This window comes from Streptomyces sp. XM83C (assembly GCF_023072675.1).
GTDB lineage: Bacteria > Actinomycetota > Actinomycetes > Streptomycetales > Streptomycetaceae > Streptomyces > Streptomyces thermocoprophilus.
This window is the reverse complement of sequence record NZ_JALLGL010000015.1, coordinates 1-41,447: the sequence shown is the minus strand read 5'-3', so window position 1 is coordinate 41,447 and position 41,447 is coordinate 1. Positions and strand designations below refer to the sequence as shown.

Here is a 41,447-nt window from a genome sequence, read left to right as displayed (position 1 = left end):
GCGCGGGCCGGGTGGGGCCCCGCCCCGGCCGCCGAACGGGGTGCCGTCGTGCGCCGGTTCCGGGACAGCCGGTCGGCCGGACAGCATGCCCGGCGTCCCGCAGGTCCCCCGTTCCGGCCTGTGCGGTTGCCGTCACCGCACCCAGCGGCGGTGGACCTGTACCGCGCAGACCACCGTCAGGGCGCCCAGCAGCCAGCCGCCCACGACGTCCGACATCCAGTGCACACCCAGCCACACCCGGGTCAGTCCGACGCCGACCACCGAGACGACGGCGACCCCCAGAGCGACGCGGCGCACGTCGCGGGGTGCGCCGTGGTGGGCCAGCAGCCACAGCAGCAGGCCGCACACCACCGTCGCCGTCATCGCGTGCCCCGACGGGAAGGCCGCGTAGTGGGCCGAGTCGACCGGGTCGGGCCAGACGGGACGGGCACGGCCCACCGCAGCCTTCAGCCACTGCTGGACCAGCGTCGCGAGCAGGCACGTCACCGCCAGCCATGCCGCCGTGCGGCGGGCGGCGTACCGCCACAACAGCCATACCGCGACGGCCGCGGCGAGCAGACGCATCGTCCACGGGTCCCACACCCGGTCGCTCAGGACGCGGCACACGCGTGTGAGCGCCGGTTCTGCGACCGCCCAGCGGTGGGAGGCGCGGGCCACGGACCGGTCCGTGGCGATCAGCGGACCCCAGCGCATCAGGACCAGCGCCGACAGCACGCCCGAGCACAGCCCGAGCAGCAGCGCCGCCCGCCCGGTGGTGCGGTGGGGCGGCGGGGCGATGACGGGCGTGGTGCGCATGAGCTGATCCTCGCCCCGGGCAGGGGTGCGAAACCACCCGTGGGAGGAGCGGGGCCTGCGTGTCGGAAGCTGCGGGGTCTCCGGTTCGGAAGCTGCGGGGTCTCCGCGTCGGTAGGAGCCGGGTCTCCGATCCGGGAGGCGCGCGGGCTGCGATGCAGGAGGCGCCGGGGCTGCGTGTCGGAAGGAGCGGGGCCTCCGTGTCGGGACGTACGGGCCGTGTCGGCCGGGGGAGTGCGCCTGACCTGTGGCAGGTGCCGCCCTCAGCCCAGCGCCCGCAGCGCCGGTACGAACGTCACCAGCAGCGGCACGACCGGCACCAGGGTCGCTGTCGCCGTCAGACCGAGCCTGCGGGCCGCGGTGAGACGGGCCGGCGCGGTCAGCAGACGGTTGACGCGCTGCGGGACCTGTGCCTGGTGCGCGGGGCAGGGGCCGAACACTCCGCGGCCCTCGTTGAGCTCGACCAGTGCCAGCGCCGTCGTGAGCCGGCCGAACCGGCGGGAGGCCATGTCGTCGGCGGCCAGTTCGACCAGCCGGTGCATCTCGTCGCGGAACGCGGCGAACACCGGCACCTGCGGGAAGCCGTCCGCCAGTGCGGAGGAGCAGTGCAGCAGCCAGTCGTGGCGTGCGCGCGCGTGCCCCTGCTCATGGGCGAGCAGGGCGTCCAGCTGCCGCCCCTTCAGGCGGCGCAGCGCGGCCGTGGTCACCACGAGCCGCGGTGACGGCCCCGGCAGCCACCAGGCGTCCGGCCGCTCGCCCTCCAGCACCACCAGCCGCCGGCCGGCGTCCGGCTTCTCGCCGGGCAGCAGGGGCGCCCGCAGCCGCAGCTCGGCGCGTCGCCGCCGGCGCCCGGACCGCGCCCGGGCCACCTCGCGGAGCAGCATGACCGCGCTCCACGCCCCGCCGCACGCCAGCGTCACGGCGACGGCCGCGGCCCACGGCCCGGCCGCACCGAACGTGTACGCCTCGGCGACCCCGCGCGGGGCCGGGGCGAAGACACGGCCGCGTACCTTCTGCCAGGCCGCGGCGGCGCTCAGCGTCATCGACAGCGCACAGCACAACAGCACGGCGGCCACGACGCACTGCCACACCCACAGCGCCACCACCGGCTCACGGTCCGGCCAGTCGGCCCGGGCCAGCAGCCGGGGAGCCGTGACGGCGGTCAGCGCGCCGAGCAGCAGCAGGACCGCGGGGACCATCATGGGAAGCACCTTATGAGCGGCCGCTTGCTCACGGGTACGGGTTCTTCGGCCAAAGTGACACAGACCACGGGCCCCGATGCCCGGGACCTCCGGCACCGTCAGAGCGTGAGCAGCATCGCCACCATCCCGATGCCCATCGACAGCCGGCAGGCCCGCGCCAGCTCCGGCCGGTCGCCCCAGCGCGGCGCGACCGGGGCCGTGGCAGCGGCGGTGACCGGTATCAGCCGGGTGCCCGAGACGAGGACGTACACCGTGAAGTAGAGCAGCAGCGCGCCGGTCAGCAGCGGTATGCCCGCGCCGCCGTGATGACGGCCGGGGGAGCCGGCCATCGCCGCCGCCATGTAGACCATGGCCGCGGCGCCGACCAGATGGTGCAGATGGTGGGCGCCGTCACGGGCCGCCCACAGCGCGCGCAGCCCGGCCGCGCCGAAGACCGCGGTGTACACCACCCACGCCCAGCCGGGCGGGGTGAACACCGCAGACGGCACCGCCATCGCCGCCATGCCGAACCCCATCAGCGCCTCGCCGCCCGCGGCCCGGCGCTGCTCCTCCACGCTGCTGCGCATCCGCAGCAGGCAGTAGGCGCCGGTCGCCGCGCACAACGCGACCAGCAGCCAGCCGGGCGAAGCCGGTCCGTGCACGCGCACCTCCCCCGCTCGACACTCGTCCCGGCCACAGCGATGCCCGGACAGCGCGGCGCGTACGCGAGCGCAGAGGTGTACACGGGGAGCACGCGCCGTCACGCGCGGGCCCCCTGTCCTCCCTCACCAGAATTGTTTACGAGTGAAACACTCGTTAAGGTTGTTCTCATGCCGGCCCGACGACCTTCCCGCCTCCCGCTCGCCGACGCGCTGCGCCTGGGCCGCCCGCCCGAGATCTGGTTCAAGCCCGCCCTCAGCGTCGTCGTCTCAGCAGGCGTCCCCAACCTGCTCCTGGTCGCCCTCGGCCGCCTCGATCTGGCGGTGTACACCATGGCCGGCTCACTGTGCGCCCTCTACGCCCACAACCGCCCCTACGCGGCCCGTGCCCGCACCCTGGCCGGGGTCGTCCTCGGCATGACCGCCGGTCTCGCCGTCTCCCTGGTCACCGCGTCCCTGACCACCGACGCGGCCGTCCTCGTCGCGGTCGGCGCCGCCCTCGCCGCCGTACAGAAGGCACTCTGCGACGCCACCAGGATCGGGCCGCCCGGCCATGTGATCCTCACCTTCGTCAGCTCCGCCGCCCTCTTCGCCCCGCAGCGCCTCGACCAGGTCCCCGCCCATCTCGCGCCGGCCGTCGCCGCCGGAGTCTGGGCCTGGGCCGTCTGCATGGCACCCGGCCTGCTCCGCCCGCACGGCCCCGAACGGCGCGCCACCGCCCAGGCGCTCACCGAGGCGGCCACCCACGCGGAGGCGTACGGCGCCGCCGCCACGGCCGGCACCCCCCGCACCCACGACGCGACACACGCCCCCGGCGCCGCCGCGCCCCACGCGACCCGCACCGCCGACGCCGGCCACGCCGGCCGGGCCCGCGCTGCCGCCGCCGTCCACGCCGCCTGGCAGGCCCTCCTCGCCACCGGCGCCCGCACCACCCGCACCCGGCACGCCCTCGGACACCTCCTCGTCCGCGCCGAGGTCGCCCTCGCCGCGCCCGCCGACACCGACCCGGAACGCCTGCGCGCCTGGGCCCGCGCCCTGCGCGGCACCGGCCCCCTCCCGCACGTCGACGACCTGCCCGGCGAGGCCGCCGAACTGCACGGCACCGACATCGAACAGACCCTGCCCGTACGGCCGCTGCACCGCCGCCTCGCCACGCTCGCCCCGGTCGCCGCACGCTGCTTCCTCGGCTGCGCGCTGGCCGGCTGGGCCTCCCTCGCCCTCGGCTTCGACCGCCCCTACTGGGCCCTGGTCACCGCGGCCTCCCTCTACCAGGCCAACCTCACCCTCACCTGGAGCCGCTCCGTCCAGCGCGTCGTCGGCAACCTCCTCGGCGTCCTCCTCTTCGCCGCGATCGTCCCGCTCGCCCACCTCCACCAGGCGCTGCTCGTCCTGTTCTGCCTCGCCCTCAGCTTCGGCGCCGAGGCACTGATCGGCCGCAACTACTGGCTGGGCAGCGTCTGCGTGACCCCCATGGCGCTGCTGATCACCGAGTTCGGCCGGTTCCAGGACTCCGGCGAGCTGATCACCGAGCGCGTCCTGGACACCCTCGTCGGCGCCCTCCTCGGCTTCGCCGCCGCCCTCGCCGTCACCGACCGCACAGCGGGCGCCCGCCTCGAAAGCGCCCTCACCGCCGCCGAGCGCACCCGGGAACACACCGTGCGCCTCCTCGCCGCACCGCACACCGCCCCCGCCGCCCTGGAGCACGCCCGCCGCGCCCTCGCCGCCGCCCTCGTCGAGCTGCGCGGCACGGCCGACGCCGCCGCGGGAGAATGGTGGCAGCGGGCCCTGCCCCTGGACCGGGTGGTGCTCGCCGAACAGGCCGGACACCGTACGCTCGCCGAGACAGTACGGCGCCAGGGACTCACCCCGGCCCCACGCACGGACACGCAGGCGGAGGACGTACGGCCATGACAGCGACCGAGGGACGGGCCACGACCGGAGACGACACCGTCGCCGCCGTCGTCCGCCAGTGGCGGGCGGTCCACCCCGACCTCGACACCGGCCCCATGGAGATCATCGGCAGGGTCAACCGGTGCGCGGCCCTGCTCCAGCAGGCCGAGGACGCGCCGCTGCGCCGCGCGGGCCTGAGCCGCGCCGAGTTCGACCTGCTCGGCGCGCTGCGCCGCACCGGCCATGAACTCACCCCCGGCGAGCTGGCCCGCGAGACCTTCTCCTCCGGCGCCGCCGTCACCAAACGCGTCAAGCAGCTCGGCGAACGCGGCCTCGTCGAACGCCGCGGCGACACCCGCGACCGCCGCGTCGCCCATCTGCGCCTCACCGACGCGGGCCGCGACCTCGTGGACGCGATCCTGCCCGAGCAGCTCGCCTACGAGACCGCTGTCCTGTCCGCGCTGGACGCCGACCGGCAGGGCGAACTGGCCACCCTCCTCGGCGAGTTGCTGGAACGCCTGGAGGGCAGGCTGGGCGCCCTGCGCCCCTGACGGCCGCCCGGCGCCCGCCGGTCACCGGCAGGCACCCGGCGGATACGGCATCCTCGGCCGACCGGCGCCACCCGCCCGACCGGCCGCCACCGGGTGATCACGGCATCCTCGGCCGACCGCCGACCGCCGACCGCCGACCGCCAGCCGCCGACGGTCGACAGTCCACCGCCAACCGCCCACGGCAGACCGCCGACAGTCGACAGTCGACCGTCCACGGTCGACAGTCCACGGTCGACCACCAGCCGCCCCCGCTCCCGCCGGCCCCCGAGCCGGCCCGCACCCGGCGCCCGCCCACCGACCGGATCACGGCACCCCCAGCTCGAACAGCGCGTACCCCGCGTACGACCCGGAGGCCACCGCGGCGACGCCCAGCAGCAGGAGCTGCAGCGGCAGCGACAGCCGGCGCAGCGCGGCGGCGAGCGGCACGAACAGCGGGAACAGGGGCAGCAGATAGCGGGAGACATTGGCGAAGATCTGCTGGCTGCCCAGCACCAGCACCAGCGTCACCACCGTGTACACCACCAGCGCGGCCGGCGGCCGGCGGCGCAGCAGCAGCGGCAGCAGCACGACCGCCAGCAGCACCACGCACACCCCGATGAGGTCGGCGAACGGCCATGCGGACAGATAGTCGTCGTGGCCGACCGGCACGTTGGCGAACACGTCGACCGTGTGCCGGCCGTAGTCGAAGGTGTGCGCCCACGCGCCGCGCTGCAGCGCGAAATAGCCGCCCCAGTCGCCTGTCTCGAGGCCGACCCACCCGAGGTAGCCCACGAGGCCCAGCGGGGCGACGAGCAGCGCGGTCAGCGGCCGTGCCAGACCGTCCCGCCCCCGGTACAGCGCCAGCAGCGCCGCCACGGCCAGGGCGGCGATCAACGCCACCGCCGTCGGCCGGTTCAGCCCGGCCATGTAGGTGAGCAGCCCGGCGGTGAGCCAGCGGCGCGTCAGCATCGCGTGGCAGGCCCAGGCGGCGAGGGCGACGTACAGGGAGTCGGAGTAGACCGCCCACTCCACACCGGAGCCCGGCCACACCGCCCACAGCCCCGCCGCGGCCAGCCCCGCCCGCCGGTCCACCAGCCGCGCGGTCACGGCGTGGATGCCGAGTGCGGCGGCGAAGGACGCGACGACGGACACCAGCATGCCCGCGCCGTACAGGCCGAGCCCGGTCACCTCGGACACCAGCCGCATCGCCGCCGGGTAGAGCGGGAAGAACGCGGCCGAGTTCCCCTGAAGGGTGATCAGGCCGGTGGCGCCGGGGACCGGTTCGAGCGCCGGGTGATAGCCGTGCGCGGCGATCTGCTGATACCACCAGCCGTCCCACGTGGCCAGTACGTCCCACGCGTGTGCGCCGCCCCCGAACCGGGGATGCCGGGTCCGGAAGTCACCGGACGCGTCCAGCAGCCACATGAACACGGCGAACCCGGTCAGCTTCAGCCCCCCGAACACGGCGAGGACAGGCCCGTACCGGCGGGCCGCGCCGCGCAGCAGCCCCGTCCAGGACGCACGCCGGGCCGCACCGGCCGGCGCCGGGCCGGGACCGGCGCCCGGGTCGCGGTCCGGCACGACGGCCGGCACGGTCGTCGTCATGCCCGCCCGCCCTTCGTCGCCGACCGGAACACCCAGGCCCGCAGCAGCACGAACCGCAGCAGCGTCGTGGCCGGCCCCGCCAGCACCAGCACGGCGAGTTCCGCGCCGCGCGAGGCACCCGGCGCGAGCCGGTGCAGGACCGCGAGCGCCCCGCCGCTGAGGACCAGACCCAGCAGGAACACGGCGAGCCCCCGCAGATGGTGGCGCAGCGCCCCGCCCCGGCCGCGCAGTCCGAAGGTGAGCCGCCGGTTGGCCGCCGTGTTGCCGACCGCGCACACCAGCAGCGCCAGCGCGTTCGCGGCCTGCGCCCCGGCCGCCGGACGCAGTGCCGCGTACAGCAGCAGATGCCCGACCGTGCTCACCGCCCCGACCGCGGCGAACCGCCACAATTGCGCCACGAGCCCCGGCGGTGCGGCCTCCGCCCGTGCGCCCAGTCCGGGCGGCGGCAGGGTGCCGCGGGCCAGCGTGCGGCCCAGACGGGCGATGCCCCGCAGGTCGGCCAGGGCCGTCGCCCGCACATCGACCCGGCTGTCCGGGTCGTCCACCCAGTCGACCGGCACCTCGTGGATGCGCAGCCCGGCCCGCTCCGCGATCACCAGAAGCTCGGTGTCGAAGAACCACTCACCGTCCCGCACCAGCGGCAGCAGCCGCTCCGCCACGTCGCGCCGTACCGCCTTGAAACCGCATTGCGCGTCGGAGAAGCCCACCGCGAGCGTGGACCGCAGCAGGGCGTTGTAGCAGCGCGAGACGAACTCGCGCTTCGGGCCGCGCACCACGCGGGCGCCCGGAGCGAGCCGGGTGCCTATCGCCAGGTCGGAATGGCCGGAGATCAGCGGGGCCACGAGCGGCAGCAGCGCCGCGAGACCGGTCGACAGATCGACGTCCACATACGCCAGCACCGGCGCCGGCGACCGCGACCAGGCCGCCCGCAGGGCGCGGCCCCGGCCCTTCTCCGCCAGCCGCAGCCACTCCACCTCGGGCAGCTCCGCGGCGAGCCGGGCGGCGATCCGCGGGGTGCCGTCCGTGCTGGCGTTGTCGGCGACGGTGATCCGGAACGGGTAGGGGAAGCTCTCCCGCAGATGCGCGTGGAGCCGTCGCACGCCCGGCTCCAGGTCCCGCTCCTCGTCGAACACCGGCACCACCACGTCCAGGACGGGCTCCGAGCCGTCGGCCCGGACGGGGGAGCGGCCGGGCAGGGTGCCGGGTTCACGCACGGGGGCGGGTGCGGTTTTCTGCATGGTTCGTCCTTGTCTGCGTACCGCCCCTCGGGCATGCGGCGCCGGTTCCGGGCGTGCCGGGGTCACGCGGGGCGTGCGGTGGTGGGTCGGTCGGGTGATGGGGGAGCGGGCTCCCGTGCGGCGGGTCCGGTTCCGTCCGCGGGGCCGGCAGGGTGGCGGCGGCCCGGCAGCGGCGGCGGTTCCGGTACGACGGCCGGTTGGGTCACGGCGTGGGGATGCCCGCCGGCGACTCGGACTCCGGACGGTCCGGGTGGGTCTCCCCGCCCGAGTCGTCGGTGTGGGTCGGTGACTCGGCGCCGCCCGGTGATGCCGTACCGGGGGACGACGCCGAGCCGTACGGGTCCGCCGAGCCGAGGGGGTCGTCCGAGCCGTACGGATCGTCCGAACCGGTCGGCGGCACCGAGTACGTCGGTGTCGGCCCCGACGGCGACACGGTCGCGCTCGTGGTCGGGGACGGTGTCGCCCCGGGCGAGGAGTGCGGCGGGCTCGACGCGGGCCGGGGCGGAGGGGCGCCCGGCTCGGTCCGGGGGGCGGTGTCCGGGATCAGGAACAGGCCGAGGCTCAGCCCGGCCACCGCGAGCACGGAACCGACCGCCTTCTGCGCCAGCCGCACCCGGCGGCGTGCAAGCACCCCGGCCCGGAGCCGGTCCCGGTGCCCGGGCCCGAAGGGGGAGTACTGCTCGGTGTCGCGCATCAACCGTGCCAGTTGCTGTTCGAAGTGGTCCATGGCCCTTCCCTCACCCCACCGGCTCGATGACATCGGCCAGCAGCTCCCTCAGCCGGGCCACTCCGCGCGCGGCGTGCGAGCGGGCCGTACCCAGCGGACAGCCCAGCACCTCCGCGACCTGACGCTCACTCAGATCCTGGTAGTAGCGCAGGACCACGGCCGCGCGCTGCTTGGCCGGCAGCCGGGCGAGCGCCACCTCCAGCCGGGAGCGCTCCGCCACGGCGGCGGACACATCGCCCGCCACCGGGGCCTCCGGCACCTGCTCGACCGGACGCTCCCCCCACCAGCGCCGCCGCGCCGAACGCGCCGCGGCGCGGACCAGCACCGTACGGACGTACGCCTCCGGTGCCTCGTCGGCGATCCTCGGCCATACGAACCACAGCTTGACCAGGGACTCCTGCACGAGATCCTCGGCCCGGTGCCGGTCGCCGCCGGTGAGCAGCCGCGCCAGGTGGAGCAGTGCCGACCAGCGGGCCGCCACGAACGCGTCGAACTCACCGGCCCGAGCTTGATCCATGCGCACGCCCTCGCTCTCGCCAGTCCCTTACGTGAGGAGAAAGACGTCGGCGACCCGGAACCTATGCACCCCAACCGTGTGATGCGCGTCACCGGGCCGGTGTACGGGGGTGTGCGAAGACGTACCGGAAGCGCCCGGAGACGACGACCGGCCGTCCCGGTGAGAACACCGGGACGGCCGGGGAGCGGGGACGGCGACGTCGGAGGACGCCGGAGGCGGGACGTCAGAGGACGTCGTGGAGGGTCCTGCGGCAGGTGGCGCGGCGGTCGTGGAGTCGGAGCGCACTCCACCGCGAACGCCATCGCGGGCGCGCGGACCGGTGGACCCGTGCGCCTCCTGCCCGGCCTCCCGGGGTGTCAGCCCTCGCCGCCCGCGTACACCCCGAACACCGCCCCCTGCGGGTCCCGCAGCACCGCGATACGACGGCCGCCGGGCAGGGACGTCGGCTCCATCAGGACAGTGCCCGCGGCGCCCGCAGTGTCGGCGGCCGTGATGTCCACGTCCTCCACCGCGAAGTACGGCAGCCAGTGCGGCGGCACCTCGGGCGGGAACTTGTCGTCCATCGTCACCATGCCGCCGAAGTCGGCGCCGTCGATGCCCCACTGCGGATAGCGGTCGGAGGCACGGACGCTCGAGCCGAACAGCCGTGTGTAGAAGGCCTCCGCCTGGCGCGGCTGCCGGGTCATCAGCTCCACCCAGCCGAGCGAGCCGGGCGCGTTGAACAGGCCCGCTCCGGTGAAGGCCCGTGCCTGCCAGAGCTGGAACACCGCGCCGGTCGGGTCGGTGGCCACCGCGAAGCGGCCCGCGTCGAAGACGTCCATCGGCCCGAGCAGGACCAGGCCGCCCGCCGACCGCACCAGCCGTGCGGCGTCGTCGGCGTCCTCCACCGTGAACGCCACGTTCCACGCGACGGGCTGCGTCTCCTGGAAGAGCGGGGCCAGCGCGGCGACCGCCGCGTCACCGGCGTACCCGAACGTATAGCCGCCCGCCTCCGGGCGGGGGTCGGTCCGCGTCCGCCACCCGAACACCGCCGAGTAGAAGGCCTTCGCGGCGTCGAGGTCGCTGGTGCCCAGCTCCGTCCAGCAGGGCCCGCCGGTCACCGGTCGGTCGAGCTTCATGGCGCTCCTTCCGCGCAGGCCCCCCGCAGCACGCTAACCGGGCGCGCCGGCGCCGACCATCCGGGAGACGGCCGGTGGGGCGCTCGCGGGCGCGGGAGGAGCCCACCGAGGGCGGGTCCCGGCTCGCCGGACCGGGCGCTTCGGGGCTCGGGAGGCATTCACCCCCGTCGCGTTTCTCAGATCCCCGGCCGGTACCGCAGCGGATGGTCCGCCGGGACCTCCACCAGGACGATCCGTGTGCCGTCGGGGTCGGCGATCCACATCTCCACGAGCCCCCACGGCTCCCGCACCGGCGGCCGGACGACCGGCACGCCCTCGGTGCGCAGCTCCCGCTCGGCCTCCGCCACGTCCGCGACCTGCAGCCACAGCGACAGCGCGGGGGAGGGCGGCGTCTCGGAGCGGCCGGACAGCTCCAGGAAGCCGCCGCCGAGGAAGTAGACGGTGCCGCGCTCGGGCCCCGTGCCGAACTCGCGGTACACGGCGAGCCCCAACTGCTCGCCGTAGAAGACGCGGGAGCGCTCGGGGTCGGTGGGGCGCAGGAGTGTCCGGCTGCTGAGAACGTGCACCATACACGTGAGGCTAGTGGCAGGGTTGGGGTCGTCCCGGTTCCGACCCGCGCCGCAGACGCGCACCCGAGCAAGGAGCAGTACGTCATGGCATCCCCCGTCTCGCCCGAGTTCCCCGCCCTGGTCTTCCGTGACGCGACCGACGCCGACGTGGACGCGCTGGTCGCGCTCGTCGAGTCGGCGTACCGGGGCGACGCCAGCCGGGCCGGGTGGACCACCGAGGCGGACATCCTGGACGGGCAGCGCACCGACCCGGAAGGTGTGCTGGAGATCATCAAGTCGCCGGACAGCCGGCTGCTGACGGTGGAGCGGGACGGTGAGATCGTCGCCTGCTGCCAACTGGAGCACCGCGGCGACCACGCCTACTTCGGGATGTTCGCGGTCCGGCCCGGCCTGCAGGGCGGAGGTCTGGGCAAGGCGGTCATGGCGGAGGCGGAGCGGCAGGCCCGGGAGATCTGGGGGGTGCGCGAGATGCACATGACGGTGATCTCGGTGCGCGAGGACCTCATCGCCTGGTACGAGCGGCGCGGCTACCGCCGTACGGGCCGGACGAGCCCGTTCCCGTACGGCGACGAGCGTTTCGGTATCCCTCTGCGGGACGACCTGCGCTTCGAGCTGCTGGTCAAGCCGCTGGTGTGAGACCCGCCGGTCGCCTGTGAGGCGCGGCTTCACCACCGCGTCTCACAGCGTTTTCACCGCGCACCGCGTCTCACAGCGCTCTCACCGCGACTCACGCGGTGAACCGGCCGGTGCGTTTGATGTCCGGGTGGTCGGTGGTCGCGCCGTCCAGTTCCAGGGCCCGCACCAGGCGCAGATGCTGCTGGGTGTTGACCACCCAGGCACACACCCGCAGCCCCGCCTTGCGGGCCCGTTCCACGACCTCCAGGGTCAGTCGCTGGATGTCCAGACAGACCGTCGCCGCGCCCGCCGCGACGGCCCGGTCCACCACCTCGGGGCCGTAGTGCTCGGCCACCAGGGCGGTCCGCACGCCCGGCACCAGCCGGGCGACCTCCGCGATCGCCTCGTCGTGGAACGACAGCACTTCCACGCGCTCGGTCAGCCGGCGCTCGTTCAGCACGGCGGCGAGGGAACGCGCCGCCCGTACGTCCTTGATCTCGGCCTGGAGCGGGGCGCGGACCGCGTCCAGGACCTCCTCGAAGACGGGGACCCGTTCCCCCTTGCCGGCGTCCAGCTCGCGCAGTTCCTCCAGCGTCTTCTCGGCGATGGGGCCGCTGCCGTCCGTCGTGCGGTCGACGTCGGTGTCGTGCATGACGACGAGTGCGCCGTCCTTGCTCAGATGGAGATCCAGCTCGATGACGTCCAGTCCCGCCCTCTCGGCGGCGACGAAGGAACGAAGGGTGTTCTCGGGCTCGACGCCCATGACTCCGCGGTGACCGATGGTGAGGAAGTTCAAGGTGGACCTCGCTTCCGTCGACGGCAGTCGGGGCCCGAAGCCTAGTGGCCCGCACCCGCGATGCACCCCGGCGTGCACGGGAGCGCGGAAGCATCCCTTCCCGGGGGTGCGGACAGGAAAACCTCCGGTGATGATGGGGGTGGGCCGGAAGTTTTCCCGAGGTGCCCCTTGCTGGAAGAAACCGCATATGCCTACGGTGTCTCCTACGAGAGCTTCTCCTGTGGAGGATGGGACATGACGGAAATTCTTGCGCAGGCGGCGACGGAGGGTAAGAATCCTCCGGCGAGCAGGGTGGTCGAGCACCCGGCCTGGCCCCGGCTCAAGGATGCCGTGGAGCAGATCCGCCCCTGGCAGTCGAAGGACGGCTCGATCGACTTCGAGGCCGAGGGCGCTCCCTCGCGCGCCGACGCCGAGGCCGCCGTGCGGCGTGTGATCGAGGCCGTGCGCGAGCTGTCCCCGCTGCTTCCGCACGACGCCGCCTACCACGAGGCCGTCGCCAAGGACCTCCAGCGGTGGGCCGAGGGCGGCTTCGCCGTGCCCGACTTCCTGGACTCGCTGATGGTCTTCCACCCGGCCCAGGACCGCCGGGACGGCCTGCAGCACCTGGTCGTCTTCCCGATGTACACGCAGAACGGCAACCCGAACCGCAACCTGGAGGCGGTCGTCCTGCGCATGGTGTGGCCGGACTGGCTGGCCGAGCTGGAGCGCACCCGCTACGACAACCCGCTCTTCTGCGGCATCACGTTCGAGGACTTCACCTCCGGCTACGACACCAACTCCGCCGTGCTCTTCCCCGAGACGATCGCCGTGCGCGAGGCGCCGGAACGTTTCACCTGGGGTGGCATCTTCTGCGACCGCGAGGCCGCCCGCTTCCGCCGGGTCACCTCCGCCGCCGTCGGCATCCTCGGCCTGGAGCTGCCCGAGGACATCGCCGCGATGACCCACGACCAGAAGCGCTGCGAAGAGGCCTTCGTCCTGTGGGACATGATCCACGACCGCGCCCACAGCCACGGCGACCTGCCCTTCGACCCCTTCATGATCAAGCAGCGGCAGCCGTTCTGGATGTACGGCCTGGAGGAGCTGCGCTGCGACCTCACCGCCTTCAAGGAGGCGGTGAAGCTGGAGGCCGACGGGGTCCCGCAGGCCCGTGACGTGCAGTACGCCGTGCTGTTCGACCGGATGTTCCGCTTCCCCGTCACCGGCGACCGAAACCGCAACTACGACGGCCTCGGCGGCCAGCTCCTCTTCGCCTACCTGCACAAGCACGACGTGGTCCGCTGGACGGACAACAAGCTGTTCATCGACTGGCAGCGCGCCCCGCAGGTCACCAACCAGCTGTGCGCCGAGATCGAGAAGCTGTACCGCGACGGCATCGACCGCCCGAAGCTCGTGCACTGGTTCGCCGGCTACGAGCTGGTCTCCACCTACCTCGCCCCGCACCCCGGCTCCAAGTGGGCCAAGGGCCCCGACGCGCTGGACCTGACCCAGCCGCCGCGCAAGCTCGTCGATGACGTGCTTCCGGACGAGTTTCCCCTGAGCATGTTCTATGAGGCGCTGTCCAAGAAACTGAAGAACGTGATCGCGTCGACTCGCGGTATCACGGCGGACAGCCCCGAGCAGGTCGCCGCGTGAGCGACCGGCGCACCACGAACACTGCTCAGGAGGCGAAGAACATGGGGAACGGGGCTCTCAGCGGTGCGGTGATCGCGGTCGCCGGTGCGGGCGGCCCGGCCGGCCGGGCGGCACTGCTCCGGCTGGCCGAGGCCGGCGCGACGGTCGTCGGCGCCGACAACGACCCGGAGCGGCTCGCGGAGGCCGTGGACGCGGCGCGCTACGCCTCCGGCGGCGCCACCGTCACCGGGGAGACGGTCGACCTGCTCGACCTGGACGCCACCCGCGACTGGGCCAACCGCATCGAGAAGGAGTTCGGCCGCGTCGACGGCCTCGTCCATCTCGTCGGCGGCTGGCGCGGCAGCGAGACCTTCGTCAAGACCAGTCTGGACGACTGGGACTTCCTGGAGCTGCTGCTCATCCGCACCGTGCAGCACACGTCCCTCGCGTTCTCCGAGGCCCTCCAGCGCAGCGACCGCGGCCGGTACGTCCTGATCAGCGCCGCGGGTGCCAGCAAGCCCACCGCGGGCAACGCCGCCTACGCCGCCGCCAAGGCGGCCTCCGAGGCGTGGACGCTGGCGATGGCCGACTACTTCCGCAAGGCCGGGGGCGAGCAGGGGCCCACCTCGGCGGCTGCCATCCTGGTGGTGAAGGCGTTGGTGCACGACGCGATGCGCGCCGAGCGCCCCAACGCGAAGTTCGCGGGCTTCACGGACGTCAAGGATCTCGCCGAGGCCATCGTCGGCGTCTGGGACAAGCCCGCCGCGGAAGTGAACGGACAGCGTCTGTGGCTCACCGAGAAGCCGTGAACCCCCCGAAGACCGACGCCCGCCGCCACCACGACCCGGACGTCCGGGGCTTCGCCAGCGACAACTACGCCGGCGCCCACCCGGAGGTGATGGCCGCCCTGGCCCTGGCCAACGGCGGCCACCAGGTCGCGTACGGCGAGGACGACTACACCGAGAACCTCCAGGGCATCATCCGCAGCCACTTCGGGCCCACCGCGGAGGCGTTCCCGGTCTTCAACGGCACCGGCGCCAACGTCGTCGCGCTCCAGGCGGTCACCGACCGCTGGGGCGCGGTGATCTGCGCCGAGAGCGCCCACATCAACGTGGACGAGGGCGGCGCGCCCGAACGCATGGGCGGGCTGAAGCTGCTCACCGTGCCCACACCGGACGGCAAGCTCACCCCCGAGCTGATCGACCGGCAGGCGTACGGCTGGGAGGACGAGCACCGCGCGATGCCGCAGGTCGTCTCGATCACCCAGTCGACCGAGCTGGGCACCCTGTACACGCCGGAGGAGATCCGCGCGATCTGCGAGCACGCCCACGCCCACGGCATGAAGGTCCACCTCGACGGCTCCCGCATAGCCAACGCGGCGGCCTCCCTGAACGTGCCGATGCGCACCTTCACCAACGCCGTCGGCGTCGACATCCTCTCCCTCGGCGGCACCAAGAACGGCGCGCTGTTCGGCGAGGCGGTCGTCGTCCTCGACCCCGACGCCGTACGGCGCATGAAGCATCTGCGCAAGCTGTCCATGCAGCTCGCCTCCAAGATGCGGTTCGTGTCCGTGCAGCTGGAGGCGCTGCTCGCCAAGGACCTGTGGCTGCGCAACGCCCGGCACGCCAACGAGATGGCCCAGCGCCTCGCCGAGGGCGTCCGGGCCGTGCACGGCGTGGAGATCCTCTACCCGGTGCAGGCCAACGGCGTCTTCGCCAAGCTGCCGCACGACGTGAGCGAGCGGCTGCAGAAGCGGTTCCGGTTCTACTTCTGGGACGAGGCCGAGGGCGTCGTGCGCTGGATGTGCTCCTTCGACACGACCGAGGAGGACGTGGACACGTTCGTGGCCGCGCTCAAGGAGGAGATGGCGCGCTAGCCCCCGATGTTATGCATAGGTATGCGGTCACTTGAAAAGTCATTGACTCTCGGGTGATCGCATTCCTATGCTCTACGGGCATGCAGCTGATCCAGGAAACCCCTGACCTCTCGGCATACTTGGCCGCCGACGAGGTCATCGACCATGAACATCCCCGGGTGCGGGAGACCGCGGCACACCTCGCGCGGCACGCCGAGGACTCGTATGCCTATGCACGCCTGGCCTTCGAGTACGTCCGCGACACCATCCCGCACTCCGCGGACTCCGGCGACCTCCGCGTCACCTGGCGTGCCTCCGACGTCCTGGAGCGGCGCACCGGCATCTGCCACGCCAAGGCCCACGCCCTCGCCGCCCTGCTGCGCGCCGAGGACATCCCGACGGCACTGTGCTACCAGCGCCTCGCCCACGACGACGGCTCCGGGCACGCCGTGCACGGCTTGGTCGCGGTCCGCTTCCACGGCGCCTGGCACCGCCAGGACCCGCGCGGCAACAGACCGGGCGTGGACGCCCGCTTCTCCCTCGACGGGGAACGGCTGGCGTGGATCCCCGACCCTGCGGCCGGCGAGACCGACTGTCCGACGCTGTACGCCCGGCCGCATCCGGCGGTCCTGACCGCCCTTCAGCACGCTTCCGACCGGACGCGGCTGTGGGAGACGCTCCCCACCGCGCTGTGAGGCGCGCCGTGGGGGTGACCTCCGCCGGCTCACTCCGGGGACGCGGCGGAGGCCCGGCCCAGCTTCTCCCGCGCGCACCGGCGCAGGTCCGCCACGATCCGGCCGCGTTCCCCGGCCCGCGTCGCCAGCACCACATGGACCGGGGGAACGCCCTCCAGCGGGACCGTGGTGAGATCGGGCCGGATGCCGCGCACCCGCGGGCTGTCCGGCACGATCGCCACCGCCCGACCGTCGGCGATCAGCTCGTACTTGTCCTCCATCATGTCCACCACCGGCCCGTCCGGCGCCGGACGCCCGTCGGGCCGCGGATCGATCCGCCAGTACGCGTTGAACGCGGGGTCGTCACGCACCATCGGCATCGGCTCGTCCGCGATGTCGTCCAGGGTGACCGACTCCTTGCCGGCCAGCCGGTGGTCCAGCGGCATCATGACCGCCCGCGGCTCGTCGTACAGCACCGTCACCTCCAGCCCGTCCGTCACCAGCGGAAGCCGCGTCACCACCGCGTCCACCCGGCGGTCCAGCAGCGCCGCGCGCGCCTCGCCCCACGGCAGATGGACGACCCGCACCTCGGCGTGCGGATGGCGGCGGCGCAGCTCCCGCACCGCCGGGGTGACGATCAGGGACGTCGTGCAGCCGATGGCGAACCGGCTGGGCCGCGCCGCGGCGCGGGTGTGCGCCGCCGCCTCCGCCGCCGCACGCAGCAGCGCCCGCGCCCGCGGCAGGAACACCTCGCCGGCCTCGGTGAGCCGGGTCCCGCGCGGCGTGCGGTCCAGCAGCCGGGCACCCAGCTCCTGCTCCAGCCGGCGGATCTGCCGGCTCAGCGACGGCTGGGCCACGCGCAGCGCCTCGGCGGCCCGGCCGAAGTGGCCGTGCTCCGCGACGACGGTGAAGTACCGCACGAGACGCAGATCGAGATCGGGTGACGGCTGCGGTGAGGCGGGCATGCCTTCACGATACGCGGAGCCGGCCGCGCGGTGACCGGCCGTCGGCGGGTGTGGCCTGCGGTGATGCCTGAAACGTATTGCGTGATGCGGAACGGGTCTTGGACCCGGGCGGGCCCGTGACCGCAGGGTGGAGTCACACCCCGGCGCACCGGACCCACAGGGTTCCACCGGTTTCCACCGGATCTCCTGAGCGGGGGAGCCGCCGCCGGGCGGAGGCCATCCCGAGCGTGAGCACCCGTCAGGGCGGTGCTCACTCCCGGACAGCAGGCTTCCGCCGGAGCGGTGGTCCTGCCCGCGGGGAGGGTGACCGTCAGGCGGGTGACCGTCGAGCGGGTGACCTGCCGTCGCGGGGAGGCCGCCCGACGAAGCGGTGACCTCCCGGGGCCGGTGACCGGGTCGGGTCGTGGGCCCCGAGGCGGTGAACGCCTCGGGCCGGGAACCCTTTTCTCTTCCGAACTGCTGAAGGAGTGCATCCCTGTGCGTGTCTTCGTCACCGGTGCGACCGGTTTCGTCGGATCCGCCGTCGTCCGTGAGCTGCTGGACGCCGGGCACCAGGTCGTCGGGCTCGCCCGCTCCGACCGTTCCGCCGCGGCGCTGAAGGACGCGGGCGCCGAGGCCCACCGGGGCGACCTGGACGACCTCGACGCCCTCCGCGCCGGCGCCGCCGCCGCGGACGGCGTGATCCATCTCGCCTTCGTCCACGACTTCGACCGCTACGACGAGGCGGCGCTGATCGACCGCCGGGCCATCGAGGCGCTCGGCGAGGAACTCGCCGGATCGGACCGGCCGTTCGTCGTCACCTCCGGCACTGCGCTCGTCGCGCCGGGCCGCGTCGCGACCGAGGAGGACCCAGCCCACGCCCCGCAGGCCGCGTCACGGGCCTCCGAACAGGCCGCCCTGGCCTTCGCCGAGCGGGGCGTGCGCGTCTCGGCGGTGCGGCTGTCGCCGACGGTGCACGGCGAGGGCGACCACGGCTTCGTGCCGAGGCTCATCGAGACCGCCCGCGAGAAGGGTGTCTCCGGCTACCCGGGCGACGGCGCCAACCGCTGGCCCGCCGTGCACCGCACGGACGCCGCCCGGCTGTTCCGGCTGGCGCTGGAGTCGGCGCCCACCGGGGCGCGCTTCCACGGCGTCGCCGAGGAGGGCGTGCCCGTACGGGAGATCGCGGAGGCCATCGGCCGTGGCCTCGGGCTGCCCGTGACCTCCGTCGCCCCCGAGGACGTGCCGGGCCACTTCGGCTGGATCAGCGCCTTCTGGTCCCTGGACATCCCGGCCTCCGGCCGGCTGACGCGGGAACGCCTGGGCTGGGAGCCGACGGGGGAGAAGCTGATCGCCGACCTCGACGCGGGTCACTACTTCCGCTGAGCGGCGCCCGAGGCCGGGCCCGACAGGCGCCCTCGCGCCAGGGCCGGATCGGGCGGAGGCTCCGGCGCCAGGGCCGGATCGGGCGGACGCGTCCCGTACGACAGGGACGTACCGCCCGGCCGTACGGCCCGGCGTCAGCGGGCCTCCGCCGCCCGCAGCTCCTCCGGCGTGGGCGCCGTACCGCCGAGGTGGGCCGGCATCCACCAGGTGTCGTCCGGGCCCTTGGGACGGACCGGGTAGGCACGCTGCGCGGCCTCCAGCAGTTCCTGCACGCGCTCGCGCAGCCGCCGGGTGATCGCCCCCGCGTACTGGTCGCGCGGGGCCTCCACCGCCTCGCCCACCCGAATCGTGATCGGGGTGTGGCTGCGCTTGAAGTTGCGGGGACGGCCCTTGGTCCACAGGCGCTGCGTGCCCCACACCGCCATCGGGATCAGCGGCACGCCCGCCTCCTGGGCCAGGCGCGCGGCACCCGACTTGAAGCTCTTCAGCGTGAACGACTGGGAGATGGTGGCCTCGGGGAACACCCCGATCACCTCGCCCGAGCGCAGGGAGTCCAGCGCGTGCGCGTAGGCCGCCTCGCCCTGGCTGCGATCGACCGGGATGTGCTTCATGCCGCGCATCAGCGGGCCGGAGACCCTGTGCCGGAACACGGACTCCTTCGCCATGAACCGCACCAGCCGCTTCTGCGGCAGCGCGGCCAGGCCGTTGAAGATGAAGTCCAGGTAGCTGATGTGATTGCTGACCAGCACCGCGCCGCCCGTGCGCGGGATGTTCTCCGACCCCTTGCAGTCGATCTTGAGGTCCCACACCTTGAACATGGTGCGGGCGAAACCGATCACGGGACGGTAGACGAGTTCAGCCATGGGCGGCGCGGACCCTTTCCTTCTTCACTGCAGGGACTCCCCGCCAGGGAAGGGGCCTCCCGGAGGGAAAGTTACGCGGCCGTAGGTTCACCGCTTGTGGCCGATCGTGCCCGAATAACGCGCGGGGAGCCACCCCGAGCGCCGTTCCCGTGCGAGATCCTCGTCACGTCGCCCCCATGATCCACCTGCGCTTTTGCGGTCCCCTCGGTGCGCGCGGACCGCGACGCGCCGCCCCGGCAGGTACGACCCGCAGCCCAGGCAGTACCCGAAGGCGGCGTCCAGGAGGGCCGCCGCGAGCGCCGCGCCGGTCGCCACGAGGCCCGGCCCGCGAGGGTCTGCCAGGCCTGCCAGGCGCCGGAAGCGATCAGGACGGCGCCGAGCACGACCGTCGTCACGGCCGCGCCGAACCGCGGTCCCCGTACGTCGATGCCCGTGGGAGCAAGCATTCCGCACCCGGGCTCCCTGCGGGAGCCGGGAATCTTTGCAGTCTCGTGAAGAGTTGTACGGGACGTGACCGGACCCGTGGTGTGCGGGCCGGTGCTCGCGGCGGCGAACGTCCACGGAAGTGCCGCGACGGCGGCGGAGCGGGAGGGTACGGGTGCGGGAACGCGACGGGGACAAGCGGCTGGGCGCCGCCGAACTCGGCGGCGAGCTGGGGGAGCGCGCGACGCTGGTGCAGTTCTCCAGCGCCTTCTGCGCCCCCTGCCGGGCCACCCGGCGGGTCCTCGGCGAGGTCGCCGGCCTGGTCCCGGGCGTCGGACACATCGAGATCGACGCCGAGAGCCGGCTGGAACTGGTCCGCGAGCTGGACATCGTGAAGACCCCGACCGTGCTGGTGCTGGACGCCGAGGGCAGGGTCGTGCGCCGCGCCTTTGGACAGCCCCGCAAGGCGGACGTGATCGCAGCCCTGGGGGAGGTGGTGTGAGTCGGCCGTACGCCCGCGATCAGGCCCCCGAGGGACCCTGGTGAGCCCTCCGGAGGGACCCGGGTGAGCCCCCTGAGCTTTCCGGAGAGCCCCCTGAAGGACCTCGTGGGCCCAGGTGAACCCCCGGGTGAGACTCCTCCCACATCGCGGAACGTACTTGACTGTGCACGCCAACCATCGTCAGCCTGCCCTCATGCCTTCGGAACTCCTTCTCTTCGGGCGGGCCCACGTCGACCTCGGCCGTACCTCGAGCGCGTGCTGTCCGTGCTGCTGAGCAGCCACGCATCCGCTCGTCCACCCCGGCAGAAGGACAACTCCATGACGGCCGCACCTGAATTGGCCACTCCCACCCTCGCCTCTCCGGACCTGCTGCGCTCGGTCTTCCGGCGGCACGCGGCGGGAGTCGCCGTGATCACCGCCCGCGGGCCCGAGGGCCCCGTCGGATTCACCGCCACCTCGCTGACCTCCGTCTCCGCGGAGCCGCCGATGCTGTCGTTCGGCATCGGCCTCGGCGCCTCCGCCTGGCCCGCGATCGCCCGCGCCGACCATGTCGGCGTGCACATACTCGGCGAGCACCAGCAGGAGCTGGCCGCGCTGTTCGCCCGCAGCGGCGCCGACCGCTTCGGCGCCCCCACCGTCTGGCACGACGGACCCGAGGGCGTGCCCGTCCTCGACGGCGTCCAGGCCTGGCTGGTGGCCCGTGTCGTCACCCGAGTGCCCGCCGGGGACCACCGGATCGTCCTCGCCGAGGTACTGCTCGGTGATGCCTCCGGTCCCGGCCGTCCGCTCCTCTACCACCAGGGCCGGTTCACTGCTCTGCGTGATTGATCACGGTCCGGCTCTCCTGCGGCCTCGTCCCTTTCCGGTTACGCTGCGTTGCACAGGTCACAGTTCAAAGCGCTTGCTTAGCGGGCACGAACTGGGTGTACTGACGAGTAATATTTCGGTCGGAGCGCGGGTCGCCCCGGACCGGGATGGGCCGCTTCAGGCGCCTATGCTGCCTGCAAGCAGGCAGCCGAGAAATGACGATGCAGTAGGAGAGCCGGCGTGAGCTTGAGGATCGTTGTCACTGTGAAGTACGTGCCCGACGCCACTGGCGACCGGCACTTCGCCGATGACCTGACCGTCGACCGGGACGACGTGGACGGTCTGCTCTCCGAGCTGGACGAGTACGCGGTCGAGCAGGCGCTGCAGATCTCCGAGAACTCCGACGACGACGTGGAGGTCACCGTCCTGACGGTGGGTCCCGAGGACGCCAAGGACGCCCTGCGCAAGGCGCTGTCCATGGGCGCCGACAAGGCGATCCACGTCGAGGACGACGACCTGCACGGCACCGACGCCATCGGCACCTCCCTGGTCCTGGCCAAGGCCGTCGAGAAGGCCGGCTACGACCTGGTGATCTCCGGCATGGCCTCCACCGACGGCACCATGGGTGTCGTACCGGCGCTGCTCGCCGAGCGCCTGGGCGTGCCGCAGGTCACCCTGCTGTCCCAGGTCTCCGTCGAGGACGGCAAGGTCACCGGCCGCCGCGACGGCGACGCCGCCAGCGAGACGCTGGAGGCGCAGCTCCCGGCCGTCGTGTCCGTCACCGACCAGTCGGGCGAGGCCCGCTACCCGTCCTTCAAGGGCATCATGGCGGCCAAGAAGAAGCCGGTGGAGTCCTGGGACCTGTCGGACCTGGACATCGAGGCCGAGGAGGTCGGTCTCGAGGGCGCCTACACCGTGGTCGACGCCGCGGCCGAGCGTCCCGCGCGCACCGCGGGCACGATCGTCAAGGACGAGGGCGAGGGCGGCAAGCAGCTCGCTGAGTTCCTCGCGAGCCAGAAGTTCATCTGAGCCGCACGCCGGACGAACCTCTGAGCGCGCAACCGCTGACCGCCCCTCATCTTCCGCAAGCAGGAGTGCATTCCCATGGCTGAAGTTCTCGTCTACGTCGACCACGTGGACGGTGCCGTCCGCAAGCCGACCCTGGAGCTGCTGACCCTGGCCCGCCGCATCGGCGAGCCCGTCGCCGTCGCCCTCGGCAACGGCGCCGCCGACACCGCCGCCGCGCTCGCCGAGCACGGCGCGGTGAAGGTCCTCACCCACGAGGCGTCCGAGTACGCCGAGTACCTGGTCGTGCCGAAGGTGGAGGCCCTGCAGGCCGCCGTCGAGCAGGTCTCCCCGGCCGCCGTGCTGGTGCCGTCCTCCGCGGAGGGCAAGGAGATCGCCGCCCGTCTGGCGCTGCGCATCGGCTCCGGCATCATCACCGACGCCGTCGACCTGGAGGCCGGCGACGAGGGCCCGGTGGCCACCCAGTCGGTGTTCGCCGCGTCCTTCACCACCAAGTCCCGTGTCTCCAAGGGCACCCCGGTCATCACGGTCAAGCCGAACAGCGCGGCCGTCGAGGCCGCCCCGGCCGCCGGCGCGGTCGAGGCGCTGTCGGTGACCTTCTCCGACAAGGCGACCGGCACCCGGATCACCGGCCGTACGCCGCGCGAGTCGACGGGCCGCCCGGAGCTGACCGAGGCCGCGATCGTGGTCTCCGGCGGCCGGGGTGTCAACGGCGCGGAGAACTTTGCGATCATCGAGGCCCTCGCCGACGAGCTCGGCGCGGCCGTCGGTGCCTCGCGCGCCGCCGTCGACGCCGGCTGGTACCCGCACACCAACCAGGTCGGCCAGACCGGCAAGTCGGTCTCGCCGCAGCTGTACATCGCCAACGGCATCTCCGGCGCGATCCAGCACCGCGCCGGCATGCAGACCTCGAAGACCATCGTGGCCGTCAACAAGGACCCCGAGGCCCCCATCTTCGAGCTGGCGGACTACGGCGTCGTCGGCGACCTGTTCGACGTCGTCCCGCAGCTGACCGAGGAGATCAAGGCCCGCAAGGGCTGATCCCCGCACCAGCGGCCCGAGGCCCCCGTGACCCGCGCGGTCACGGGGGCCTCGGCGCATCCTGGAAGCCGGGCACGGTCCTGCCCCGTGGACAGGGTGTTGACCTGCCGGAACACCGACAGATAACTTCGCTCTACGGATTGTTGATTCCGTACAGCGGAAACAGTGGGTCGGATCGGGAGGACACGCAATGGGTCAGGGCCAGCAGGAGAAGGTGACGACGAGCCTCGCGGGCACCGTCAGCGAGGCGATCAGCGCCTCCCTCGCCCCCGTCGACGCCGAACTGGAACGCCGCTACCCCGGAGACCCCGGCACCCGCCAGCCCGTCCACACCGTCTACGTCCCCGGCGACGCCTTCACCGCCGGCACCGTCCGCTCCTGGGGCGACCAGGCCCTCGCCGCCCTCGACGAACACGCACCGGACGCCGCCTCCCTCGCCGCCGTCCTCGGCCTCTCCGACGACCTGGCCGAGCCCGTGCACACCCGCGTCCGCGCCAAACTCGAACGCGAACCGATCGAAGACCTGCGCGTCGACTTCGAGGACGGCTACAAGGGCACCGACGAGGACCAGGACGCCGCCCGCGCCGCCCGCGTCGTCGCCGAGGCCTTCGCGGACGGCACGGCGGCGCCGTACATGGGCATCCGCATGAAATGCATGGAGGCCGCCGTCCGCGACCGCGGCATCCGCACCCTGGACATCTTCCTGTCCGGCCTGCTGGAGCACGCCGGCGACCTGCCCGACGGACTCGTCCTCACCCTGCCGAAGGTCACCTACCCCGAGCAGGTCACCGCCATGGTCCGCCTGCTGGAAGCGTTCGAGCGGGCCCGCGGCCTCACACCCGGCCGGATCGGCTTCGAGATCCAGATCGAGACCAGCCAGGCCATCCTCGCTGCCGACGGCACCGCCACCGTCGCCCGCCTCATCCAGGCCGCCGAGGGCCGCGCCACCGGCCTGCACTACGGCACCTTCGACTACAGCGCCTGCCTCGGCGTCTCCGCCGCCCACCAGGCCAGCGACCACCCCGCCGCCGACCACGCCAAGGCGATCATGCAGGTCGCCGCCGCCGGCACCGGCGTACGCGTCTCCGACGGCTCCACCAACGTCCTGCCCGTCGGCCCCACCGAGCAGGTCCACGAGGCCTGGCGGCTGCACTACGGCCTCACCCGCCGCGCCCTCGCCCGCGCCTACTACCAGGGCTGGGACATGCACCCCGGACACCTCCCCACCCGCTACGCCGCCGTCTTCGCCTTCTACCGGGAAGGCCTCCGGCAGGCCGCCGACCGCCTCGCCCGCTACGCAGGCGACACCGGGGGCGACGTCATGGACGAGCCCGCCACCGCCAAGGCCCTCAGCGGCTATCTGCTGCGCGGCTTGGACTGCGGCGCCCTCGACGCCGACGAGGTCACCGAGGCCACCGGCCTGACCCGCGCCGCCCTGGAGGGCTTCGCCGCCCCGAGGCGGGGCGACCTGACGGCTGCGCCGCGGTAGCCGGACGGGCCCGCGGTCACGGCGAACGGCCCCCGTCCGCGCCTTCGACACGGAGGTACCGCTCCAGCCCCGACCCCGTCACCAGCCCCTCCTCCGCCAGCACCCGCGTTCCCCGCGCGCACAGCGCCGCGTCCGCCCGCGCCCGCGCGCAGAACTCCTCCGGCGTGTCCCCGAACAGCGCCCGCAGCCGCGCCGAGCGCAGCAACAGCTCGGTCAGCAGGGCACGCTGGCCGGGATGCCGGCGCGGGGAGCCCGGGGTGCCGTCGTGCACGACGCCGTGCCGGTCGACGTACCCGAACACCCCCGGCAGCGCAGCGCCGCCCTCCGGCTCGACCTCGACGTCCGGAGCGGGCAGCCACACGCGCCGGTAGTTGCCGCGCGGCAGGTCCGCGCCCTCGCCGGCGTCGACGGCCGCCAACTGCCCCGCGTCCAGCCAGAGCAGGAACAGCTCCCGTACGACGCCCGGCGCCCGCACCGGTGCCGCCGCGACATAGCCGGCGCGGCTGACATGCGCGGACACACCCACCTCGACGCCCCGCACCCGGCACCGCACCATCGGCACCGGCGTGGCGAGGCCGGCCGCGTCCAGCTTGAGCCGGAGCTGCGCGGGGCAGGCGTTGGAGCCGACGGCGAGCACGGGGACACGGTCGTCGTGCACCGGCCGGTCCAGCGGCAGCAGACGGTCCCCCACCAGCAGCCCGGACTCCCGCGGCCACACCCCCGGATACATCAGCGGGTTGTCGTACGGCGCGTAGGCCAGACCCAGCGCCGCGAGCGCACGGCCGCCGTCGACGGCGCCACCGGGGCCGCGGGCCCGCTCGTCCGCGGCGCCGGACGGGCCCGACGGGTTCGCGGGCGGCCGGTCCCGGCAGTCCCCGGCCGCCTCTTCCCGGGGCGGACCGTCCACCCCGGCGGCGGCGCCTCCCCGGCGTCGAGCGGCGCGACCCGCCCCCGGCCCGCACCCGCGCCGGGCGACCCGGGACGGCGAGTGATTTCTGTCGGTGGGGTCCGCCATGTGCCTCAGTCCGCCGGGGGCAGCTCACCGGAGCCGCGGGTGATGAGCCTGGTCGGCAGCTCGATCCGCTCCGGGGTGATCAGGCCGCCGTCGAGCTGCCGGAACAGCCGCTCGGCGGCGGTCCGGCCGAGAGCGGCCGCGTCCTGCGCGACGACCGTGACACCCGGCTGAAGCAGATCGGCCAGTTCGAGATCGTCGAAGCCGACGAGGGCCACCGGACGGGTGTGCTCCGCGAGCACCCGGATCACGGTGACGGTCACCCGGTTGTTGCCGGCGAAGATCGCGGTGACGGGCTCGGGCCCCGCCAGCATCTCCTCCGCCGCGCGCCGCACCCGCTCCGGCGTCGTCACCCCGAGAGACATCCACGAGTCGGCCACCGGTATCCCCGCGTCCTCCAGAGCGGCCCGATAGCCGCGCAGGCGCTCCGCGGCGGTGTGGATGCGGGGCATGTCGCCGATGAACCCGATCCGGCGGTGCCCGTGCGCGACGAGATGGGCCACCCCGGCGCGCGCCCCGCCGAAGTTGTCCGACAGCACACAGTCGGCGTCGATCCTCCCGGCGGGACGGTCCACGAACACCGTGGCCACCCCCGCCTTGATCTCCGGCTCCAGATACCGATGGTCGTCCCCGGCCGGGATCACCACCAGACCGTCCACCCGCCGCGCGCACAGCGCCAGCGCCAGCTCCTGCTCCCGGTCGGGATCCTCGGCGCTCGACCCGTTGATCAGCAGCGCCCCGTGCGCGCGGGCCACCTCCTCGACGGCGCGGCTCAGCGGGCCGTAGAACGGGTCGGCGAGATCCTCCAGAACCAGGCCGATGCTCGCGGTACGGCCCTTGCGCAGCACCCGCGCGCTGTCGTTGCGGCGGAACCCCAGCGCCTCGATCGCCTCCTGCACACGCCGCTCGGTCTCCGGAGTGACGCCCGGCTCGCCGTTCACCACGCGGGAGACGGTCTTCAGACCGACTCCGGCGCGGGCGGCGACGTCCTTCATGGTGGGCCGGTTGCCGTACCGGTTTCCGGGAAGGCGGGCGGTCTCGGGCACGATGCGGGGTCCTGTCGTCTCGTCGTCTCGCCGTGGGCGGCGTCCGCGGGATGCGGCGCTCCCCGGCCTGTATGAGGATGTGGCGTCGAGCATAGAGCCTGGACAACGTTGTCACGAGGAGAGAGACTGGCGGCACTCTCCGGTCCCGCGCCCCCACCGCCGGCCCGGGCCGTACGCATGCCCCGCACCTCCGGGGCACTTTTCCGCACCTTTCTGGTCGAACGGGGAGACAGCGCACCGATGCACACCGACCTCGCCGCCGCGCTCGACATCGGCGGCACCAAGATCGCCGGAGCGCTGGTCGACGGCCAGGGCACCGTCCTGGTGCGCGCCCAGCGCCCGACGCCCGCCGAGCAGGACGGCGAGACCGTCATGCGGGCCGTCGAAGGCGTGCTGGGGGAGCTGGCCGGCAGTCCCCTGTGGGGGAGGGCGCGGGGCCTGGGCATCGGCAGTGCGGGCCCGGTGGACGCCTCCGCCGGCACGGTCAGCCCGGTCAATGTGCCCGGCTGGCGTGATTTCCCGCTGGTGGAGCGGGTGCGGGCGGTCACCGGGGGGCTGCCCGTGGAGCTGATCGGCGACGGTGTCGCCGTCACCGCCGCCGAGCACTGGCAGGGTGCCGCCCGCGGCCACGACGACGCGCTGTGCATGGTCGTCTCCACCGGCGTCGGCGGAGGCCTCGTCCTCGGCGGCCGGGTGCACCCCGGGCCGACCGGCAACGCCGGGCACATCGGCCACATCAGCGTCGACCTGGACGGCGACCCCTGCCCGTGCGGTTCGCGCGGCTGCGTCGAGCGTCTGGCCAGCGGCCCCAACATCGCGCGCCGCGCCCTGGAGAACGGCTGGCGGCCCGGCCCCGACGGCGACACCACAGCCGCCGCGGTGGCCGCGGCAGCCCGCGCCGGGGACCCGGTGGCCGTGGCGTCCTTCGAGCGGGCGGCCCAGGCCCTGGCAGCCGGTATCGCGGCCACCGCGACGCTCGTCGAGATCGACGTCGCGGTGATCGGCGGCGGCGTCGCCAAGGCCGGGGACGTCCTGTTCACGCCGCTGCGCAGGGCCCTCGCCGACTACGCCACCCTCTCCTTCGTACGGCGTCTGACGGTCGTCCCGGCGCGTACCGGCACCGACGCGGGCCTGGTCGGCGCGGCGGCCTCGATCCTGACCGGCCGTCCGGGAGCCGCCCCGGCCGGCGTGTGACGGCACGGCCGCAGGCCGGGGCCGATGTCGTCCCCGAACGCCGGGCCGGCCGGAGCACGGTCCTGTCCCCGAATGCCGGGCCGGTCGGAAACCCATCCTGTCCCCGAACGCCGGGCCGGTCGGAAACCCATCCCGTCCCCGAACGCCGGGCCGGCCGGAGCACGGTCCCGTCCTCGGACGGCGTGCCCCGTCCCCGCGTACGCAGGGACGGGGCACGAGCCCGCCGTGTGCCCGACGGGTCAGCAGGTCAGCTGCGTCCGCCCAGTCGCCGTGGTCCGAGTCGACCCCGTCGCCCCCGTCGGTCACGACGAGACCGGCGCCAAGGGTTCCGTCGCCTTCGAGGTGCGGGCCTCCCGCTCACCGTCACCGCGCGCGAACAGCGCCGGGAGCGGGACTTCCTGGCCGGCGCGGGCCGGTGGCCTCGGCCCGTGAACCGGACCTCTCGCCCTACGCCCTGGTGGAGGAGCTGCGGGCAGCCCCCCACCGCCCCCGACCACGCCGCACACCCACCGTGTGCCCGTGCGTGACCCCGGTGCCGGTCCGGGCGTTGAACGGGGCATGAAGAAGCGCAGCATGCTCGCCATCGCCTCCCTCGCCACCGGGTTCGTCGTCGCCGCCGTCACCCCGTCCCACGGCCTGGCCGCGCCCGACACCCCCCTCGACGGCCTGAACGTGGGGGACACCCTCAGCGCCCTCGACCACACCGTGGCCGACGAAAGCCTGGACATGGACAAGAACGCCGTGCTCGACGGCGACTGAGCGTCACCGCACCGGCGGCGCCGGGCCCCGTGCGAGGGGTCCGGCGCCGTCCGCTGTCCGGCCGGTATCGCGCCCTCAACTGGATCTGGTTTCCGTGGCAGGGTGGAGCGGGCAAGCCTCAGGGGGCCAACAGAAGAGGGGGACCCGTGATCGTCGTTTGGATCAACGGCGCGTTCGGTGCGGGGAAGACCACCACCGCACGGGAACTGATCGAGCTGATCCCGAACAGCACGCTCTTCGACCCGGAGGTCATCGGCGGCACCCTCACGGACCTGCTGCCGGCCAAACATCTCGCCGAGGTCGGCGACTTCCAGGACCTGCCGATCTGGCGGCGCCTCGTCATCGACACGGCCGCCGCGCTCCTCGCCGAGCTGGGCGGCACCCTCGTCGTCCCCATGACACTGCTCCGGCAGGACTACCGGGACGAGATCTTCGGCGGCCTCGCCGCCCGCCGCATCCCCGTACGGCACCTCGTCCTCACCCCGGCGGAAACGATCCTGCGCGCCCGGATAGCGGGCCGGGAGATACCTCCCGGCCTCCCCGACGGCGAGATACGCGTCCGGCAGTGGGCCTACGACCACATCGAGCCGTACCGCACCGCGCTCGCCACCTGGCTCGCCGCCGACGCCCACCTCGTCGACAACGGCACCCTCACCCCGTACCAGACCGCCGCCCGTATCGCGGAGGCCGTCAGCAGCGGCGCCGCGCCGGCCTGCGACATCGTGCAGACACCCGAGCCGACCGCCGAGACCCTCGCCGCCGGAGTCCTCCTCTTCGACGAACAGGACCGGGTCCTGCTCGTCGACCCCACCTACAAGGCCGGCTGGGAGTTCCCCGGCGGTGTCGTCGAACCCGGCGAGGCCCCCGCCCGCGCCGGGATGCGCGAGGTCACCGAGGAGACCGGGCTGCGCCTGACCGACGTACCCCGCCTCCTCGTCGTCGACTGGGAACGCCCCGCACCGCCCGGCTACGGCGGTCTGCGGCTGCTGTTCGACGGCGGACGCCTGGACTCCGCCGAGGCCGAGCGGCTGCTGCTGCCCGGCCCCGAACTGCGCGGCTGCCGCTTCGTCACCGAACAGGAGGCCGCCGACCTGCTCCCTCCCGTCCGCTACGAACGCCTGCGCTGGGCGCTGCGGGCCCGCGAACGGGGAGCCGCGCTCTACCTGGAGGCGGGCGTCCCGGTCTGACCCGGCGCGGCACCCTCCGTCAGCCGCCCGGTCACCGTGTCCAGCGCGTACCGCACCGCGTCACCCCACTCCTCGACCGGGTCCAGGCTCTCGAAGGCGTGCCGGCCGTTCGGCACGTCGACCACCTCCAGCCGTGCCCCGGCGTCCTTCACGGCCGTACGGAACTCCTCCACACCGGCCGCGAGCGCCGGCGCCTCCCGCCCGGCGCGCAGCAGCACCAGCGGCAGATCACCCGCGCCACAGACCGCGTCGACCGGCCGGAACCGGCCCTTCGGCAGGCCCCAGTCGGGCATCGGGACCAGCAGCGGATAGCTGAACCCCACAGCGCGCAGCCATGCCGGGGGGCTCTCGAGCCATTCCGCGGAGAGCGGCCCGCCGCCGGAGAAGAACCACAGCGCGATCCGCCCGGCGTCCACCCGCGGATCGGACCGGACCAGCTCCACCGCGTCGGCCACGTCCCGCGCCGCCACCGGGTACGCGCCGACGTCGTGCAACCGGTGGTCGACCGTCACACCGATCACCCCGCGCGCGGCGGCGGCGCGGGCGTACCCGACGAGCGTGGGCCACTCGCGGGGTGTGGGCCGCGCCCCCGCCGGCACCGGGCCGCCGTGCACGAACACCACCGCCGGCAGTGGCCCGCCGGCACCGGACGGCACGTACAGGTCGACGTCGCCGCGCCGGTCCCCCGGCACCTCGGGCACCGCCAGCGGGAACGGCCGCAGATGCGCGGGCGGCTTCCCGGCCCCGGCCGCGACCAGCCGTCGGCCCTCGCCCGCCGCCGCCCCCAGCAGCGCCTCCGCCAGGTCGTCCGGGCAGGACAGCATCGGCCAGTGCCCGGTGGGCAGTTCGAAGAAGGTGACACCGGGCGCGGCCAGCGCCCGCATCGCCGGGTCGCCGAAGTCGACCAGCTGTTGCAGCAGCGCGAGGTTCACCCCGGCGGCCGTGCACAGCACACCCGTCGTCGGCACGGAGGCCGCCGCGCCCGTCCGCCTCGGCGGCTGGAGGAGGGTGCCCAGCGGCTGCGGGCGGGCCAGCGCCGTGAGCCGGTCGAGTGCCGCGTCGGAGACGCCCGCGGTGCTGCCCCAGCGCTCCCACTCGGCGCGGCCCGAGGGCGGCGGCAGGACACCACCGCTCTCGCCCGCCCCGGCGCGTTCGGCGAGCCGGGCCCGCAGCTCCTGGTCCGGCACCGCGGCCAGCGCGGGCGATCCCTCCGGCGGCATCGCCGTGTCGACGAACACGATCCGCGCGATCCGGTCGGCGCGCAGGTCCGCCGCGCCCAGCACCGGCCACATGCCGTAGTCGTGGCCGACCAGCACCACGTCCCGTCCGGCCGCGTCGATCGCCGTGAACACCTGCGCGATGTGCGCGTCCAGGTCCGCCGCGCCCGGCGGGCCCTCCAGTCGCACCGGGTGGGCCTCCGCGCCCGCCTCGCCCAGCCGCGCCGCCGTCGCCTCCCACACATGCCCGTCCGTGAACATGCCCGGGACCAGCACGAATGCCGTCATCGCCGTCTCCTCCCGTTCGCCGGTACGACGTTCGCGGGTACGGTAGGAACTCCCCCTGAGGGAGGTTCAACTGCCCATGTCGCCCGACGGCCTGTGGAGCATCGGTGAGCTGGCCGAGCACGCCGGCGTCACCGTCAAGACGGTCCGCTTCTACTCCGACCAGGGGCTGCTGCCGGAGACGGCCCGCAGCTCCGGCGGACACCGCCGCTACGGCCCCGCCGCCCTGGACCGGCTGCGCCTCATCCGCTCCCTGCGCGCCCTGGACCTGCCGCTGCCCGAGGTGCGGCGCGTCCTCGACGAGGAGGACGAGCCGGGCCCCGCCCTCGCCGACGCCGTCGCGGGCCGGCTCCGCGAGGTCCGCACCCAGCTGCGGGCGCTGCGCTGGCGGGAGACCGCGCTGCGGCTGGTGCAGGAGGCGCCGCACGCCGAACGCGCCGACCGGGTGCGGCTGCTCGGGGCCCTGCCGACCCCGCCGACCACCGACGCGCCGGTCCGCTTCTGGCGTGCCTGGCTGCCCGCGCGGATGCCGGCCCGTGCCGTCGACGCCTTCCTCGACGTGGCCGTACCGCAGCCGCCCGACGACCCCCGGCCCGAGCAGGCCCTCGCGTTCGCCCGGCTGCACGCCCTCACCAGCGCGCCCTGTCCCGGCAGGGTCCAGCCCCGCCCGGAGGCGCACCGGCTGGCCGGCGGGCGCGGCGCGGCCGTGCTGTACGCGGGCCTGGCCGAGGCGTACGAGCTGGCCGCCGTACAGCTGCGCCGGGACCGCCGGCCGCGCCCCGGCGAGGCAGTGGACGGTTTCGTCGCCGCGTACGCCGAGGCGTACGGCACCGCCGACACGCCCGGCTTCCGGCGCGCCCTCGCTCCGCAACTGGCCGACGATCCCCGCCTCGACGGGTACTGGCGGCTGGTGTCCGAGATCGTCACCCCGCCCGGTGAGCGCCCCGATCCCACGCCCGGTGAAGCGCACGACTGGCTCCTCGCGGCCCTGCACGCGGACCTCGCCGAGGCCGGGTGAACCGGGCGCTGCCGCCGGGCGGCCGTACCGCTCACGCGAAGGGCCCCCGGCCGGTGCGGCGAGGGGCCCGGGTGACGCGCGTCAACCGTCAGCCGGCGGCGTAGTTGCGCAGGAACAGCGCCTCCGCGACCGACAGGCGCTCCAGCTCCTCGGGGGAGACGCTCTCGTTCACGGCGTGGATCTGCGCCTCCGGCTCGCTCAGGCCGATGAGGAGGATCTCCGCCTGCGGGTACAGGGAGGCGAGGGTGTTGCACAGCGGGATCGAGCCGCCCTGGCCCGCGTACTGCATCTCCTGGCCGGGGTAGGCCACCGCCATCGCCTCCGCCATCGCCCGGTAGGCGGGGCTGGTCGCGTCCGCGCGGAAGGGCTGGCCCTGCCCGACCTGCTCGACGGTGACGCGCGCACCCCACGGCGTGTGCGCCTCGATGTGCGCCTGGAGCAGCTTCGTCGCCTCGGCGGCGTCCACGCCCGGCGGCACCCGCAGGCTGATCAGGGCCCGCGCGCCGGCCTGCACGGACGGTGTGGCGCCGACGACCGGCGGGCAGTCGATGCCGAGGACGGTCACCGCGGGCCGGGCCCAGATGCGGTCGGCGACCGTGCCCGAGCCGATCAGCTCGACCCCGTCGAGGACCTTGGCGTCCGCGCGGAACTCCTCCTCGTCGTACTGGAGCCCGTCCCAGGAGGCGTCCGCGGCGAGACCGTCGACGGTGGTGGAGCCGTCCTCGGCGCGCAACGAGTCCAGGACGCGGATCAGCGCGGCCAGCGCGTCCGGCGCGGCCCCGCCGAACTGCCCTGAGTGCAGGTTGCCCCGGAGAGTGTCGATCTGGACGCGGAGCATGGTCATGCCGCGCAGGGTGGTGGTGACGGTCGGCAGACCGACGCGGAAGTTGCCCGCGTCGCCGATGACGATCGTGTCCGCGGCGAGCAGCTCGGGGTGCTGCTCGGCGTACCGCTCCAGACCGCCCGTGCCCTGCTCCTCCGAGCCCTCGGCGATGACCTTCACGTTGACCGGCACGCCGCCGTCGGCTTTCAGCGCGCGCAGCGCGAGCAGATGCATGATCACGCCGCCCTTGCAGTCGGCGGCGCCGCGCCCGTACCAGCGGCCGTCCCGCTCGGTCAGGGTGAACGGGGGCGTCGCCCAGGCGGACTCGTCCAGCGGGGGCTGCACGTCGTAGTGCGCGTACAGCAGCACCGTCTTCGCGCCCTCGGGGCCGGGCAGGTAGCCGTACACGGACTGCGTGCCGTCGGGCGTGTCGAGCAGGGCGACGTCCTGGAAGCCCTCGGCGGTCAGTGCGTCCGCCACCCAGCGCGCGGCGCCCTCGCTCTCGCTCTTCGGGAACTGGTCGAAGTCCGCCACCGAGCGGAAGGCCACCAGCTCGGCGAGCTCCGCCTTCGCCCGGGGCATCAGCGAGGCGACGGTCTCGGCGACCGGATTCGACGACATGGGCACGCTCCTTGTGGGTGCGACGTTGTACTGGCGTGTACGTGTGCGTACGTCTTGTGCGTTCATCTGCCAACGGTTGACCGTGTGAGCGTACGCCCGTCCCGCGGCGCGGGTCGCATCCCCCTTCCGGCCTCGGTCGACGGGAGTCCGCGATCTCCGCCGTAGGATGCGGTCGACAGCAGCGGCAGCGGCTTGATCGGGAGCGGTAGACCATCGTGAGCAGCGAGAACTCTTCGGCGGACGACGTGCGGCAGGTGTGGGACGTCGTCGTGGTGGGCGCGGGACCCGCCGGGGCATCGGCCGCCTACGCGGCCGCGGTGGCGGGGCGGCGCGTTCTGCTGCTGGAGAAGGCGGAGCTGCCGCGCTACAAGACGTGCGGCGGCGGCATCATCGGCCCGTCCCGTGACGCGCTGCCGCCCGGTTTCGATCTGCCGCTGCGGGACCGTGTGCACGCGGTGACGTTCTCGCACAACGGCCGTTTCGCCCGCACGCGCCGCTCCAAGCAGATGCTGTTCGGCCTGATCAACCGGCCGGAGTTCGACCAGCAGCTGGTGGAGCACGCCCAGAAGGCGGGCGCCGAGCTGCGCACCGGTGCGACGGTGCAGCGGGTCGAGCAGCACGGCTCGGCGGTGCCCGACCGCCGTACGGTCGCCGTGGTGTTGCAGGGCGGCGAGACCGTGCTGGCCCGCGCGGTCGTCGGCGCCGACGGCAGCGCCAGCCGCATAGGGGCGCACGTCGGCGTCAAGCTCGACCAGGTGGACCTGGGTCTGGAGGCGGAGATCCCGGTGCCGGAGACCGTCGCCGAGGACTGGAAGGGCCGCGTCCTGATCGACTGGGGGCCGATGCCGGGCTCGTACGGCTGGGTGTTCCCCAAGGGCGACACGCTCACCGTCGGTGTCATCTCGCGGCGCGGCGAGGGCGCCGCGACCAAGCGGTATCTGGAGGACTTCATCGGCCGGCTCGGCCTCGCCGGGTTCGAACCGAGCATCTCCTCGGGACATCTGACGCGCTGCCGCGCCGACGACTCGCCGCTGTCGCGCGGCCGGGTGCTGGTGTGCGGGGACGCTGCCGGTCTGCTGGAGCCGTGGACCCGTGAGGGCATCTCGTTCGCGCTCAGGTCGGGCCGGCTCGCGGGGGAGTGGGCGGTGCGCATCGCGGAGGCGCACGACGCGGTGGACACGCGGCGTCAGGCCCTCAACTACGCGTTCGCCGTGAAGGCCGGCCTGGGCGTGGAGATGGCCGTCGGCAAGCGGCTGCTGGCCGCGTTCGAGCGGCGCCCGGGTGTGTTCCACGCGGCGCTGACCGGGTTCCGGCCGGCGTGGAAGGCGTTCATGGACATAACGCGCGGCGCCACGTCGCTGGGCGAGCTGGTCCGCACCCGGCCGATCGCGCAGCGCGCCCTGATGCTGCTGGACCGCCGCCCGGAGCCGGACGGGTCCGAGGACTGAGCCACGGCACGGGCGGGGGCCGGAGCACCGGCCCCTCAGCCCGCCGACGTGATCCGGAACACCGGGTGGTCCGGGGCGATGCGGCGCAGGTCGTCGTCGGACGAGTCAGGGCCGACCTCGTCGAAGAACACGCCGACCTCGGCCTTCCACCGCTTCAGATAGGCGCGCAGCACCGCGGGCTTGTCGTCGTCGGCGACCTCGGCGGCGGTGAACTCCTCGACGTGCTTGCCGAGCAGCAGCCGGCCGCCGCCGGCCGCGCGCATGTTGTGCGTCCACTGGACGTGGCCGCGCGGGGCGACGAGGTAGCGCTCGCCGTCGAGGGTGAGGACATTGACCGGCGTGGTGCGCCACGCGCCGCTCTTGCGGCCGCGCACGGCCAGCACACGGGAGCCCCAGACGCTGATGCCGCGGCGGGTCAGCCATGCGACGAAGGGGTTCATGACCCGGACGGTGATGAAGCCGGGCTTGCGGACGTGCGTGGACCGGGCCGGTGCGGGCTGTGCGGACGCGGTGCCGGTGGACGGCGCCGGCGCGGTGGTGGCGGTCGTGGTCGTGGACATGGTGGCCCCCTGAGACAATCGGGTGAGCGCTGCTCTCTTCTGTGAGCAGTGCTCTCGACACCTCCAGTGTGCATGCTCTGTGCGCCCTTCGCAAGAGCAGTGCTCTCTCTTGTGTGCACTGCTCTCAATCCATGGCAGACTGATGCCCATGACCAGCTCCCCGTCGGCCCCCCTCGGCGCCCGCGCCCGCGCCCGTACCGAAGTCACCGCCGCCATCAAGGACGCCGCCCGCCGGCAGCTCGCCGCCGAGGGCGCCGCCCGGCTGTCGCTGCGCGCCGTCGCCCGTGAACTCGGCATGGTCTCCTCGGCGCTCTACCGCTACTTCCCGAGCCGCGACGACCTGCTGACCGCCCTCATCACCGACGCCTACGACTCCCTCGGCGAGGCGGCCGAGACCGCGCACGCCAGGGTCGCCGACGCCGCGTCGCTGCGCCGCTGGACGGCGGTCTGCGAGGCGGTACGGCACTGGGCGCTGGCCCACCCGCACGAGTACGCCCTGATCTACGGCACCCCGGTCCCCGGCTACAGCGCCCCCGACGCCACCGTCCCGGCCGCCTCCCGCGTCGGTCTGCTGCTGCTCGGCGTGGCACGCGACGCGCACGAGCGGGGCGAGCTGACCGCCCCGCCCCTGCCGCCCGAACTGGCGCCGGAGGCCGACCGGATGGCCGCCGACCTCGCCCCCGGGCTGCCGCCCGCCGCGATGCCGTCGCTGATCGCCGCCTGGGCCCAGCTGTTCGGCCTGGTCGGCTTCGAGCTGTTCGGACAGTTCGAACGGGTCGTGGAGGCCCGCGAGGAGTTCTTTCGGCACGCGGCGGTACGGCTCGGCAGAGCGGCCGGGCTGACCGGCGAGGACACCTGACCGGGCGCCCGCCGCACCGCCGTACCCGGGCGTCCCGTGCCGTCCCTCGCCGGATCGTGCCGCCGGGCCTGCGCCTTACCTCCGAGGTCATCGACCCGCCCGCTGCCGCGATGCCACGATCACCGTGTCAGCAGCGGTACCACCGACCAGGAGGACACCCATGACCGCCTACGCCATCGCCCGCCTCGCGCCGACGACCCCGCACCCGGAGGTCGCCGAGTACATCGAGCGGATCACCGCGACCTTCGAGCCGTACGGCGGGCGCTTCCTCGTCCACGGGACCGCGCACGAGGTGATGGAGGGCAGCTGGCCCGGGTATGTCGTGGTGATGTCCTTCCCCGGCATGGCCGAGGCCCGCGCCTGGTGGGACTCGCCCGCCTACCGGGAGATCGCCCCGCTGCGTTCCCGGCACATCGACAGCGACATCGTGTTCGTGCCCGGCGTCCCCGACGGGTACGACCCCGCCGCCACGGCCCGCGCCATGCGCGAGGCGCTCCCCGCCGCCCACTGAACCCCGCCCGACCCGGCCGGCACCGGTGCCGTACGGCACGGGCGGGTACTTCGCCGGGAGTACGTGTGACCACCACGCGCGGGTGACGCCTCCCGCGCGGCCCGGCGTCTAGCGTGGCGGGCATGGACGAGCAGCGCGTACGCGGAGCGGGCCGGCCGCCGCGGCGGCGGTACGGGCCGCCCTGGTGGTGGGAGCGCCGGGACCACGAGGGGAGCCCCGGCGCGGGCGACGGCGACGCGACACCCGGCCGTGCCCGCCTGCCCTGGCCGTCCACGGCCGCCGTCACCGTCCTCGTCCTGCTCGGCACGCACTTCGCGGCCCAGCAGCAGCACGGCGAGCGGACCGCCCTGGACCCGTTCGGACGCGCGCTGCTGGTCGTGGCCTGCCTGCAACTGCTGTGGCGCCACCGCCATCCGGTGGCGGTCGTCCACGGCACCGCCGCCACGGCCCTCGTCTACGTGGCCGCCGGATACCCGTACGGGCCCCTGTTCGTCGCCGTCGCAGTCGCCTGCTTCAGCGCCGTCGTCGCCGGTCACCGCTACGCGGCCTGGTCGGCCGTCGGGCTGCTGTGGGCCGGGCACCTGCTGGTCGCGCACTGGCTGTACCGATGGCTGCCGCCGGCCGGGGACGAGGCGGCCGGCTGGGGCCAGGAACTCCCCGTCGCCGCCTGGGTGGTGGCGATCGTCGCCGTCGCGGAGCTGATCCGCGCCCGCCGCGAACAGTGGGCACGCGAACGCGCCGAACGCGCCCAGGCGGCCCGGCGGCGCGCCGACGAGGAACGCCTGAGGATCGCCCGCGAACTGCACGACGTCCTCGCGCACAGCATCTCCGTCATCAACGTCCAGGCGGGCGTCGGACTCGCCCTGCTCGACTCCGACCCCGAACAGGCACGCACGGCACTGACCACCATCAAGGCCAAGAGCAAGGAAGCACTCGGCGAGGTACGGCAGGTGCTCGACACCCTGCGCGCCCCCGGCGCCGCCCCGCGCACCCCCGCGCCCGGCCTGGACAGGCTCCCCGAACTGGTGGAGCAGGCGGCGAGCGCCGGACTGGCCGTCGAGGTCGACGGACATGCGCCGAAGCTGCCGCCGGGCGCGGACCTCGCCGCGTTCCGCATCGTGCAGGAGGCCCTCACCAACGTCGTACGCCACTCCGGTTCACGCCACGCGCGCGTACGGCTGGAGCAGACGCCCGGGGCGCTGCGGCTGACCGTGGACGACGACGGGCCCGCGACCGGCGACGACGCGGGCGGCAGCGGCAACGGACTCGCCGGCATGCGGGAGCGTGCGGTTGCGCTCGGTGGCACGATCGAGGCGGGGCCGCGCCCCGACGGCGGCTTCCGGGTGCTCGCCGTCCTGCCGCTCGACACCGAGGAGGACAGCCGGTGATCCGCGTACTGCTCGCCGACGACCAGTCACTGGTACGAGCCGGATTCCGCGCCCTGCTGGACGCGCAGCCCGACATCGAGGTCGCGGGGGAGGCCGCCGACGGCGAGGAGGCGCTGCGGATGACCCGTGAACTGCGCCCGGACGTCGTGCTGATGGACATCCGGATGCCGCTGCTCGACGGGCTGGCCGCGACCCGGCGCATCACCGGCGACGACACCCTGGACGGGGTGCGCGTGGTCATGCTGACCACGTTCGAGCTCGACGAGTACGTCTTCGAGGCGATCCGGGCCGGCGCCTCCGGCTTCCTGGTGAAGGACACCGAACCGGAGGAACTGCTGCGCGCCGTCCGGGCTGTGGTGGCCGGTGACGCGCTGCTCTCGCCCGGTGTGACGCGCCGTCTGATCGCGGAGTTCGCGGCCCGCTCCAAGGAACCGGCCGCGGCGGACGCGCTCGCGCGGCTCACCGAGCGGGAACGGGAGGTGATGGCGCTGGTCGGCATCGGCCTGTCCAACGAGGAGATCGCCCGCCGCCTGGTGGTGAGCCCGCTCACCGCGAAGACGCACGTGAGCCGGGCGATGGTGAAGCTGGGCGCCCGCGACCGGGCCCAACTGGTCGTCCTGGCCTACGAGTCGGGCCTGGTGCGCCCCGGCTGGCTGGGCTGAACCCCCCGACCCGCGGCTGATCCGCCCGACCGATCCGGCCGTCCGGATGCCTGGTCGGGGCCGCCCAGCAGCGAGGCGGGGCGCGAACACACCGAGGGCCGCCAGGAAGACCTGACGCCGGCCCAGAAGGTCGGCCGTGCGGCCGACCGGCAGGAGGAGACCGCCGTGGCCGAGGATGCAGCCGCTGACGATCCACTGAAGTGTCGAGGTGGACAGATGCAGAGCGGAGCCGATCGACGGCAGGGCCACGCCGACCATCGGCACATCCAGCGCGTCCAGGAACATCGCGGCGCAGAGCACGAGCAGGGTGCCCCACAGCCGGGGGCTCCAGCGGTGCTCCGGCACAGAGGCCGCGGGGGTGGTGAGCGGAGAGGTCATGCCCGAGGGGACGCGCGCTGCACGACGAGGTACGCCCGGTGCAGCGCGCGGTGCTCTCACGGATGCTGACGGACCGACGGCATCGGCCTGCCGGAGATGAACCGCCCGCCGCGGCCCGACGGCCGTGTCCGTCTGCCCCGTCCCGCCGCCGCGTCAGACGACGGCGGAGGTCTCCCGCCACAGTGCGGCCAGTGCCGCGTCCCCCGTGATCTCGGGCACCGGCACCCTGTTCCACAGCGCCAGATACAACCGCCCGGCCGGACCGGCCAGTTCGGCGTCGGCGGGGCCGGAGCCCCCGAGCGTGGTGACGGGGGGCTCCGCCGACAGCCGTACCGTCCACACCGCGTCCGTGTCCGTCGCCCGCACCCGCAGCATCCTCGGTTCGGCGCTGCGCACCCGGCTGCGGGGCCGGGCGTGGAATCCGCGCAACAGCTCGTCGATGCCGTCGGCGGCGAACTCGGCGCCGACGGGCGAGGGTTCACCGCCGCGGGCGGTCTCCGCGTCGTACCGGTGGACGGCTGTCTCGTGCGCCTGCCGCCGCGTCCAGAACGCCAGCGGTGACGGCGACGGCAGGGGCGCCGGATGGAACGTCCAGGCGTCCGTGTCGGGCGGGGCCGCGGCCAGCGTCTCCACCAGCAGGCGATGACTCTCCCGGTACCAGGCCACCAGCTCCGCCCCGTCCAGCTCCGCCGGTCCCTCGCCGATCGGCCGGGCCGAGGTGTGCCGCTCCGCCACATAGGCCGTCGCCCAGCGGTGCACCGCGCCGGTGTGCCGCAGCAGATCCCGCACCTGCCACCCCGGGCACGTCGGCACCTTCGCGTCCGTGCCGGCCGCCTCGGCGGCAGCGGCCAGGGACCGGCCTTCCCGGTCCAGGATCTCCAGATGTTCGGCTGTCTCCATGGGGTGGAGTGTGCAGCATCGGCCGGGGGTGTCCGCAGGGAGTTTCACGGGGCGGACGGGTCGGACCCGTCGGTCGGGCGGGTCTCGCCGGTCGGGTACGACGGAAGCGGCGGGGCGGTCCTGGCGGAGAGGGCTGCCGAGGCGGTGGGGGTACGACGCTGCGGGTCCGGTGTCCGGCGGCGCTCCCCGGCGCGATGCCGACGCCGACGGGACGGACGCGCGCGCCACTGGCTGCGGGGTGCGGGGTGCGGGATGCCGGATGGGAGGGTGCGTCGTAGGCGACCCCCACGCCCTGCTTCCGCGGGCCGGACCGCCTCGGGGCCGCCGGGATCGGCACGAACCACCTCCAGGCGGAGGTGGCCGGGGGCGCGCGCTGACGACCGTGGGCGCGGGACGCCGGCTCCGGTCCGGGGCGCGGGGCTCGGGGATCTTCAAGGCTCGCTTTAGACGTTGTTTCAGTTGGTGAGTCGGCGGTAGCTGATGAGGGCTGCGGCGATGCCGACGAAGGCCAGGAAGTGCTCGGCCTTTCGCTCGTAGCGGCGGTGCAGGCGTCGGCATCCGGCCAGCCAGGAGACCGTTCTCTCAACGACCCAACGGTGTCGGCCGAGCCGCGTGGACGACTCGATGCCTTTGCGGGCGATGCGGTGACGGATGCGACGCTCGCGAAGCCATTCCCGCAGGTGGTCGTAGTCGTAGCCCTTGTCGGCGTGGAGTTTGGCCG

The 41,447-nt window shown here is 74.0% G+C and carries 40 protein-coding genes and 3 pseudogenes; 22 read left to right on the top strand and 21 right to left on the bottom strand.

The window, feature by feature from the left end; translation table 11 throughout:
• Positions 1-132: 132 nt before the first annotated feature.
• The 3 genes from MTQ10_RS03675 to MTQ10_RS03665 form a co-directional block, all read right to left on the bottom strand.
• Complete coding sequence (locus MTQ10_RS03675) at positions 133-795, bottom strand: phosphatase PAP2 family protein (RefSeq protein ID WP_247462129.1); 663 nt, start codon at positions 793-795, stop codon at positions 133-135.
• Between the two features lie 260 nt (positions 796-1,055).
• On the bottom strand, positions 1,056-1,994 hold the full coding sequence (locus MTQ10_RS03670) for a M56 family metallopeptidase (RefSeq protein WP_247462127.1): 939 nt from the start codon (positions 1,992-1,994) through the stop codon (positions 1,056-1,058).
• Positions 1,995-2,092: 98 nt separating this feature from the next.
• A complete protein-coding gene (locus tag MTQ10_RS03665; protein WP_247462126.1) occupies positions 2,093-2,635 on the bottom strand; it encodes a DUF5134 domain-containing protein in 543 nt (180 codons plus the stop codon).
• A gap of 168 nt (positions 2,636-2,803) precedes the next feature.
• Between MTQ10_RS03665 and MTQ10_RS03660 the strand changes: the two genes are divergently transcribed.
• Positions 2,804-4,543 carry an FUSC family protein gene (locus tag MTQ10_RS03660; protein ID WP_247462124.1) on the top strand — a complete coding sequence of 580 codons (1,740 nt, stop codon included), beginning with the start codon at positions 2,804-2,806 and terminating at the stop codon, positions 4,541-4,543.
• Positions 4,540-5,073 carry a MarR family winged helix-turn-helix transcriptional regulator gene (locus MTQ10_RS03655; protein ID WP_247462122.1) on the top strand — a complete coding sequence of 178 codons (534 nt, stop codon included), beginning with the start codon at positions 4,540-4,542 and terminating at the stop codon, positions 5,071-5,073. The genes MTQ10_RS03660 and MTQ10_RS03655 overlap by 4 nt, the downstream gene beginning before the upstream one ends.
• 303 nt (positions 5,074-5,376) lie before the next feature.
• Here the strand turns inward: MTQ10_RS03655 and MTQ10_RS03650 are convergent, their stop codons facing one another.
• From MTQ10_RS03650 to MTQ10_RS03625, 6 genes are all read right to left on the bottom strand, one after another.
• Positions 5,377-6,657, bottom strand: coding sequence for a hypothetical protein (locus MTQ10_RS03650; RefSeq protein WP_247462120.1), 1,281 nt, complete (start codon positions 6,655-6,657; stop codon positions 5,377-5,379).
• Complete coding sequence (locus MTQ10_RS03645) at positions 6,654-7,895, bottom strand: bifunctional glycosyltransferase family 2/GtrA family protein (protein WP_247462118.1); 1,242 nt, start codon at positions 7,893-7,895, stop codon at positions 6,654-6,656. Before MTQ10_RS03645 ends, MTQ10_RS03650 begins: the two co-directional genes overlap by 4 nt.
• A gap of 202 nt (positions 7,896-8,097) precedes the next feature.
• Positions 8,098-8,622: a cellulase gene (locus MTQ10_RS03640; protein WP_247462116.1), complete on the bottom strand. Its 525-nt coding sequence runs from the start codon at positions 8,620-8,622 to the stop codon at positions 8,098-8,100.
• 10 nt (positions 8,623-8,632) lie between these two features.
• Positions 8,633-9,139, bottom strand: coding sequence for a SigE family RNA polymerase sigma factor (locus MTQ10_RS03635; RefSeq protein WP_247462113.1), 507 nt, complete (start codon positions 9,137-9,139; stop codon positions 8,633-8,635).
• 356 nt (positions 9,140-9,495) lie between these two features.
• On the bottom strand, positions 9,496-10,257 hold the full coding sequence (locus tag MTQ10_RS03630; RefSeq protein ID WP_247462111.1) for a VOC family protein: 762 nt from the start codon (positions 10,255-10,257) through the stop codon (positions 9,496-9,498).
• A gap of 176 nt (positions 10,258-10,433) precedes the next feature.
• Complete coding sequence (locus tag MTQ10_RS03625; protein WP_247462109.1) at positions 10,434-10,826, bottom strand: VOC family protein; 393 nt, start codon at positions 10,824-10,826, stop codon at positions 10,434-10,436.
• An 84-nt stretch (positions 10,827-10,910) separates the two neighbouring features.
• On the opposite strand from MTQ10_RS03625, the gene MTQ10_RS03620 reads away from it, so the two are divergent.
• Positions 10,911-11,462 (top strand): GNAT family N-acetyltransferase, encoded by a 552-nt coding sequence (locus MTQ10_RS03620; RefSeq protein WP_247462108.1) that lies wholly within the window; start codon positions 10,911-10,913, stop codon positions 11,460-11,462.
• A 91-nt stretch (positions 11,463-11,553) separates the two neighbouring features.
• Here MTQ10_RS03620 and MTQ10_RS03615 read toward each other — a convergent pair whose 3' ends face one another.
• A complete protein-coding gene (locus MTQ10_RS03615; RefSeq protein WP_247462106.1) occupies positions 11,554-12,237 on the bottom strand; it encodes a glycerophosphodiester phosphodiesterase in 684 nt (227 codons plus the stop codon).
• Between the two features lie 234 nt (positions 12,238-12,471).
• On the opposite strand from MTQ10_RS03615, the gene MTQ10_RS03610 reads away from it, so the two are divergent.
• The 4 genes from MTQ10_RS03610 (at position 12,472) to MTQ10_RS03595 (ending at position 16,398) form a co-directional block, all read left to right on the top strand.
• The gene (locus MTQ10_RS03610; protein ID WP_247462104.1) at positions 12,472-13,869 is read left to right on the top strand and encodes a DUF6421 family protein; all 1,398 of its coding nucleotides are present in this window, start codon (positions 12,472-12,474) and stop codon (positions 13,867-13,869) included.
• A gap of 41 nt (positions 13,870-13,910) precedes the next feature.
• Positions 13,911-14,657, top strand: coding sequence for an SDR family NAD(P)-dependent oxidoreductase (locus MTQ10_RS03605; protein ID WP_247462102.1), 747 nt, complete (start codon positions 13,911-13,913; stop codon positions 14,655-14,657).
• Entirely contained in the window at positions 14,654-15,724 is a 1,071-nt protein-coding gene (locus MTQ10_RS03600; RefSeq protein ID WP_247462100.1) for a threonine aldolase family protein, read from the top strand. Before MTQ10_RS03605 ends, MTQ10_RS03600 begins: the two co-directional genes overlap by 4 nt.
• Positions 15,725-15,804: 80 nt before the next feature.
• Positions 15,805-16,398 carry a transglutaminase domain-containing protein gene (locus MTQ10_RS03595; protein WP_247462099.1) on the top strand — a complete coding sequence of 198 codons (594 nt, stop codon included), beginning with the start codon at positions 15,805-15,807 and terminating at the stop codon, positions 16,396-16,398.
• A gap of 29 nt (positions 16,399-16,427) precedes the next feature.
• On the opposite strand, the gene MTQ10_RS03590 is transcribed toward MTQ10_RS03595, so the two are convergent.
• Positions 16,428-17,342, bottom strand: a complete 915-nt coding sequence (locus MTQ10_RS03590) for a LysR family transcriptional regulator (protein WP_247462097.1) — start codon at positions 17,340-17,342, stop codon at positions 16,428-16,430.
• 477 nt (positions 17,343-17,819) lie between these two features.
• Between MTQ10_RS03590 and MTQ10_RS03585 the strand changes: the two genes are divergently transcribed.
• On the top strand, positions 17,820-18,707 hold the full coding sequence (locus MTQ10_RS03585; RefSeq protein ID WP_247462095.1) for an SDR family oxidoreductase: 888 nt from the start codon (positions 17,820-17,822) through the stop codon (positions 18,705-18,707).
• A gap of 134 nt (positions 18,708-18,841) precedes the next feature.
• On the opposite strand, the gene MTQ10_RS03580 is transcribed toward MTQ10_RS03585, so the two are convergent.
• Complete coding sequence (locus MTQ10_RS03580) at positions 18,842-19,570, bottom strand: lysophospholipid acyltransferase family protein (protein ID WP_247462093.1); 729 nt, start codon at positions 19,568-19,570, stop codon at positions 18,842-18,844.
• Between the two features lie 210 nt (positions 19,571-19,780).
• Positions 19,781-20,016, bottom strand: a pseudogene (locus MTQ10_RS03575) (DUF4395 family protein); the annotation flags it as partial.
• A 64-nt stretch (positions 20,017-20,080) separates the two neighbouring features.
• On the opposite strand from MTQ10_RS03575, the pseudogene MTQ10_RS03570 reads away from it, so the two are divergent.
• The 5 genes and pseudogenes from MTQ10_RS03570 (at position 20,081) to MTQ10_RS03550 (ending at position 24,858) form a co-directional block, all read left to right on the top strand.
• Positions 20,081-20,495, top strand: a pseudogene (locus tag MTQ10_RS03570) (TlpA family protein disulfide reductase).
• 318 nt (positions 20,496-20,813) lie between these two features.
• On the top strand, positions 20,814-21,323 hold the full coding sequence (locus MTQ10_RS03565) for a flavin reductase family protein (RefSeq protein ID WP_247462091.1): 510 nt from the start codon (positions 20,814-20,816) through the stop codon (positions 21,321-21,323).
• Positions 21,324-21,542: 219 nt separating this feature from the next.
• Positions 21,543-22,331 carry an electron transfer flavoprotein subunit beta/FixA family protein gene (locus tag MTQ10_RS03560; protein ID WP_247462089.1) on the top strand — a complete coding sequence of 263 codons (789 nt, stop codon included), beginning with the start codon at positions 21,543-21,545 and terminating at the stop codon, positions 22,329-22,331.
• A 75-nt stretch (positions 22,332-22,406) separates the two neighbouring features.
• Positions 22,407-23,369 carry an electron transfer flavoprotein subunit alpha/FixB family protein gene (locus MTQ10_RS03555; protein WP_247462086.1) on the top strand — a complete coding sequence of 321 codons (963 nt, stop codon included), beginning with the start codon at positions 22,407-22,409 and terminating at the stop codon, positions 23,367-23,369.
• Between the two features lie 190 nt (positions 23,370-23,559).
• The gene (locus MTQ10_RS03550) at positions 23,560-24,858 is read left to right on the top strand and encodes a DUF6986 family protein (RefSeq protein ID WP_247462085.1); all 1,299 of its coding nucleotides are present in this window, start codon (positions 23,560-23,562) and stop codon (positions 24,856-24,858) included.
• Between the two features lie 16 nt (positions 24,859-24,874).
• On the opposite strand, the gene MTQ10_RS03545 is transcribed toward MTQ10_RS03550, so the two are convergent.
• Positions 24,875-25,588 (bottom strand): hypothetical protein, encoded by a 714-nt coding sequence (locus MTQ10_RS03545; protein ID WP_247462135.1) that lies wholly within the window; start codon positions 25,586-25,588, stop codon positions 24,875-24,877.
• 290 nt (positions 25,589-25,878) lie between these two features.
• Positions 25,879-26,916 carry a LacI family DNA-binding transcriptional regulator gene (locus MTQ10_RS03540; protein WP_247462083.1) on the bottom strand — a complete coding sequence of 346 codons (1,038 nt, stop codon included), beginning with the start codon at positions 26,914-26,916 and terminating at the stop codon, positions 25,879-25,881.
• A 240-nt stretch (positions 26,917-27,156) separates the two neighbouring features.
• On the opposite strand from MTQ10_RS03540, the gene MTQ10_RS03535 reads away from it, so the two are divergent.
• The 3 genes from MTQ10_RS03535 to MTQ10_RS03525 all read left to right on the top strand — a co-directional run bounded on the left by MTQ10_RS03535 (position 27,157) and on the right by MTQ10_RS03525 (position 30,056).
• On the top strand, positions 27,157-28,110 hold the full coding sequence (locus MTQ10_RS03535; RefSeq protein ID WP_247462080.1) for an ROK family protein: 954 nt from the start codon (positions 27,157-27,159) through the stop codon (positions 28,108-28,110).
• Between the two features lie 558 nt (positions 28,111-28,668).
• Positions 28,669-28,869: a hypothetical protein gene (locus tag MTQ10_RS03530; protein ID WP_247462078.1), complete on the top strand. Its 201-nt coding sequence runs from the start codon at positions 28,669-28,671 to the stop codon at positions 28,867-28,869.
• Between the two features lie 146 nt (positions 28,870-29,015).
• Complete coding sequence (locus tag MTQ10_RS03525; RefSeq protein WP_247462077.1) at positions 29,016-30,056, top strand: NUDIX hydrolase; 1,041 nt, start codon at positions 29,016-29,018, stop codon at positions 30,054-30,056.
• On the opposite strand, the gene MTQ10_RS03520 is transcribed toward MTQ10_RS03525, so the two are convergent.
• Entirely contained in the window at positions 30,029-31,561 is a 1,533-nt protein-coding gene (locus MTQ10_RS03520) for an alpha/beta fold hydrolase (RefSeq protein WP_247462075.1), read from the bottom strand. The genes MTQ10_RS03525 and MTQ10_RS03520 overlap by 28 nt on opposite strands.
• A gap of 76 nt (positions 31,562-31,637) precedes the next feature.
• Between MTQ10_RS03520 and MTQ10_RS03515 the strand changes: the two genes are divergently transcribed.
• Complete coding sequence (locus MTQ10_RS03515; RefSeq protein ID WP_374117557.1) at positions 31,638-32,576, top strand: helix-turn-helix domain-containing protein; 939 nt, start codon at positions 31,638-31,640, stop codon at positions 32,574-32,576.
• A gap of 88 nt (positions 32,577-32,664) precedes the next feature.
• On the opposite strand, the gene MTQ10_RS03510 is transcribed toward MTQ10_RS03515, so the two are convergent.
• Complete coding sequence (locus MTQ10_RS03510) at positions 32,665-34,020, bottom strand: dipeptidase (RefSeq protein ID WP_247462073.1); 1,356 nt, start codon at positions 34,018-34,020, stop codon at positions 32,665-32,667.
• 215 nt (positions 34,021-34,235) lie between these two features.
• Here MTQ10_RS03510 and MTQ10_RS03505 point away from each other — a divergent pair, with 215 nt between their 5' ends.
• Entirely contained in the window at positions 34,236-35,468 is a 1,233-nt protein-coding gene (locus tag MTQ10_RS03505; protein WP_247462071.1) for a geranylgeranyl reductase family protein, read from the top strand.
• Between the two features lie 35 nt (positions 35,469-35,503).
• On the opposite strand, the gene MTQ10_RS03500 is transcribed toward MTQ10_RS03505, so the two are convergent.
• Positions 35,504-35,908, bottom strand: a complete 405-nt coding sequence (locus MTQ10_RS03500; protein ID WP_247462131.1) for a nitroreductase family deazaflavin-dependent oxidoreductase — start codon at positions 35,906-35,908, stop codon at positions 35,504-35,506.
• Between the two features lie 268 nt (positions 35,909-36,176).
• Here MTQ10_RS03500 and MTQ10_RS03495 point away from each other — a divergent pair, with 268 nt between their 5' ends.
• The 4 genes from MTQ10_RS03495 to MTQ10_RS03480 all read left to right on the top strand — a co-directional run bounded on the left by MTQ10_RS03495 (position 36,177) and on the right by MTQ10_RS03480 (position 39,448).
• Positions 36,177-36,887 (top strand): TetR/AcrR family transcriptional regulator, encoded by a 711-nt coding sequence (locus MTQ10_RS03495; RefSeq protein ID WP_247462069.1) that lies wholly within the window; start codon positions 36,177-36,179, stop codon positions 36,885-36,887.
• 160 nt (positions 36,888-37,047) lie between these two features.
• Entirely contained in the window at positions 37,048-37,398 is a 351-nt protein-coding gene (locus MTQ10_RS03490) for a DUF1330 domain-containing protein (RefSeq protein ID WP_247462067.1), read from the top strand.
• Positions 37,399-37,520: 122 nt separating this feature from the next.
• Positions 37,521-38,786, top strand: coding sequence for a sensor histidine kinase (locus MTQ10_RS03485; protein ID WP_247462065.1), 1,266 nt, complete (start codon positions 37,521-37,523; stop codon positions 38,784-38,786).
• On the top strand, positions 38,783-39,448 hold the full coding sequence (locus MTQ10_RS03480; RefSeq protein ID WP_247462064.1) for a response regulator: 666 nt from the start codon (positions 38,783-38,785) through the stop codon (positions 39,446-39,448). The genes MTQ10_RS03485 and MTQ10_RS03480 overlap by 4 nt, the downstream gene beginning before the upstream one ends.
• Before the next feature lie 59 nt (positions 39,449-39,507).
• On the opposite strand, the pseudogene MTQ10_RS03475 reads toward MTQ10_RS03480, so the two are convergent.
• The 3 genes and pseudogenes from MTQ10_RS03475 to MTQ10_RS03465 form a co-directional block, all read right to left on the bottom strand.
• Positions 39,508-39,826: pseudogene (locus tag MTQ10_RS03475) on the bottom strand (MFS transporter); the annotation flags it as partial.
• A gap of 153 nt (positions 39,827-39,979) precedes the next feature.
• Positions 39,980-40,726 (bottom strand): maleylpyruvate isomerase family mycothiol-dependent enzyme, encoded by a 747-nt coding sequence (locus MTQ10_RS03470; protein ID WP_247462062.1) that lies wholly within the window; start codon positions 40,724-40,726, stop codon positions 39,980-39,982.
• Positions 40,727-41,181: 455 nt separating this feature from the next.
• Positions 41,182-41,447 (bottom strand): transposase (locus tag MTQ10_RS03465; protein ID WP_247462060.1); only part of this gene is annotated, 266 nt, incomplete at its 5' end.

Bases quoted from the DNA above. Each gene is read 5' to 3' on its own strand.
- MTQ10_RS03645 (WP_247462118.1), bottom strand. From the start codon at position 7,895: ATGCAGAAAACCGCACCCGCCCCCGTGCGTGAACCCGGCACCCTGCCC.
- MTQ10_RS03605 (WP_247462102.1), top strand. From the start codon at position 13,911: ATGGGGAACGGGGCTCTCAGCGGTGCGGTGATCGCGGTCGCCGGTGCG.
- MTQ10_RS03510 (WP_247462073.1), bottom strand. From the start codon at position 34,020: ATGTCGTCGAATCCGGTCGCCGAGACCGTCGCCTCGCTGATGCCCCGG.
- MTQ10_RS03595 (WP_247462099.1), top strand. From the start codon at position 15,805: ATGCAGCTGATCCAGGAAACCCCTGACCTCTCGGCATACTTGGCCGCC.
- MTQ10_RS03530 (WP_247462078.1), top strand. From the start codon at position 28,669: ATGAAGAAGCGCAGCATGCTCGCCATCGCCTCCCTCGCCACCGGGTTC.
- MTQ10_RS03520 (WP_247462075.1), bottom strand. From the start codon at position 31,561: ATGACGGCATTCGTGCTGGTCCCGGGCATGTTCACGGACGGGCATGTG.
- MTQ10_RS03565 (WP_247462091.1), top strand. From the start codon at position 20,814: ATGACGGCCGCACCTGAATTGGCCACTCCCACCCTCGCCTCTCCGGAC.
- MTQ10_RS03550 (WP_247462085.1), top strand. From the start codon at position 23,560: ATGGGTCAGGGCCAGCAGGAGAAGGTGACGACGAGCCTCGCGGGCACC.
- MTQ10_RS03470 (WP_247462062.1), bottom strand. From the start codon at position 40,726: ATGGAGACAGCCGAACATCTGGAGATCCTGGACCGGGAAGGCCGGTCC.
- MTQ10_RS03545 (WP_247462135.1), bottom strand. From the start codon at position 25,588: ATGTATCCGGGGGTGTGGCCGCGGGAGTCCGGGCTGCTGGTGGGGGAC.
- MTQ10_RS03660 (WP_247462124.1), top strand. From the start codon at position 2,804: ATGCCGGCCCGACGACCTTCCCGCCTCCCGCTCGCCGACGCGCTGCGC.
- MTQ10_RS03590 (WP_247462097.1), bottom strand. From the start codon at position 17,342: ATGCCCGCCTCACCGCAGCCGTCACCCGATCTCGATCTGCGTCTCGTG.
- MTQ10_RS03620 (WP_247462108.1), top strand. From the start codon at position 10,911: ATGGCATCCCCCGTCTCGCCCGAGTTCCCCGCCCTGGTCTTCCGTGAC.
- MTQ10_RS03580 (WP_247462093.1), bottom strand. From the start codon at position 19,570: ATGGCTGAACTCGTCTACCGTCCCGTGATCGGTTTCGCCCGCACCATG.
- MTQ10_RS03535 (WP_247462080.1), top strand. From the start codon at position 27,157: ATGCACACCGACCTCGCCGCCGCGCTCGACATCGGCGGCACCAAGATC.
- MTQ10_RS03650 (WP_247462120.1), bottom strand. From the start codon at position 6,657: ATGACGACGACCGTGCCGGCCGTCGTGCCGGACCGCGACCCGGGCGCC.
- MTQ10_RS03675 (WP_247462129.1), bottom strand. From the start codon at position 795: ATGCGCACCACGCCCGTCATCGCCCCGCCGCCCCACCGCACCACCGGG.
- MTQ10_RS03640 (WP_247462116.1), bottom strand. From the start codon at position 8,622: ATGGACCACTTCGAACAGCAACTGGCACGGTTGATGCGCGACACCGAG.
- MTQ10_RS03555 (WP_247462086.1), top strand. From the start codon at position 22,407: ATGGCTGAAGTTCTCGTCTACGTCGACCACGTGGACGGTGCCGTCCGC.
- MTQ10_RS03670 (WP_247462127.1), bottom strand. From the start codon at position 1,994: ATGATGGTCCCCGCGGTCCTGCTGCTGCTCGGCGCGCTGACCGCCGTC.
- MTQ10_RS03635 (WP_247462113.1), bottom strand. From the start codon at position 9,139: ATGGATCAAGCTCGGGCCGGTGAGTTCGACGCGTTCGTGGCGGCCCGC.
- MTQ10_RS03625 (WP_247462109.1), bottom strand. From the start codon at position 10,826: ATGGTGCACGTTCTCAGCAGCCGGACACTCCTGCGCCCCACCGACCCC.
- MTQ10_RS03610 (WP_247462104.1), top strand. From the start codon at position 12,472: ATGACGGAAATTCTTGCGCAGGCGGCGACGGAGGGTAAGAATCCTCCG.
- MTQ10_RS03500 (WP_247462131.1), bottom strand. From the start codon at position 35,908: ATGAACCCCTTCGTCGCATGGCTGACCCGCCGCGGCATCAGCGTCTGG.
- MTQ10_RS03630 (WP_247462111.1), bottom strand. From the start codon at position 10,257: ATGAAGCTCGACCGACCGGTGACCGGCGGGCCCTGCTGGACGGAGCTG.
- MTQ10_RS03490 (WP_247462067.1), top strand. From the start codon at position 37,048: ATGACCGCCTACGCCATCGCCCGCCTCGCGCCGACGACCCCGCACCCG.
- MTQ10_RS03515 (WP_374117557.1), top strand. From the start codon at position 31,638: ATGTCGCCCGACGGCCTGTGGAGCATCGGTGAGCTGGCCGAGCACGCC.
- MTQ10_RS03655 (WP_247462122.1), top strand. From the start codon at position 4,540: ATGACAGCGACCGAGGGACGGGCCACGACCGGAGACGACACCGTCGCC.
- MTQ10_RS03485 (WP_247462065.1), top strand. From the start codon at position 37,521: ATGGACGAGCAGCGCGTACGCGGAGCGGGCCGGCCGCCGCGGCGGCGG.
- MTQ10_RS03495 (WP_247462069.1), top strand. From the start codon at position 36,177: ATGACCAGCTCCCCGTCGGCCCCCCTCGGCGCCCGCGCCCGCGCCCGT.